This window comes from Burkholderia sp. HI2714 (assembly GCF_002223085.1).
GTDB lineage: Bacteria > Pseudomonadota > Gammaproteobacteria > Burkholderiales > Burkholderiaceae > Burkholderia > Burkholderia lata_D.
Window position 1 is genome coordinate 1 of sequence record NZ_NKFM01000028.1, and the last position, 43,771, is coordinate 43,771.

The 43,771-nt window shown below is 66.3% G+C and carries 43 protein-coding genes, 1 tRNA gene and 1 pseudogene; 25 read left to right on the forward strand and 20 right to left on the reverse strand.

Annotated elements, in window-relative coordinates; translation table 11 throughout:
- The 7 genes and pseudogenes from CFB82_RS15520 to CFB82_RS15550 all read right to left on the reverse strand — a co-directional run.
- Window positions 1-223, reverse strand: a pseudogene (locus CFB82_RS15520) (acetyl-CoA C-acetyltransferase); the annotation flags it as partial.
- 292 nt (window positions 224-515) lie between these two features.
- Window positions 516-1,100 (reverse strand): TIGR01841 family phasin, encoded by a 585-nt coding sequence (phaP, locus tag CFB82_RS15525; RefSeq protein WP_089484593.1) that lies wholly within the window; start codon window positions 1,098-1,100, stop codon window positions 516-518.
- A 497-nt stretch (window positions 1,101-1,597) separates the two neighbouring features.
- Window positions 1,598-2,362 carry a ParA family protein gene (locus tag CFB82_RS15530; RefSeq protein WP_039345972.1) on the reverse strand — a complete coding sequence of 255 codons (765 nt, stop codon included), beginning with the start codon at window positions 2,360-2,362 and terminating at the stop codon, window positions 1,598-1,600.
- A gap of 101 nt (window positions 2,363-2,463) precedes the next feature.
- Entirely contained in the window at window positions 2,464-3,087 is a 624-nt protein-coding gene (locus CFB82_RS15535) for a DNA-3-methyladenine glycosylase (protein ID WP_089484594.1), read from the reverse strand.
- On the reverse strand, window positions 3,074-3,622 hold the full coding sequence (mug, locus tag CFB82_RS15540; protein ID WP_089484595.1) for a G/U mismatch-specific DNA glycosylase: 549 nt from the start codon (window positions 3,620-3,622) through the stop codon (window positions 3,074-3,076). The genes CFB82_RS15535 and mug overlap by 14 nt, the downstream gene beginning before the upstream one ends.
- Window positions 3,623-3,742: 120 nt before the next feature.
- Window positions 3,743-4,300 carry a single-stranded DNA-binding protein gene (locus CFB82_RS15545; RefSeq protein WP_021162583.1) on the reverse strand — a complete coding sequence of 186 codons (558 nt, stop codon included), beginning with the start codon at window positions 4,298-4,300 and terminating at the stop codon, window positions 3,743-3,745.
- Window positions 4,301-4,401: 101 nt separating this feature from the next.
- On the reverse strand, window positions 4,402-5,589 hold the full coding sequence (locus CFB82_RS15550; RefSeq protein WP_069248878.1) for an MFS transporter: 1,188 nt from the start codon (window positions 5,587-5,589) through the stop codon (window positions 4,402-4,404).
- A gap of 274 nt (window positions 5,590-5,863) precedes the next feature.
- Here CFB82_RS15550 and uvrA point away from each other — a divergent pair, with 274 nt between their 5' ends.
- Both uvrA and CFB82_RS15565 read left to right on the forward strand, forming a co-directional pair.
- Entirely contained in the window at window positions 5,864-8,749 is a 2,886-nt protein-coding gene (gene uvrA / locus CFB82_RS15560; protein WP_089484596.1) for an excinuclease ABC subunit UvrA, read from the forward strand.
- Between the two features lie 260 nt (window positions 8,750-9,009).
- The gene (locus tag CFB82_RS15565; RefSeq protein ID WP_069248880.1) at window positions 9,010-10,095 is read left to right on the forward strand and encodes an AI-2E family transporter; all 1,086 of its coding nucleotides are present in this window, start codon (window positions 9,010-9,012) and stop codon (window positions 10,093-10,095) included.
- 97 nt (window positions 10,096-10,192) lie between these two features.
- Here the strand turns inward: CFB82_RS15565 and purU are convergent, their stop codons facing one another.
- The 5 genes from purU to CFB82_RS15590 form a co-directional block, all read right to left on the reverse strand.
- On the reverse strand, window positions 10,193-11,077 hold the full coding sequence (gene purU, locus CFB82_RS15570) for a formyltetrahydrofolate deformylase (RefSeq protein ID WP_069248881.1): 885 nt from the start codon (window positions 11,075-11,077) through the stop codon (window positions 10,193-10,195).
- Between the two features lie 73 nt (window positions 11,078-11,150).
- Window positions 11,151-12,017 (reverse strand): NUDIX hydrolase, encoded by an 867-nt coding sequence (locus CFB82_RS15575; protein WP_089484597.1) that lies wholly within the window; start codon window positions 12,015-12,017, stop codon window positions 11,151-11,153.
- 6 nt (window positions 12,018-12,023) lie between these two features.
- Entirely contained in the window at window positions 12,024-12,638 is a 615-nt protein-coding gene (locus CFB82_RS15580; protein ID WP_059233178.1) for a LysE family translocator, read from the reverse strand.
- A gap of 43 nt (window positions 12,639-12,681) precedes the next feature.
- Window positions 12,682-13,248, reverse strand: coding sequence for an adenine phosphoribosyltransferase (locus CFB82_RS15585; protein WP_069257596.1), 567 nt, complete (start codon window positions 13,246-13,248; stop codon window positions 12,682-12,684).
- Between the two features lie 82 nt (window positions 13,249-13,330).
- Window positions 13,331-15,337 carry a monovalent cation:proton antiporter family protein gene (locus CFB82_RS15590; protein ID WP_089484598.1) on the reverse strand — a complete coding sequence of 669 codons (2,007 nt, stop codon included), beginning with the start codon at window positions 15,335-15,337 and terminating at the stop codon, window positions 13,331-13,333.
- Between the two features lie 125 nt (window positions 15,338-15,462).
- Here CFB82_RS15590 and kdsD point away from each other — a divergent pair, with 125 nt between their 5' ends.
- The 11 genes from kdsD to CFB82_RS15645 all read left to right on the forward strand — a co-directional run bounded on the left by kdsD (window position 15,463) and on the right by CFB82_RS15645 (window position 24,694).
- Window positions 15,463-16,446, forward strand: a complete 984-nt coding sequence (gene kdsD / locus CFB82_RS15595) for an arabinose 5-phosphate isomerase KdsD (RefSeq protein ID WP_089484599.1) — start codon at window positions 15,463-15,465, stop codon at window positions 16,444-16,446.
- Window positions 16,446-16,982, forward strand: coding sequence for a KdsC family phosphatase (locus tag CFB82_RS15600; protein WP_069248885.1), 537 nt, complete (start codon window positions 16,446-16,448; stop codon window positions 16,980-16,982). Before kdsD ends, CFB82_RS15600 begins: the two co-directional genes overlap by 1 nt.
- A 3-nt stretch (window positions 16,983-16,985) precedes the next feature.
- Window positions 16,986-17,600, forward strand: a complete 615-nt coding sequence (lptC, locus tag CFB82_RS15605) for an LPS export ABC transporter periplasmic protein LptC (protein ID WP_089484600.1) — start codon at window positions 16,986-16,988, stop codon at window positions 17,598-17,600.
- A gap of 20 nt (window positions 17,601-17,620) precedes the next feature.
- Window positions 17,621-18,286: a lipopolysaccharide transport periplasmic protein LptA gene (gene lptA / locus CFB82_RS15610; protein WP_069248887.1), complete on the forward strand. Its 666-nt coding sequence runs from the start codon at window positions 17,621-17,623 to the stop codon at window positions 18,284-18,286.
- Window positions 18,283-19,059: an LPS export ABC transporter ATP-binding protein gene (lptB, locus tag CFB82_RS15615; RefSeq protein ID WP_011353224.1), complete on the forward strand. Its 777-nt coding sequence runs from the start codon at window positions 18,283-18,285 to the stop codon at window positions 19,057-19,059. Before lptA ends, lptB begins: the two co-directional genes overlap by 4 nt.
- A gap of 159 nt (window positions 19,060-19,218) precedes the next feature.
- On the forward strand, window positions 19,219-20,724 hold the full coding sequence (locus tag CFB82_RS15620) for an RNA polymerase factor sigma-54 (protein ID WP_089484601.1): 1,506 nt from the start codon (window positions 19,219-19,221) through the stop codon (window positions 20,722-20,724).
- 159 nt (window positions 20,725-20,883) lie between these two features.
- The gene (gene hpf / locus CFB82_RS15625) at window positions 20,884-21,243 is read left to right on the forward strand and encodes a ribosome hibernation-promoting factor, HPF/YfiA family (protein WP_006477786.1); all 360 of its coding nucleotides are present in this window, start codon (window positions 20,884-20,886) and stop codon (window positions 21,241-21,243) included.
- Window positions 21,244-21,409: 166 nt separating this feature from the next.
- On the forward strand, window positions 21,410-21,949 hold the full coding sequence (locus CFB82_RS15630; protein WP_011546240.1) for a PTS sugar transporter subunit IIA: 540 nt from the start codon (window positions 21,410-21,412) through the stop codon (window positions 21,947-21,949).
- A gap of 129 nt (window positions 21,950-22,078) precedes the next feature.
- Window positions 22,079-23,047, forward strand: a complete 969-nt coding sequence (hprK, locus tag CFB82_RS15635; RefSeq protein ID WP_011353227.1) for an HPr(Ser) kinase/phosphatase — start codon at window positions 22,079-22,081, stop codon at window positions 23,045-23,047.
- Window positions 23,048-23,122: 75 nt separating this feature from the next.
- The gene (gene rapZ / locus CFB82_RS15640) at window positions 23,123-24,031 is read left to right on the forward strand and encodes an RNase adapter RapZ (protein ID WP_089484602.1); all 909 of its coding nucleotides are present in this window, start codon (window positions 23,123-23,125) and stop codon (window positions 24,029-24,031) included.
- 27 nt (window positions 24,032-24,058) lie between these two features.
- Window positions 24,059-24,694, forward strand: a complete 636-nt coding sequence (locus tag CFB82_RS15645) for an LON peptidase substrate-binding domain-containing protein (RefSeq protein WP_089484603.1) — start codon at window positions 24,059-24,061, stop codon at window positions 24,692-24,694.
- A gap of 214 nt (window positions 24,695-24,908) precedes the next feature.
- On the opposite strand, the gene mutY is transcribed toward CFB82_RS15645, so the two are convergent.
- Both mutY and mutM read right to left on the reverse strand, forming a co-directional pair.
- Complete coding sequence (gene mutY, locus CFB82_RS15650; protein ID WP_089484604.1) at window positions 24,909-26,015, reverse strand: A/G-specific adenine glycosylase; 1,107 nt, start codon at window positions 26,013-26,015, stop codon at window positions 24,909-24,911.
- A 24-nt stretch (window positions 26,016-26,039) separates the two neighbouring features.
- Complete coding sequence (gene mutM / locus CFB82_RS15655) at window positions 26,040-26,867, reverse strand: bifunctional DNA-formamidopyrimidine glycosylase/DNA-(apurinic or apyrimidinic site) lyase (RefSeq protein WP_089484605.1); 828 nt, start codon at window positions 26,865-26,867, stop codon at window positions 26,040-26,042.
- 86 nt (window positions 26,868-26,953) lie between these two features.
- Here mutM and CFB82_RS15660 point away from each other — a divergent pair, with 86 nt between their 5' ends.
- From CFB82_RS15660 to hisC, 8 genes are all read left to right on the forward strand, one after another.
- Window positions 26,954-28,777 (forward strand): tetratricopeptide repeat protein, encoded by a 1,824-nt coding sequence (locus CFB82_RS15660; RefSeq protein WP_089446446.1) that lies wholly within the window; start codon window positions 26,954-26,956, stop codon window positions 28,775-28,777.
- Entirely contained in the window at window positions 28,777-29,397 is a 621-nt protein-coding gene (gene lolB / locus CFB82_RS15665) for a lipoprotein insertase outer membrane protein LolB (protein ID WP_089484606.1), read from the forward strand. Before CFB82_RS15660 ends, lolB begins: the two co-directional genes overlap by 1 nt.
- Window positions 29,398-29,422: 25 nt before the next feature.
- Window positions 29,423-30,304, forward strand: coding sequence for a 4-(cytidine 5'-diphospho)-2-C-methyl-D-erythritol kinase (gene ispE / locus CFB82_RS15670; protein ID WP_089484607.1), 882 nt, complete (start codon window positions 29,423-29,425; stop codon window positions 30,302-30,304).
- Window positions 30,305-30,359: 55 nt separating this feature from the next.
- Window positions 30,360-30,436: transfer RNA gene (locus tag CFB82_RS15675), tRNA-Gln, on the forward strand.
- Window positions 30,437-30,480: 44 nt separating this feature from the next.
- A complete protein-coding gene (locus CFB82_RS15680) occupies window positions 30,481-31,437 on the forward strand; it encodes a ribose-phosphate pyrophosphokinase (RefSeq protein WP_069248896.1) in 957 nt (318 codons plus the stop codon).
- A 161-nt stretch (window positions 31,438-31,598) separates the two neighbouring features.
- Window positions 31,599-32,204, forward strand: a complete 606-nt coding sequence (locus tag CFB82_RS15685; protein ID WP_085042200.1) for a 50S ribosomal protein L25/general stress protein Ctc — start codon at window positions 31,599-31,601, stop codon at window positions 32,202-32,204.
- Between the two features lie 121 nt (window positions 32,205-32,325).
- A complete protein-coding gene (gene pth / locus CFB82_RS15690; protein WP_006477776.1) occupies window positions 32,326-32,925 on the forward strand; it encodes an aminoacyl-tRNA hydrolase in 600 nt (199 codons plus the stop codon).
- Window positions 32,926-33,040: 115 nt separating this feature from the next.
- A complete protein-coding gene (gene hisC, locus CFB82_RS15695) occupies window positions 33,041-34,108 on the forward strand; it encodes a histidinol-phosphate transaminase (protein ID WP_089484608.1) in 1,068 nt (355 codons plus the stop codon).
- 83 nt (window positions 34,109-34,191) lie between these two features.
- Here the strand turns inward: hisC and CFB82_RS15700 are convergent, their stop codons facing one another.
- From CFB82_RS15700 to rsmD, 3 genes are all read right to left on the reverse strand, one after another.
- A complete protein-coding gene (locus tag CFB82_RS15700) occupies window positions 34,192-34,458 on the reverse strand; it encodes a YfhL family 4Fe-4S dicluster ferredoxin (protein ID WP_069248899.1) in 267 nt (88 codons plus the stop codon).
- Window positions 34,459-34,517: 59 nt separating this feature from the next.
- Window positions 34,518-35,015 carry a pantetheine-phosphate adenylyltransferase gene (gene coaD, locus CFB82_RS15705; RefSeq protein WP_039346084.1) on the reverse strand — a complete coding sequence of 166 codons (498 nt, stop codon included), beginning with the start codon at window positions 35,013-35,015 and terminating at the stop codon, window positions 34,518-34,520.
- A gap of 111 nt (window positions 35,016-35,126) precedes the next feature.
- Window positions 35,127-35,741, reverse strand: coding sequence for a 16S rRNA (guanine(966)-N(2))-methyltransferase RsmD (gene rsmD, locus CFB82_RS15710; protein WP_089484609.1), 615 nt, complete (start codon window positions 35,739-35,741; stop codon window positions 35,127-35,129).
- 215 nt (window positions 35,742-35,956) lie between these two features.
- On the opposite strand from rsmD, the gene ftsY reads away from it, so the two are divergent.
- On the forward strand, window positions 35,957-37,111 hold the full coding sequence (gene ftsY / locus CFB82_RS15715; RefSeq protein ID WP_089473584.1) for a signal recognition particle-docking protein FtsY: 1,155 nt from the start codon (window positions 35,957-35,959) through the stop codon (window positions 37,109-37,111).
- A gap of 83 nt (window positions 37,112-37,194) precedes the next feature.
- On the opposite strand, the gene maiA is transcribed toward ftsY, so the two are convergent.
- Complete coding sequence (maiA, locus tag CFB82_RS15720) at window positions 37,195-37,839, reverse strand: maleylacetoacetate isomerase (protein ID WP_089484610.1); 645 nt, start codon at window positions 37,837-37,839, stop codon at window positions 37,195-37,197.
- Between the two features lie 193 nt (window positions 37,840-38,032).
- On the opposite strand from maiA, the gene ybiB reads away from it, so the two are divergent.
- Window positions 38,033-39,007, forward strand: a complete 975-nt coding sequence (gene ybiB / locus CFB82_RS15725; protein ID WP_089484611.1) for a DNA-binding protein YbiB — start codon at window positions 38,033-38,035, stop codon at window positions 39,005-39,007.
- Between the two features lie 380 nt (window positions 39,008-39,387).
- Window positions 39,388-41,034 carry a 2-isopropylmalate synthase gene (gene leuA, locus CFB82_RS15730; protein ID WP_089484612.1) on the forward strand — a complete coding sequence of 549 codons (1,647 nt, stop codon included), beginning with the start codon at window positions 39,388-39,390 and terminating at the stop codon, window positions 41,032-41,034.
- Window positions 41,035-41,177: 143 nt separating this feature from the next.
- On the opposite strand, the gene CFB82_RS15735 is transcribed toward leuA, so the two are convergent.
- Together CFB82_RS15735 and pagL are read right to left on the reverse strand one after the other, a co-directional pair.
- A complete protein-coding gene (locus CFB82_RS15735) occupies window positions 41,178-41,561 on the reverse strand; it encodes a nuclear transport factor 2 family protein (protein WP_069248904.1) in 384 nt (127 codons plus the stop codon).
- Window positions 41,562-41,606: 45 nt separating this feature from the next.
- Window positions 41,607-42,176, reverse strand: a complete 570-nt coding sequence (pagL, locus tag CFB82_RS15740) for a lipid A 3-O-deacylase PagL (RefSeq protein WP_069248905.1) — start codon at window positions 42,174-42,176, stop codon at window positions 41,607-41,609.
- A 359-nt stretch (window positions 42,177-42,535) separates the two neighbouring features.
- On the opposite strand from pagL, the gene rpoH reads away from it, so the two are divergent.
- Complete coding sequence (rpoH, locus tag CFB82_RS15745) at window positions 42,536-43,471, forward strand: RNA polymerase sigma factor RpoH (RefSeq protein ID WP_069248906.1); 936 nt, start codon at window positions 42,536-42,538, stop codon at window positions 43,469-43,471.
- Window positions 43,472-43,771: the final 300 nt, after the last annotated feature.

Sequence of the window (43,771 nt, forward strand, 5' to 3'; positions counted from 1 at the left end):
GCCCGGCCTTGATCAGCGACTGCCGTGCCGGGTTCTGCCCGGAACCGGCCGTCAGCACCTGGCCCATGATCACTTCGCTGACCTGCTCGGGCTTCACGCCCGCACGCTCCAGCACCGCGCGGATCACTGTCGCGCCCAGCTCGGGCGCCGCAATCTTCGCAAGCGAGCCGCCGAATTTGCCGACCGCGGTCCGCGCGGCCGATACGATCACTACATCCGTCATGTCCAGTTCCTGCATCGAAATCAGTTGGTCGTTCTGACGCCGGCGCGTGCCGGCCTTGGCTGGCGATCGCGCATTTCGGGCCACTCGGCTCGATTGCGGTCGCACGCCGCCATACGGCGCGCGCCGTCCGTTCGAACGGGCGGCACACCGGTACGGCTCGCCGGTTCACCGGCGTCTTGCGGCAAACCGGAGGTTCGCCGGACGCCACGCGGCACACGCGGCGTCCGGCGCCATCCGGCGCCGATCGATCGTGTCGCACTCATGCGCGACACGTGCTTGCGTGGCTACGCGATCACGCAGCCGAATCGCGTGCGGCCGCGGCGTCCTTGCGTGCGGCGGCAGCCGTTTGCTTCGCGCCACGCGTGGCCGTTTCGCTGACCGCATCGAAACCGCTCTGTGCAGCTTCGATTGCCTGACCCGTCGCGGCGCGAACCGAATCGGCTGCGGCGGTCGCCGCCGACAGCGCCGAGTTCAGCGCGGCCACCACCGGCGCCGAGCCGGCCGGCGCATGCTTCGACAGTTCGCCGAGCACGTCCTTCAGGCGCTTGTCGTTCTGTTCGTATTGCGCTTGCGCGACCTTCGCCCATTCGGCCTGCGTCGACACGGCGATGTCGAACAGATGGCGGCCGTACGACACGGCCTTGCCGGCTGCTTCCTGCGGTACGGCGACCTGCTGCGCGAAGCCCACGGCCGGGTTGCTGCTGTTGAATGCGTTCTTCAGTTTGTCCTCGTACTCCTCGAGCGCCGTCCGGGCCGCTTGCACGTTGAGTTCGACGACAGCCTCGAAACCTTGGATCGCCGGACGGGCAATCGCAAACCACGCTGCAATACCGGCTTGATATTCGGCGTTGATTTTTTCGGGGGCAAATACGGACATCGGGCACGCTCCTGTTAGCAATGCGAGAGACGACGTAAGGAAAATTGGAAGCCGGATCGACAGCGGGCCTCCTTATTGACAACCCGTCACTCATTTGAGCGGGGGAAGTTGAAGGAGCCCATTCTAGATCGATTAATTGTCAATTAAATGGCATTAATGCTAGGTATAAACCCTTATTTTAGTCCGGGATGACCGCTGGAACCCGTGGTGCGCCGACATCGCAGACGACACCGCGCGTTACTCTGTCCCGCAATGCATTTTCACCTTTTTACAGGATAACTTCATGATGTCGCGCAACATTTACCAATTCATTATTCCGTTTATTAGAAAACCGGGGCGCATTGAAAATGGAGCGGTCACTTATGTAATCGTTTTTTCTGGATTTATTATGAAATCGTTTTCGGGATTATTAATGACGGAATAAATGATCGGATGAATTACGATCGCAAAAAAACGGCCGCATGATGCGGCCGCGGGTTCGTCAGGCAGGCGAGAGATCAGCCGGCCAGTTCGCGGTGCAGCGCGAGGAACTCCTGCGCGAGCTTGTGCCCGGGTTCCAGATGGATCACCGGCTTGGACTGCTGATGCGACTCGCGGATCTTCACCGACGCCGACAACCTCGACGCGAGCACCGGAAGCCCTTCCTCGACGAGTTCGTCGACCAGCCGCTGCGGCAGGCTCGCCCGCGGCTGGAACTGGTTGATGACGATCCCTTCCACCTCGAGCGCCGCGTTGTGGTCCTGCTGGATTTCCTTCACGTTCTCGAGCAGAGTGTACAGCGCACGGCGCGAAAAATCGTCGCAGTCGAACGGGATCAGGCAGCGCTCGACCGCGATCAGCGCCGAGCGTGTATAGAAATTCAGCGCGGGCGGCGTGTCGATGTACACCGCGTCGTAGGTGTCGAGCTCGTTCAGCGCGTCGCGCAGCTTGTAGATCTTGTAGCGCGACTCGAGCTTGCCGTGCAGCGTGTCGAGCTCCGGATGCGCGGGCATCACGTCGAGCCCTTCGAACGGGGTCGGATGAATGAACGACGCGACGTCCACCGGGCGGAAGTTGAAGGTCAGTGCGGTTTCGAAGAAATCAGCGACACCTGGCTGCGCGTCGGCTGCAGCGTCGCCGAGCAGGTAACGCGTCGAGTTCGCCTGCGCGTCGAGGTCGATGACGAGCGTGCGCAGCCCTTCGCTCGCGCTGATCGCCGCCAGGTTGCAGACGATTGTCGATTTGCCCACGCCGCCCTTCTGGTTGAATACGACCCGCCGCATTGTGTCTCCTCGATCGATCACGTCGAAAAGGCAAGCTTAGCCGGTCAATAATGGCGGGCGCGTGACGCAGGTCGAATTGTGCGCATCTGGCACGGAGGGTATCAGCGGCGCGTCACTGGCCCCGATACGTACAGGTTGCCCGGCACGCTCCAGCGCCACGGCAGATCCGTGCCGACACGAATGCCGATGCGCGGCCCGCCCGCCGGATCGGCGGGCGGCGCGATGCCATCGTCGACGATCGCGAACCCTTCGCGCGCACCGATCAGGTCGACACCATCCTGCGCGCCGCCGATCCCCATCGCCTGGGTCAGCCGCGCCGGTCCCCTGCACAGGTCGCGATCGCGCGTCCGCGGTGGCCGCGCCGCACGCATTTGCTCGAGCCCGTGCAGCGGCTCGAGCGCACGGATCAGCACGCCCGTTCCCGTGCCATCCGGGCCGCACACGCAGTTGCAGCACCAGTGCATGCCATACGTGAAATAGACGTACAGGTGCCCCGGCGGCCCGAACATCGTCGCATTGCGCGGCGTCTTGCCGCGATAGGTATGCGCAGCCGGGTCGATCGCGCCGGCATAGGCTTCCACTTCGACGATCCGCCCGGCCCGGCCGTCCGCGGCCGCAAGGATCTTGTTCAGCAGCTGCGGCGCGACGTCGGTGGCGACTCGGTCGAAGAATGCGCGGGGCAGCACGGTGCCCGGCCACCGACGCGCGGTTTCACCGCGCCGCATCCTGCCACTCCGGTTGAAGACCGGAAACGGCCTTCGCCTGCAGACGAAGCTGACGGTATGCGTCGACCAGGTCGTCGAGACTGAACGCGAGGTTTCTCCCGCTCGGATTGGGCAGCGTCCAGACGCTCGCCCCCTGCATGCGGGCCGGTTGCAGCCCCCATTCGATTTCTCGCTGCCCGGAAAGCGCCGAGTACGCCGCCTTGCCGAGAAAGGCGACGAAGCGCGGCCTGTAACGCGCCAGCTTCTGGTCGAACTCCGCGGCCGCGGCAATGAATTCCGCGCGCGAAAGCTGATCGGCGCTTGCGGTCGGCCGCTTCACCACCGCGGTCAGGCCGCAACCATATTGAAGAATCGCGTGATCGTCCTGCGGCGAGATTTCCGCCGGCGTGAAGCCCGCGAGATGGATCACGCGCCAGAAGCGGTTGCTTCTCCCCGCGAAGTGATGCCCGGTGGCGGCCGCGGTCAGGCCCGGGTTGATCCCGCAGAACAACACGTCGAGATGCGGAGCGATGAGGTCGGAAAGTTCGTCAGCCACGGTTTGCCTGGCGCGCAAGGAACATCGACGTAAACGAAACAAGGCCCGAAGGCCCGGGCCAAGCAACTGGCTTGACTCGGACGTTCGGGCCCATCGTGATGCGGGATGCCGACTTGCCGATCAGAACGGAATATCGTCGTCCATCTCGTCGAAGCCGCCACCTGCCGGTGCGCTCGGACGGCTTTGCGCGCCGCCGCCTGCACCGCCACGCGCTGCGCCGCCGGCACGACCACCGCCGCCACCGCCACGCTCCATCTGCTCGCCACGGCCGCCGCCGCCGCCACCACCGTAGCCGCCGCCGTAACCGCCTTCGTCACCGCCGCCACCGCCGCCGCCCGCACCACCGCGGCCGCCGAGCATCTGCATCTGGTCGGCGACGATTTCGGTCGAGTAACGATCCTGACCGTCCTGACCCTGCCACTTGCGCGTGCGGATGCGGCCTTCGATATAGACCGACGAACCCTTCTTCAGGTACTCGCTGACGATTTCCGCCAGGCGACCGAAGAACGCGACGCGATGCCACTCGGTCATTTCCTTGAAATCGCCGCTCGCCTTGTCCTTGTAGCGGTCGGTCGTCGCGAGACGGATGTTCGCAACCGCGTCGCCGCTCGGCAGGTAACGGACTTCAGGATCGGCGCCGAGATTGCCGACGAGGATGACCTTGTTGACGGATGCCATGTGTTTCTCCAGTAAATTCGATGCCGGGCCGCCCGCTCATGCTGTCGGTGCGGCCCGCCGGGCAAGCCGGCGAGCGCCGCCGGTGCCTGCCCGAAATGAGTTCAGGCCTTGCGCGGCGGCGCTTTCATGCTGGCCGCGATTATAAGCCACGCGGCAACGAGCCCCGAGCACGTGTAGAACACCATATTGGCGCCACCGTGCTTCAGCAGCCAGCCGCCCACGATGCCGCCGAGCGCGAGCCCGATCGACTGCGTGGTGTTGTAAACACCGGTGGCCGCGCCCTTGCGCGAACCGGGCGCGAGCTTCGACACGAGCGACGGCTGCGACGCTTCCAGGATGTTGAAGCCGAGGAAGTAGACGAAAAGAACCGCCGCCACAATCAGGATGGTATGCGGCGCGCTGCCCAACAACAATTGGCCGATCAGGATAGCCAGGATGCCGCCGAGCAGCACTGGCTTCATCTTGCCCCGTTTTTCCGCGACGATGATCGCCGGGACCATCATCACGAACGCGAGCCCCATCACCGGCAGGTAGACCTTCCAGTGCGAGGCGACCGGCAGGCCGCCGTCGACGAGCAGGCGCGGCACGACGAGGAACAGCGCCGTCTGCGTGGCATGCAGCACCAGCACGCCGAAGTTCAGGCGCAGCAGCTCGATGTTGTGCAGCACCTCGCCGAACGGCGCGGGCACGTGCACGGGCTTGGCCGCATCGGGCACGATCCACAGCACGACACCGATTGCGAGGATCGACAGCACGCCGACGATCGCGAACAGCCCGCTCATCCCGACCCAGTGGAACACGATCGGCGCACCGACGATCGCGACCGCGAACGACACGCCGATCGAGCCGCCGACCATCGCCATCGCCTTCGTGCGGTTCTGCTCGGAGGTCAGGTCGGCGATGAACGCGAGCACCGCGGACGACACCGCGCCCATCCCCTGGATCACGCGGCCGACGATGATCCACGTGATGTCGTGCGCGAACGCGGCGACGAAGCTGCCGATCGCGAAGATCACGAGGCCGGTCGCGATCACCGGCTTGCGGCCGAACTTGTCGGATGCCCAGCCGTAGAAGATGTAGAACAGCGACTGCGTGACGCCGTAGGCCCCGAGCGCGATGCCGACGAGCAGCACGTTGTCGCCGCCCGGGATGGTTTTCGCGTAGACCGAGAACACCGGCATGATCATGAACAGGCCGAGCATGCGCAGCGCGAAGATCGCCGCGAGCGACGTGGTCGCGCGCAATTCGGGCGCGGTCATGCGGGAAGACGTGGCAGACGGATTGGACATCGGGAATGAATTTCGAATGATCGGAATGTCCGCCCGACACCGGGCGGCGGAAGATCAGGACCAGCGGCCCGGGAGGCTTGGCCGGCAACACGTCGGGGCAGGATTCAGGCAGCCCGCAGGCCGCCCGGGACCGCGCGGCGCGGCCGCTGCGGCCACTTTTCCCGGCGCAGGCGCCATCTTGCTGCCACCTGCTGCTAAGGCTGGGGACCCCGAACGACGGCCTCGAAAAGCCGTTATAGTAGCAGGTTTGGTTCCCTCCATTTTCGCCAGGTTCATGGAACAGATCCGTATCCGTGGGGCGCGTACCCACAACCTGAAAAACGTCAATCTCGACCTGCCGCGCCACAAGCTGGTCGTGATTACCGGGCTGTCCGGGTCGGGGAAATCGTCGCTCGCGTTCGATACCCTTTATGCCGAGGGCCAGCGCCGCTACGTCGAAAGCCTGTCCGCGTATGCCCGCCAGTTCCTGCAGCTGATGGAGAAACCCGACGTCGACCTGATCGAAGGCCTGTCGCCGGCGATCTCGATCGAGCAGAAGGCGACGTCCCACAACCCGCGTTCGACCGTCGGCACGGTCACGGAAATCCACGACTACCTGCGACTTTTGTTCGCACGTGTCGGCACGCCGTACTGCCCCGACCACGACATCCCGCTGGAAGCGCAGAGCGTGTCGCAGATGGTCGACGCCGCACTCGCGCTGCCCGAGGAAACCAAGCTGATGATCCTCGCGCCCGTCGTCGCGGACCGCAAGGGCGAGCATGCCGAGCTGTTCGAGGACATGCAGGCGCAGGGTTTCGTGCGCTTTCGCGTGCGCTCGGGCGGCGGCGCCGCGAACGAAGGTGTCGCGAAGATCTACGAGGTCGAGTCGCTGCCGAAGCTGAAGAAGAACGACAAGCACACGATCGACGTCGTCGTCGACCGTCTCAAGGTGCGCCCGGACATGAAGCAGCGGCTCGCCGAATCGTTCGAGACGGCGCTGCGCCTCGCCGACGGCCGCGCGATCGCGCTCGAGATGGATACCGACAAGGAATACCTGTTCAGCTCGAAGTTCGCGTGCCCGATCTGCTCGTACTCGCTGCAGGAGCTCGAGCCGCGCCTGTTCTCGTTCAACAACCCGATGGGCGCGTGCCCGGAATGCGACGGCCTCGGCCAGATCACGTTCTTCGACCCGAAACGGGTCGTCGCGCACCCGTCGCTGTCGCTCGCCGCCGGCGCCGTGAAAGGCTGGGACCGCCGCAACCAGTTCTATTTCCAGATGCTGCAGAGTCTCGCGGCGTTCTACGAATTCGACATCGACGCCGCGTTCGAGGATCTGCCGGAAAAGATCCGGAAGGTGCTGCTGTTCGGCTCGGGCAAGCAGACGATCCCGTTCTCGTACATCAACGAGCGCGGCCGCACGACGATCCGCGAGCACGTGTTCGAGGGGATCATCCCGAACCTCGAGCGCCGCTACCGCGAGACCGATTCGGTCGCGGTGCGCGAAGAGCTGTCGAAGTACCAGAACAACCAGCCGTGCCCGTCGTGCGACGGCACGCGCCTGCGCCGCGAAGCGCGCCACGTGCGGATCGGCACGGGCGACTACGCGCGCGGCATCTTTGAAATCAGCGGCTGGCCGCTGCGCGACGCGCTCGGCTATTTCGACGGCCTGTCGCTCGACGGTGCGAAGCGCGAGATCGCCGACAAGGTCATCAAGGAAATCGTCGCGCGCCTCACCTTCCTGAACAACGTCGGCCTCGACTACCTGTCGCTCGAACGCAGCGCGGAAACCCTGTCGGGCGGCGAGGCGCAGCGCATCCGGCTCGCGTCGCAGATCGGCTCGGGCCTCACGGGCGTGATGTACGTGCTCGACGAGCCGTCGATCGGCCTGCACCAGCGCGACAACGACCGCCTGATCGCGACCCTCAAGCACCTGCGCGACCTCGGCAACTCGGTGATCGTCGTCGAGCACGACGAAGACATGATCCGCACGGCCGACTACGTCGTCGACATGGGCCCCGGCGCGGGCGAGCACGGCGGTGTCGTGGTCGCCGAAGGCACGCCGAAGCAGGTGCAGTCGAATCCGCAGTCGCTGACGGGCCAGTACCTGCTCGGCAAACGCGTGATCGAATACCCGGACGAGCGGCTCGCGCCCGATCCGGAGCGGATGCTGCGCATCGTCGACGCGCACGGCAACAACCTGAAGCATGTCGATCTGGAGCTGCCGGTCGGCCTGCTGACCTGCATCACCGGCGTGTCGGGCTCCGGCAAGTCGACGCTGATCAACGACACGCTGTATCACGCGGTCGCGCGCCACCTGTACGGTTCGTCGGCCGAGCCGGCGCCGCACGAGGCGATCGAGGGCCTCGAGCACTTCGACAAGGTGATCAACGTCGACCAGTCGCCGATCGGCCGCACGCCGCGCTCGAACCCGGCCACCTACACGGGCCTGTTCACGCCGATCCGCGAGCTGTTCTCGGGCGTGCCGACCTCGAAGGAGCGCGGCTACGATCCGGGCCGCTTCTCGTTCAACGTGAAGGGCGGGCGCTGCGAATCGTGCCAGGGCGACGGCGTGCTGAAGGTGGAAATGCACTTCCTGCCGGACGTCTACGTGCCGTGCGACGTGTGCCACGGCAAGCGCTACAACCGCGAAACGCTCGAAGTGCAGTACAAGGGCAAGAACATCAGCGAAGTGCTCGACATGACGGTCGAGCACGCGTACGAGTTCTTCAGCGCGGTACCGGTCATCGCGCGCAAGCTGAAGACGCTGCTCGACGTCGGCCTCGGCTACATCCGCCTCGGCCAGTCGGCCACGACGCTGTCGGGCGGCGAGGCGCAGCGCGTGAAGCTGTCGCTCGAGCTCTCCAAGCGCGACACCGGCCGCACGCTGTACATCCTCGACGAGCCGACCACCGGCCTGCACTTCCACGACATCGCACTGCTGCTGGAAGTGATCCACCGGCTGCGCGACCAGGGCAACACGGTCGTGATCATCGAGCACAACCTCGACGTGATCAAGACGGCCGACTGGGTGATCGACCTCGGCCCCGAAGGCGGTGCCGGCGGCGGCCAGATCATCGCGCAGGGCACGCCCGAGCAGGTCGCGAAGACGAAGGCGAGCTTTACCGGTAAATACCTCGCGCCGCTGCTCAAGCGCACGACCCGCAAGGTCGCGGCCGGCTGACGCGTCCCGCCTGCCCCCGCCTGCCTCCCCTCCCGCGCGCGGCCGCCCGGCCGCGCGCCCCTCCGCACCGCCGAACCGGCCCCTTCTCGTTTTCCCTCCTGCGTTTACACCATGCGCCAAACGGCCCCGTTGCGGACCATAATGGCGGCTATACTTTACGGTCGTAAGGTTCGCCGTACGCACCAATCCGGTGCGGCGCCGGGCGAACACGGCTCTGCCGCGCATTCCGCGGCATGACACACGAACGACAGGAATCCACGATGGAGAAGCAACCAGACTCGTCGCGCGATGCGCAGAATCGCGAACCGCACCTGCGCAGCGTGCGGCTGACGAGCGACTTCAGCCTGCCGAAGCTGTCGGCACTCGAGATCGGCAGCTATGGGATCGCGATCCTCGCGATGTGGCTCGTGATCGAGCTCAAGCTGCTCGGCGGGCTGCTGGCCGGCCTGCTGGTCTACCAGCTGATCCACACGATCGCCCCCGTCATCGAACGCCACACCACGAGCATGCGCGCGCGCTGGGTCGCCGTCGTGCTGCTGTCGATCGCGATCGTCGGCGCGTTGACCGGCCTGACGATCGGCATCATCGAACACTTCGAGCGCACGGTGCCGAACCTGCAAAGCCTGCTCGACCAGCTGATGCAGATCGTCGAGCAGACCCGCGCCCGCACGCCGGCCTGGATCGCGAACCTGCTGCCCGTCGACGTCGAGCAGATGAAGACGAAGGCGGCCGTGCTGATGCACTCGCACATGGACCAGCTCCAGCAAAGCGGCAAGAGCGTCGCGCGCGGCTTCGGCCACGTGCTGTTCGGGATGATCATCGGCGCGATGATCGCGATCGGCGTCGAGCACGGCAAGGTGCGCCGGCCGCTGTCCACGGCGCTCGTCACGCGCGTGTCGCGCTTCGCCGACGCATTCCGCCGGATCGTGTTCGCTCAGATCAAGATCTCGGCGATCAACGCGGTGTTCACGGGCATCTACCTGCTCGTCGCGCTGCCGATCTTCCATCAGCGGCTGCCGCTGTCGAAAACGCTCGTGCTCGTCACGTTCATCGTCGGCCTGCTGCCCGTGATCGGCAACCTGATCTCGAACACGCTGATCGTCGCCGTGTCGCTGTCGGTCAGCATGGGCACCGCGATCGCATCGCTCGCGTTCCTCGTGGTCATCCACAAGCTCGAATACTTCCTGAACGCGAAGATCATCGGCGGCCAGATCGAGTCGCGCGCATGGGAGCTGCTGCTCGCGATGCTGATCATGGAGGCCGCATTCGGGCTGCCGGGCGTGATCGCCGCGCCGATCTTCTATGCGTACCTGAAGCGCGAGCTGTACCTGCTGCGGCTGATCTGAAGCAGCCCGCGTCTGAAGCGATAAAAAAACGCCGCGCCCCGTGAAGGGCGCGGCGTTTTTGTTTGTAATTGCCAGCCGACGGCCGGCAATCGGCAAATCAGCGGAACACGACCGTCTTCGTCCCGTTCAGCACGATCCGGTGCTCGACGTGCCACTTCACCGCGCGCGCGAGCGTCACGCATTCGACGTCGCGGCCGATCGCGGTCAGCTGGTCGGGCGTCATGCTGTGGTCGACGCGCTCGACTTCCTGCTCGATGATCGGGCCTTCGTCGAGATCGGTCGTCACGTAGTGCGCGGTCGCGCCGATCAGCTTCACGCCGCGATCGAACGCCTGGTAGTAAGGCTTCGCGCCCTTGAAGCTCGGCAGGAACGAATGGTGGATGTTGATCGCACGGCCGGCGAGCTGCTGGCACATATTCGGCGACAGGATCTGCATGTAGCGCGCGAGCACGACGAGATCGGCCTGGTGCTCGTCGATCACTTCCAGCACGCGCGCTTCCTGCGCGGCCTTCGCGGCATCGGACGAGCCGCCGATCAGCGGGAAATGATGGAACGGGATGTTGTAGCTCGCGGCGAGCTGGTAGAACTCCTTGTGGTTCGACACGATCGCCGGGATCTCGATCGGCAGCTGGCCAGTGCGGTAGCGGAACAGCAGGTCGTTCAGGCAGTGGCCGATCTTCGACACCATGATCACGACGCGCGGCTTCACGGCCGCGTCATGCATTTCCCAGCGCATCGAGAACTGCTCGGCGAGCGGCGCGAACTCCCGGCGCAACGTGTCGAGCGCCGTCGCGGCATCCGCGCCGCCACCGTCCTGCTCGAAATGCACGCGCATGAAGAACTCACTGGTGCGGCTGTCGCCGAACTGCGCCGAATCGAGGATGTTGTTGCTGCGCTCGAACAGGAAGCCCGAGACCGCATGGACGATGCCGTGCCGGTCGGGGCACGACAGTTTCAAGATAAAGCTGTGATCGGTCGGCATGACCGCTACTCCCTTCGTTTCCGTATTCGTCAAATTGCCCGTTCGCGCCACCAGGATGCGTGCGCGGCACGCGTCACGCGGCCGGTGCGAACAGGGCGTCGATGCCCGCCGCGTCGGCCGCCGGGATCCAGCGGTGGCGCAGCAGCGTGTCGAGCGTCGCGAGGCTCGCATCCATCGTCGCGCGGCCGGCGCGCAGCCAGCCGATCACCTCGGGCACGCCGGCCAGCAGGTGCTCGGCCACTTCGCCGTCCTGGTTGCGCGGCGCGAAGTCGCGCGGCAGCCGCAGGTCGTACACGAAGATCAGTTCGGACTGCGTGCCTTCCGGCAGCGAGCACAGCACCTGCACCGCGCGGCCCGCGACCGCGCGCGCGGCCAGTTCGGCCGGAATGCCGGCTTCTTCCCAGCATTCCTTCGCGAGCGTCTCGTGAACGCCCAGGCCCCAACCGATTCCGCCCGCGACGACGTTGTCGAGCATGCCGGGGTCGGTTGCCTTCGTCTCGCTGCGGCGGCCGAGCCACATTTGCGGGGCGGCCGCGGCGGACGGCTCGCCCGGCGCAACCGCATATTCTACGATGCCGTTCAGATGCACCGCGTAAGTCCGCGTACCGAAGAAGCGCGACGCGGCGCGCTCGATGTACGCGAGCGGCGGATCGTCGAAGCGGTTGCGGATCGCGTAGATCTCGTCGCGCCAGCCGGGAATCGCGCCTTCGGCCGCAAGCGCGCCGATCGCGCTCGCCAGCGCCATGCTGCGTGCGTCGACCGAGTCGTAGCGCGACGACAGCACGACACGCTCGCCGGTCAGCTCGAACACGTCGGGCCAGCGGGCGAGCATGGCGACGTCCTGGCGGCGCACCCAGCCGACCGCCTGGCCGGCAATCTCGAAACGCAGGTGCGCAGCGGGATCGAAGTGGCGCGCGGCCGCAATGCACGGAAACGTCATCGTCTGTCAGTCCTTCAGCGCCACGCGGATGCCGATCGCGATGAACGTCGCGCCGGCGATCCGGTCGAGCCACACGCCGGCCTTCGGGCGGCGCTTCAGCCACGCGCCGATCATGCCCGCGCCGACGCCGAACAGCGAGAAGACCGCGGCCGTCTGCAGCATGAACAGCGCGCCGAGCTCGAACATCTGCAGCGTCACGCTCTGCGCGCCGTGCGGATCGACGAACTGCGGCAGGAACACGACGAAGAACAGCGTGACCTTCGGGTTCATCAGGTTGCCGATCACGCTCTGCCGGAAGATCGTGCCGAGCGGCTGCGGCGGGCGCGCATGCGCATTCGAGAGTCCCTGGCTGCGGAGCGCCTTGATGCCGATCCACACGAGGTATGCGGCGCCCGCGAGCTTCAGGATCTGGAACGCGACCGGCGACGAACGCAGCACGGCCGCGACGCCGAGCGCCGCGAGCGTCGTGTGGAACAGGATCCCGGCCGTGAAGCCGAGCGCGGCGACGAAGCCGGCCGCGCGGCCCTGCGAGATGCCGCGTGCGAGCACCTGCAGGTTGTCGGGCCCCGGCGCGAACGTGATCGCGATCGACGTGGCGAGAAACAGCATGAAGTTGGGCATCGTGACCTCGCTGCGTAACGTGGAAGTTCAGGCTGGCCGGCGTTCAGTGGCCGGCGAATTCGGTGACGGTATAAACCGGCAGCCCCGCGTTGCGCAGCAGCGCCGAGCCGCCGAGATCGGGCAGGTCGATGATCGCCGCGCCTTCGACGACTTCCGCGCCGAGCCGCTGCAGCAGGTTGCGCCCCGCCATCATCGTGCCGCCGGTCGCGATCAGGTCGTCCATGATGATCACGCGATCGCCGGGCTTGCACGCATCTTCGTGGATCTCGACCGTCGCGCTGCCGTATTCGAGGTCGTACGATTCCGAGCGCGTCTTGTACGGCAGCTTGCCGACCTTGCGGATCGGCACGAAGCCGACGCTCAGCTCGTACGCGACGATCGGCGCGATGATGAAGCCGCGTGCATCGAGGCCCGCGACGTAGTCGAGCTTCGCATCGACATAGCGCTCGACGAACAGGTCGACGAGGATGCGCAGCGCCTTCGGGCTCTGCAGCAGCGTCGTGATGTCGCGGAACATCACGCCCGGCTGCGGCCAGTCGGGCACCGTGCGGATCTGGCTGTGGATGAAGGCGACCGGATCGAGCGGTGCGCCCGACGACGAATGCGGCATGAAACTCTCCGAAAAAAACGGTGCGCGAAGATCGGGCACCGTTTCGAATAAATACGGGTCAGGTTATCAAACCAGGCGCGGCTCAGGCGGCCGCGGCTGGCGGTTCGCGCCGATGGCGCGACAGCCGCTCCTCCGCGAGCGCGAGCGCCTCGGGCAGCCCGCGCAGCACGACGATGTCGCTCGCGCGCAGCTTGGTTTGCGGATCGGGTTCGACGCCGCGGATGCCGTGCCGGCGGATCGCCGTGACTTCGAGCCCGAGTGCATACAGCCCCAGTTCTTCCAGCGAACGCCCGACCGCGTCCGCGCGCGCATCGACCGGCACCGATTGTAGCCGCACCTGCTCGTGATCGTCGTCGTCCGCGTCGTCCGCGCCGCGGAAATAGCCGCGCAGCAGGCTGTAGCGTTCGTCGCGCATTTCCTCGACGCGCCGCACGACCTTGCGCATCGGCACGCCGACCAGCACCAGCGTGTGCGACGCGAGCATCAGGCTGCCCTCGACGATCTCCGGAATCACCTCGGTCGCGCCGGCCGCGAGCAGCTTCTCGAGATCGGCATCGTCGACGGTGCGCACGATCGCCGGCAGCGTCGGCTCGAGTTCGTGCACGTGATGCAGCACGCGCAGCGCGGACGGCGTGTTCGCGTAGGTGATCGCCACCGCCGCCGCGCGGTGGATACCGGCCGCGAGCAGCGACTCGCGGCGCGCCGCGTCGCCGAACACGACCGATTCGCCTGCCGTCGCAGCCGCGCTCACGCGATCGGGGTCGAGGTCGAGCGCGACGTACGAAATGCCTTCCTGTTCGAGCATCCGCGCCAGGTTCTGACCCGCGCGGCCGTAGCCGCAGATAATCACGTGGCCGCGCTGCTTGAGGCTTTGCGTCGCGATCCGCGTCATCTGCAGCGACTGCTGCATCCATTCGGTCGACGACAGCCGCATCACGATCCGGTCGGCGTTCTGGATCAGGAACGGCGCCGCGAGCATCGACAGCAGCATCGACGCGAGGATCGCCTGCAGCAGCGTCGAATCGACGAGATGCCGGTCGAGGATCAGGTTCAGCAGCACGAAGCCGAATTCGCCGGCCTGCGCGAGCCCGATGCCGGTACGCATCGCGACGCCCGGTGTCGCGCCGAACAGCCGCGCGAGCCCGGCGATCATCGTCGCCTTGAACAGGATCTGCCCGACGAAGAAACCGAGCACGAGCAACGGGTGCTCCCAGATCACGCGCGGGTCGAGCAGCATCCCGGTCGTCACGAAGAACAGGCCGAGCAGCACGTCGCGGAACGGCTTGATGTCCTCCTCCACCTGATGGCGGAACGGCGTCTCGGAGATCAGCATCCCCGCGATGAACGCGCCGAGCGCGAGCGACAGGCCGAAGCGGTCGGTGATGAACGCGGCGCCGAGCGTGACGAGCAGCAGGTTCAGCACGAACAGTTCCTGCGAGCGGCGCCGCGCGACGACGTTGAGCCAGCGCGTCATGAAGCGCTGGCCGATGACCAGCAGCAGCGTGAGCGCGATCACGATCTTGACGGCCGCGAAGCCGAGCGTGATCGCGAGGTCCTTCGACGATTCGGCGCCGAACGCGGCGATCACGATCAGCAGCGGCACCACCGCGAGATCCTGGAACAGCAGCACGCCGAAGATGTTGCGGCCGTGCTCGGTCTCGATCTCGAGCCGCTCGGCGAGCATCTTCGACACGATCGCCGTCGACGACATCGCGAGCGCGCCGCCGAGCGCGATGCTGCCCTGCCACGTGATGTGCACCCAGCGCTCGAACAGCATGCCCAGCACGAGCGCAAGCACGAGCGTCGCGACGACCTGCAGCAGCCCGAGCCCGAACACGAGCCGCTGCATCGCCCTCAGCTTCGCCAGCGAGAACTCGAGGCCGATCGAAAACATCAGGAACACCACGCCGAATTCCGCGAGATGCTCGGCCCGTTCCAGATCCGCCGCGATGCCGAACGCATGCGGGCCGACCAGGATGCCGACGGTCAGGTAGCCGAGCATCGGCGGCAGGTTCAACGAACGGAATACGACGACGCCCACCACTGAGGCCAGCAGCAGCAGCAGGGTCATTTCGAGCGGGGAAATCACGGGCGAAGCGTCCTCGTTCGTCGGGGCCACGGCAATGCGGGCGCGGGTGGTGGCGGTGGTCAGGCGACCTCGGACGAGTCCGAAGGCCCGGCGCGGCGAACAAACGCCTTTGCTATACTCCGCGCATGATAGCGAAAATCAATGATGACCGGGCGCTCGCGCTCGCCCGCGACGTGCTCGACATCGAGGCGGACGCCGTGCGCGCGCTGCGCGACCAGCTCGACGGCGGCTTCGTCCAGGCCGTTGCGCTGCTGCTCGGCTGCCGCGGCCGCGTGGTGGTGTCCGGTATCGGCAAATCGGGGCATATCGCCCGCAAGATCGCGGCCACGCTGGCCAGCACCGGCACGCCGGCCTTCTTCGTCCACCCGGCCGAGGCCAGCCACGGCGACCTCGGGATGGTCACCTCCGACGACGTCTTCATCGGCATCTCCTATTCCGGCGAATCCGAAGAACTCGTGGCGATCCTGCCGCTCGTGAAGCGGATCGGCGCAAAGCTGATCGCGATCACGGGCCGCGCAGGGTCGAGCCTCGGCACGCTCGCCGACGTGAACCTGAACGCCGCGGTCTCGAAAGAGGCCTGCCCGATGAACCTCGCGCCCACCGCGAGCACGACCGCCGCGCTCGCGCTCGGCGACGCGCTCGCCGTGGCGGTGCTCGACGCGCGCGGCTTCGGCTCGGAAGATTTCGCGCGCTCGCACCCGGGTGGCGCACTCGGCCGGCGCCTGCTCACCTACGTGCGCGACGTGATGCGCTCGGGCGACGACGTCCCGTCCGTCGGGCTCGACGCGACGCTGTCGGACGCCCTGTTCCAGATCACCGCGAAGCGCCTCGGCATGACCGCCGTGGTCGATGCCGGCGGCAAGGTCGCGGGCATCTTCACCGATGGCGACCTGCGCCGCGTGCTCGCGCGCGACGGCGACTTCCGCACGCTGCCGATCACCGACGTGATGACGCGCGACCCGCGCACGGTTGCACCGGATCACCTGGCGGTCGAGGCCGTGGAACTGATGGAGCGCCACCGGATCAACCAGATGCTGGTGGTCGATGCCGACGGCGTGCTGATCGGCGCGCTGAACATGCACGACCTGTTTTCGAAGAAGGTGATCTGATGAGCGCAGCGCTGACTGCGGCCGAACGCGCGAGCCGCGTGAAGCTGATGATTTTCGACGTCGACGGTGTGCTGACCGACGGCGGCCTGCTGTTTACCGCGGCCGGCGACGCGATGAAGTCGTTCAATTCGCTCGACGGTCACGGCGTGAAACTGCTCGGCGAAGCCGGCATCGCGACCGCGATCATCACGGGCCGCCGCTCGGAGATCGTCGCGGCGCGCGCGAAGGAAATGAAGATCGCGCACCTGTTCCAGGGCGTCGAGAACAAGCTCACCGTGTTTGCCGACCTGATCGCCTCGCTCGGCCTCACCGCCGACCAGTGCGGCTACATGGGCGACGACTGGCCCGACCTGCCCGTGATGCTGCGCTGCGGCTTCGCGACTGCGCCCGCGAACGCGCACCCCGAGGTGATCGCCCGCGCGCACTGGGTGGCCGAGGCCCGCGGCGGCCACGGCGCCGTCCGCGAAGTCTGCGACGCGATCCTGCGCGCGCAGCGCCGCTACGACGCGCTGCTCGCGGCCGCCTGCGGAGCCTGACGGATGAACACGCATTTCCGCTGGACCCAGTTGCTGCCGCTCGCCGCGGTCGCCGCGCTCGCGGGCGTCACCTGGTGGCTGCTGCAGGCCACGCTGCCGCCGCCCGGCGAGGGCACCGTGCAGCCGAAGCGCCATACGCCCGACTATTTCGCGGACAACTTCTCGGTCACCGAGCTCGACCAGTCCGGCTCGACCCAGTACCGGCTGACGGCAGCGAAGCTGATTCATTACGAAGACACTGAAAACAGCGACCTGACCGCTCCGGCCATGCGCGCATTCCAGCCCGGCAAGCCGGTCGTGACGACCACCTCGAAGCGCGGCACCGTCAACGGCGACGTGTCGATCGTCGACCTGTACGACGACGCGCGCATCCTGCGCGCGGCCGGCGGCGGCGATCCGCAGATGCAGGCTGATTCCCAGCATTTCCGGATCTTCGTCAATGACGATGTGATCCAGACCGAAAAGCCGGTTAAACTTCAGCGCGGCCTGTCGCTCGTCAACGCGACCGACGGCATGAAGTACAACAACGTCACCCGGGTCATCGAGCTTTACGGCAACGTGCGCGGCACGATCGCCGCGCAGGACACGTCCGGCGGCTCGAAAAGTCAACCCAAGTGACGCATCCCTCACGTGACTGCATGAACGAATCGTTCCCTCGACAGATTTCCGGCGGCGCTGCGCGCGCCGTCCGCGCCGCGCTTGCCGCGACGCTCGTGGCGCTCCCGCTCATCGGGCTGGCGCCGCTCGCCCATGCCGAGAAGGCCGACCAAAGCAAGCCGATCAACGTCGAGGCCGACAACCTGACCTATGACGACCTGAAGCAGGTCACGGTCGCAACCGGCAACGTCGTGATTACGAAGGGCACGATCATCATCAAGGGCGATCGCGTCGAAGTGCGCCAGGACCCGGAAGGCTATCAGTACGCCACTTCGTTCGGCAGCGGCAAGAAGCACGCGACGTTCCGCCAGAAGCGCGAAGGCCTCGACGAGTACATCGACGGCGACGCCGAGCGCATCGACTACGACGGCAAGCAGGACCTGACCACGCTGACCACCGCCGCGACCGTGCGCCGACTGCAGGGTACGTCGACCATCGCCGATACCGTGCACGGCAGCGTGATCACGTACGACGGCCAGCGCGACTTCTACACCGCGAAGGGCGGCAAGGACGTCGCCGCGCCGGGCAACCCGAACGGCCGCGTGCGCGCGATGCTGTCGCCGAAGAACGGCGGCCCCGCGCCGCTGAACGGCGCGCCGGCAAAGCTGTCGCCGTCGACCACGATCCAGGGGGCGCCGGGCCAATGAACGCGCTACCGAACCGCCAGCCGGCCGGCACGACGAGCTCGCTCGTCGTCCGCAACCTGAAGAAGCGCTACGGCTCGCGCACGGTCGTCAAGGACGTGTCGCTCGACGTGAAGAGCGGCGAAGTCGTCGGCCTGCTCGGTCCGAACGGTGCCGGCAAGACCACGTCGTTCTACATGATCGTCGGCCTGGTGCCGCTCGATGCGGGCGAGATCTCGCTGAACGGCAGCTCGATCAGCCTGCTGCCGATCCACAAGCGTGCGTCGCTCGGCCTGTCGTACCTGCCGCAGGAAGCGTCCGTGTTCCGCAAGCTGACCGTCGAGGAGAACATCCGCGCGGTGCTCGAACTGCAGCACGGCGAAGACGGCAAGCGGCTGTCGAAGGACGCGATCTCGTCGCGCGCCGAAGCACTGCTCGACGAGCTGCAGATCGGCCACCTGCGCGAGAACCCCGCGCTGTCGCTGTCGGGCGGCGAGCGGCGCCGGGTCGAAATCGCGCGCGCGCTGGCCACCAACCCGAACTTCATCCTGCTCGACGAACCGTTCGCCGGCGTCGACCCGATCGCGGTGCTTGAGATCCAGAAGATCGTCAAGTTCCTGAAACAGCGCAACATCGGCGTGCTGATTACCGATCACAACGTCCGTGAAACGCTCGGCATCTGCGACCACGCCTACATCATCAGCGACGGCTCGGTGCTCGCCGCCGGTGCGCCGAGCGAAATCATCGAAAACGAAAGCGTACGCCGCGTGTACCTCGGCGAACACTTCCGGATGTAACTCCTCCTCGTGGCTGGCTGCACCCCGCCCGGCGTCGCCGCGCGGGGCCGCGCCCCGCTTCGCGGCCATGCCCGCGGCCGGGCGGCGCGCCGCGCGTAATCGCGGATGGCTCAACGCGCCTGGGTCGTGGCAAACTGCCGGTATGACTCCCTCCTTGCCATGAAAGCCAGCCTTCAACTCCGCCTGTCGCAACATCTGGCGCTGACGCCCCAGCTACAGCAGTCGATCCGGCTCCTGCAGTTGTCGACGCTCGAATTGCAGCAGGAAGTCGCGATGGCCGTCGCACAGAACCCGCTGCTCGAGAACGACGACGAATGGATCGCGAGCCCGCTGCGTGTCGCTGCGGACGGATCGTTGATCGCGCAGACGCCTCCCGCACAGAACACCGAGCCCGCTGCGACCAACGGCAGCAGTTCGTCGAGCGATCGTGCCGAGCGCGACGAGCCGGCCGGCGCGGACGAATACGACGGTTATGCATCCGGCGACGGCAACGACGGCCCGCAGTGGAACCTCGACGAATACGGCCGCTCGAGCGGCGCATCCGACGACGACGACCTCCCGCCGCTGCAGGTGCAGGAAGCGGCGACGTCGCTGCGCGACCATCTATCCGCGCAGTTGCGCGTCACGCAGGCCGGCCCGCGCGATCGCGCGCTCGTCATGTTCCTGATCGAATCGCTCGACGACGACGGCTACCTGACCGCCACGCTCGATGAAGTGCTCGCCGACCTGCCGCCCGAGCTGGAGATCGACTGCGACGAACTGAACGCGGCGCTCGCACTGCTGCACAGCTTCGATCCAGCCGGGGTCGGTGCCCGTTCGGCATCCGAATGCCTGAAGCTGCAGTTGCTGCGCCTCGATCCGTCCCCGACACGCACGCTCGCACTCGAGATCGTGTCGCAGCATCTCGAACTGCTCGCCGCCCGCGACTTCACGCGGCTGCGCAAGCACCTGAAGGCGAGCGACGACGCGCTGCGCGACGCGCACACGCTGATCCGCTCGCTGGAGCCGTTCCCCGGCGCCGCGTACGGCAAGGCCGAAGCCGACTACGTCGTGCCCGACATCATCGTGAAGAAGGCCGGCCAGGGATGGCTCGCGGAGCTCAATCCGGAAGTCATGCCGCGCCTGCGGATCAACAGCCTCTACGCGAACATCCTGCGCAACAGCCGCGGCGATCCGTCGGCCGGTTCGCTCAAGCAGCAGCTTCAGGAAGCACGCTGGCTGATCAAGAACATCCAGCAGCGTTTCGACACGATCCTGCGTGTCGCGCAGGCCATTGTCGAGCGTCAAAAGAACTTCTTTGCGCACGGTGAAATTGCCATGCGCCCCTTGGTTTTGCGGGAAATAGCTGATACGCTGGGCCTACACGAGTCGACTGTCAGCCGTGTGACAACCGGGAAGTACATGCTGACCCCGTTCGGGACGCTTGAATTTAAGTACTTCTTCGGATCTCACGTCTCGACCGACACCGGAGGCGCCGCTTCGTCGACAGCCATCCGAGCCCTCATCAAGCAACTGATAGGAGCTGAAGACCCAAAATCGCCACTTTCGGACAGCCGCATTGCCGAGCTGCTGGCAGAACAGGGTTTCGTGGTCGCGCGCCGCACGGTCGCGAAATATCGCGAAGCCCTCAAGATCCCGGCAGTGAATCTGCGCAAGTCTCTTTAAGCCTGCTGCCTGCCCGGCGGCAGGCGTGTCCCGACCACCGCGCACACGGGGAACAGGCCGGGCGACCTGTCCACGATACGCCGCCTTCGAGCGGCACGGGCAAGTCGACCGGAGCGCCGCCTCGATGCGGCCGGGTGGTCACTCGCTTGGAGAAGCACTATGAACCTGAAGATCAGTGGACATCATCTCGAAGTCACGCCTGCAATTCGCGAATACGTGATCACCAAGCTGGACCGGGTGCTACGGCATAGCGATCAGGTGATCGATGGCACTGTGATCCTCTCGGTCGACAACCACAAGGAAAAGGACAAGCAGCAGCGCGCGGAAATCAACCTGCACCTGAAGGGCAAGGACATCTTCGTCGAAAGCGCGAACGGTAACCTGTATGCAGCGATCGATCTGCTGATCGACAAGCTGGATCGCCAGGTCGTCAAGCACATGGAGCGCCTGCAAACGCACGCGCACGACCCGATCAAGCTGCAACCGTCGATCGACCAGATCGAACTGCCGCCGCAGTAAACGTCACCGCAACACGCACGCCGCCCGGTTCGCCGGGCGTTTTTTTTGCCACTCGGCGCGCAGGTGCAACCGGTCCGTCCGTGCTGCGCCATGCACGCGGCTGTGCTCTATAATGTTCCGGTTATCGCCGGGGGTGTTGGATGCGGTAGCTGCGTTGCACGTTGCCATGCCACATGCCTTGATATCGCCGAACATGGAAAATCAGTCCGCCGCCGCAAGGAGACCCCAGGCCGCCCAATCGCCTGCCAACATGAATCGCCTAGCCAAAATCCTGCCCATAGAGAACGTCGTCATCGACCTCTCGGTCACCAGCAAGAAACGCGTCTTCGAACAAGCCGGGCTGATGTTCGAGAATCAGAACGGCATCGGCCGCAGCACCGTCACGGACAACCTGTTCGCGCGCGAGCGCCTCGGTTCGACCGGGCTCGGCGAAGGTGTCGCGATTCCGCACGGCCGCATCAAGGGCCTCAAGCACCCGCTCGCCGCGTTCGTCCGGCTCGCCGATGCGATCCCGTTCGAAGCCCCCGACGGCCAGCCGGTCGGCCTCCTGATCTTCCTGCTCGTGCCCGAGCAAGCCACCCAGCAGCACCTCGAGATCCTGTCGGAAATCGCGCAACTGCTGTCCGATCGCGACGCGCGCGAGCGTCTGCACAACGAAACGGATATCGCCGAGTTGCATCGCCTGCTCACTCAGTGGCAACCTTGAGTTGATCCGGGCGGAATATTTTCCCGTACGCGGCGGCACACGCCGCCGTTCAGGGCCGCCCGGCGCCGGCCCGGCATGGCGACGTCCGTCGCCGCGCGCACGCACCGGCCCATTGGAGTGACGAGAGTCATGGATACGTCCAGCATCAACGCCCAGAGCATCTTCGACGACAACGCGGCCACGCTGAAACTGAGCTGGCTGACGGGGCATGAAGGCTGGGAGCGCGGCTTTTCGGCCGACACCGTCGGCAATGCAACCTCGAGCGCCGACCTCGTCGGCCACCTGAACCTGATCCACCCGAACCGGATCCAGGTGCTCGGCGAAGCCGAAATCGACTACTACCAGCGGCAAACCGACGAAGACCGCTCGCGCCACATGGCCGAGCTGATCGCGCTCGAACCGCCGTTCCTCGTCGTCGCCGGCGGTGCCGCGGCGCCGCCCGAACTCGTGCTGCGCTGTACGCGCTCGTCGACCCCGTTGTTCACCACGCCGATGTCGGCCGCCGCGGTGATCGACAGCCTGCGGCTCTACATGTCGCGCATCCTCGCACCGCGCGCGACGCTGCACGGCGTGTTCATCGACATCCTCGGGATGGGTGTGCTGCTGACCGGCGATTCGGGCCTCGGCAAGAGCGAACTCGGCCTCGAGCTGATCAGCCGCGGCCACGGCCTCGTCGCCGACGACGCGGTCGACTTCGTCCGACTTGGCCCCGATTTCGTCGAAGGGCGCTGCCCGCCGCTGCTGCAGAACCTGCTCGAAGTGCGCGGCCTCGGCCTGCTCGACATCAAGACGATCTTCGGCGAAACCGCCGTGCGGCGGAAAATGAAGCTGAAGCTGATCGTCCAGCTCGTGCGGCGCCCCGACGGCGAATTCCAGCGCCTGCCGCTCGAAAGCCAGACCGTCGACGTGCTCGGCCTGCCGATCAGCAAGGTCACGATCCAGGTGGCGGCCGGCCGCAACCTCGCGGTGCTCGTCGAGGCGGCCGTCCGGAACACGATCCTGCAGTTGCGCGGAATCGACACATTGCGAGATTTCATGGATCGGCAACGACTCGCGATGCAAGATCCCGACAGTCAGTTCCCCGGCAAACTGGTGTAACCCGCACGCGCCGGCCACGCAACGCCGACGCGTCGAGCCGGTGCTATGATGAAACGTCAGGATTCTCTGCTTCCCATGCGCATCGTCCTCATCACCGGCATCTCCGGCTCAGGCAAGTCCGTCGCGCTGAACGCGCTCGAAGACGCAGGCTATTACTGCGTCGACAACCTGCCGCCGCACGTGCTCCCCGAACTCGCCCGCTACCTCGCCGAGGATGGCAAGCGCCGGCTCGCTGTCGCGATCGACGCGCGCTCGAGCGCGTCGCTCGACGAAATGCCCGGCCTGATCCGCGACCTGTCGCGCGAGCACGACGTGCGCGTGCTGTTCCTCAATGCGAGCACCCAGGCGCTGATCCAGCGCTTCTCCGAGACGCGCCGCCGCCATCCGCTGTCCGGCTCGCTGTCGCACGATGCGGACGTCGGCCTGCTGTCGTCGCTCGAGGAGGCGATCGAGCGCGAACGCCTCCTCGTCGCGCCGCTCGCCGAATTCGGCCACCAGATCGACACCAGCACGCTGCGCGCGAACGCGCTGCGAACGTGGGTCAAGCGCTTCATCGAGCAGAAGAACAACGACCTGATGGTGATGTTCGAATCGTTCGGCTTCAAGCGCGGCGTGCCGCTCGACGCCGACCTGATGTTCGACGTGCGCGCGCTGCCGAATCCGTACTACGACCACCAGTTGCGCCCGCTCACCGGGCTCGACCAGCCGGTCATCGCCTTTCTCGACGCACTGCCGATCGTCCACCAGATGATCGACGACATCCATGCGTTCCTGATGAAATGGCTGCCGCACTTCCGCGATGACAACCGCAGCTACCTGACCGTCGCCATCGGCTGCACGGGCGGGCAGCATCGGTCGGTGTTCATCGCGGAAACGCTCGCCGCGCGCCTTGCGCACGACGCGAACGTGATCGTGCGGCATCGTGACGCGCCAGTGGATGTCGACGCGTCGTCGCGGCTCGTCTCCGAGGTCGACCGACCCTAGCGACGCCCGCCCCAACGCCCGCGCGCCATGTCCTCCCTATCGACCACCCTGATCGACCTGCCGCTGTTTCCGCTGCATACGGTGCTGTTTCCGGGGGGCCTGCTCCCGCTCAAGGTGTTCGAGGCGCGCTATCTCGACATGGCCCGCGCGTGCCTGCGCGACGACGCACCGTTCGGCGTGTGCCTGCTGAAGAGCGGGCCGGAAGTCGCGCAGGACGGCGCCGTGTCGGTACCCGAGACCATCGGCTGCATGGCGCGCATCACCGAGTGCGATACCGGTGAATTCGGCATGCTGTACCTGCAGGCGGTGGGCACGCAGCGTTTCGAGCTGCTGTCGTATCGCGTCGAAGGCAACGGGCTGCTGGTCGGCATCGCGGAGCCGCTGCCCGACGACATCCCGCTCGAAGGCGAGCAGTCGCTCGCGCAGTTCGGCTCGTGCGCCGAGGTGCTCGAGCGCATCATCGACGCGCTGAAGAAGTCCGATCCGGAGAAAATGCCGTTCGTCGAACCGTTCCGCCTCGACGATCCGAGCTGGGTGTCGAACCGGCTCGCGGAATTGCTGCCGCTCGACCTGCGCGCGCGGCAGAAGCTGATGGAGTTTCCGGACGTCGGCGCGCGCATCGACGCCGTGCACCACGTGCTGGACCGGCACGGCTGGCTATAGCACGCGCGGGACCTGTCGCTTTGCCCGAGCTGTCCGGGAGACGGCATCCCACGAGGGACTTTCTTCCTGGCGAAAAGGCGGGCCGGCGTTTTCCGCGGCGCCCCGAACAGCCACTTCGCGCCAGGCCGCCTCGGGGGACTTCCGTCGGGACGAAAAGCCACGAGCGTCCGACGTTTCCCGGAAAACGCGGCATGCGCCGCGCCCCTCCCCTCCTTTACAGCAGCGGCCCGCTCAGCGCATCGAGCAGCTTGCGCACGGGCGCCGGCACGCCATACGCGTCGAGCCGGCTCAGCGGCACCCAGGCGGTGTCCGCGTCCCGCGCGCCCGAAGGCAGGCCGCCACCGTCGGCCATGTCGCTCAGCCGCGGCTCGATCTCGAGCCGGAAATGCGTGAACGTGTGTGTGAGCGGCGCGAGCGGCACCGTGCCACCGCCGCCGAAGCCGCGTGCGAGTTCCGCGAGCGCGGCGTCGCCGTCCGCTTGCGGCAGGCTCCACAGCCCGCCCCAGATGCCGGTCGGCGGCCGCCGCTCGAGCAGCACGGCGTCACCGTCGCGCAGCACGAGCATCCAGGTCTTGCGGGTCGGCACGGCCTTCTTCGGCCGCGCGGCCGGCAGTTCGCGCTGGCGGCCCGTCGATTGCGCGACGCAGTCGCCCGCGAACGGGCAGCGTGCGCAATCGGGCTTGCCGCGTACGCACAGCGTCGCGCCGAGATCCATCAGGCCCTGCGTATACGCACTCACGTCGGCCGCGTTCGCGGCGTCGGGCAACAGCGATTCGGCGAGCGCCCACATGTCATTCTCGACGCGCTTCTCGCCCGGGAAGCCTTCGACGCCGAACACCCGCGCAAGCACGCGCTTCACGTTGCCGTCGAGGATCGTCGCGCGCGCGCCGTACGCGAACGATGCGATCGCCGCGGCCGTCGACCGGCCGATGCCCGGCAGTTCGGCCAGCGCGTCAGGCGTCGCCGGAAATGCCCCGCCATGCTCGGCGACGATGACCTGCGCGCAGCGATGCAGGTTGCGCGCGCGCGAGTAGTAGCCGAGCCCCGCCCAGAGCGCCATCACGTCGTCGGTCGGCGCGGCCGCGAGCGCGGCGACGTCGGGGTAGCGTTCGAGAAAGCGCGTGTAATACGGGATGACGGTCGATACCTGCGTCTGCTGCAGCATGATTTCCGACAGCCAGATCCGGTACGGATCACGGGTGTTTTGCCACGGCAGGTCGTGGCGGCCATGCTCGCGCTGCCACGCGACCAGGCGCGTGGCGAACGAGCGATGCAGCGGCGTGACGGGGAACGGAGCGGGGGCGATGCGGGGCGGCTTCAAGTTATCTAATCGTGGAAAAAGGTTTCAACGCTGGCAGGTCGGGCAGAAATAGGTCGACCGCTGACCCTGCACGATCTGGCGGATCGGCGTGTTGCATACGCGGCATGGCTGGCCCGCGCGGTCGTAGACGAAGCAGTCGAGCTGGAAATAGCCGCTTTCGCCGTTGCTGCCGACAAAATCGCGCAATGTGCTGCCGCCGCGCTCGATCGCGTCGGCTAGCGTCGCGCGCACGGCGTCGGCCAGCCGCTCGTAGCGCGGCAGCGACACCTTGCCGGCGGCCGTCGTCGGCCGGATGCCGGCGCGAAACAGGCTCTCCGACGCATAGATGTTGCCGACGCCGACGACCATGTCGCCCGCGAGCAGCGCCTGCTTGACCGACACGGTGCGCCCGCGCGTACGCGCGTACAGCAGCGCGCCGGTGAACGCCGGCGAGAACGGCTCGACGCCGAGGCTCGCGAGGAGCGGATGCACATGCACGTCGCCCGCTTCGCGCGGGTGCCACAGCACCGCGCCGAAGCGGCGCGGATCGCGGAACCGCAGCACGAATTCGTCGAAGATCCAGTCGATGTGGTCATGCTTCGCGGCGACCGGCACGCCGGCCGCGGGCAGCACGCGCAGCGTGCCCGTCATGCCGAGGTGGACGATGAACCAGCCCGCGTCGACCTCGAACAGCAGATACTTGCCGCGACGCTCGACGGCGAGCACCTCGCGCGCGCGCAACTGCTCGGCAAGCCCGGCCGGCACGGGCCAGCGCAGCATCTCGGTACGGACGTCGACACGCTCGACGCGGCGGCCCGCGACAAAGGGCTCGATGCCCCGGCGCGTGACTTCGACTTCTGGCAACTCTGGCATTGTTTGCGGGTCTGAGACTGGATTCACGATCGTGCGTGTATTGTAGCGAGCGCGTTACAATCGGTTGAAACATCGAACGGATTTCCATGACTCTGCCCTCGAAGCTGCTTCAGAAGCGCCCCGCCGCCGTGCGCGGCGCGCGCGCCTTCCCGGTCCGCCGTGCACTCGGTGCCGCGCTGTTTGCCGCCTGGACCCTCACCGCCTTCCCGGCCCACGCGCAGGATCCGGCATCGGACGACGCGGAGTCGCAGGGCGCGTTCGAGCATGTGATGCCGGACGAGAAAAAAGATCTCCCCGGTGTTCCGCTGACGAGCCAGATCGTCTACCAGGTGCTCGCCGCCGAGGTCGCGCTGCAGCGTAACCAGCCCGCGCCGGCCTACCAGACCTACCTCGCGCTCGCCCGCGACACGCGCGATCCGCGCATGGCGCAGCGCGCGACCGAGATCGCACTCGGCGCGCAGAGCCCGGCCGACGCGCTGTCCGCCGCGAACCTGTGGCGCCAGTACGCACCCGATTCGAATCGCGCATCGCAGGTCGATGCCGCGCTGCTGGTGCTCGCCGGCAAGCCGGCCGACGCGCAGCCGATGCTCGCGCGCGAGCTGGCCCGGGCGACCGGCGAGACGCGCGGCCCGGCGATCCTCGCGCTGCAGGCGCTGCTCGTGCGCGGCTCCGACCGCGTCGGCGGCCTCGCGGTGCTGAAGGACATGCTGAAGAACGACCTGAACCGGCCCGAAGCCCAGCTCGCGATCGCGCGCCAGCAGCTCGCGGTCGACGACAAGGACGGCGCCGCGCAATCGCTGAAGCAGGCGCTGCAACTCCGCCCCGACTACCTGCCGGCAGCCTTGATGCTGTCGCAGATGGGGCCGGCGGAACGCGCGGCGGGCATCGTATCGTTCGAGAAGTATGTTCAGCAGAATCCGAAGTCGCGCGATGCGCGGCTCGCGCTGTCGCAGCTCTATCTCGCCGACGATCGCCTCGACGACGCGCAGAAGCAGTTCGAGACGATGCGCAAGCTCGACGCGAAGGATCCGACGCCGCTGATGGCGCTCGCGCTGATCAAGATCCAGCAGAAGAAGCTCGACGAAGCGACGGTCTTCCTGAAGCAGTACGTCCAGCTCGGCGACAAGCAGCCGAACCTCGACGTCGGGCAGGGCTACATCTACCTCGCGCAGATCGCGATCGACCAGAACAACGACGCGCAGGCGTCGCAATGGCTCGACAAGGTCGACCAGACGAGCCAGCACTACCTCCCCGCGCAGATCACGCGCGCGCAGCTGCTGCAGAAACAGGGCAAGACCGACGAGGCGCGCAAGGTGCTCGACGACCTGCCGATCACGGATCCGCGCGATGCGGCCGTGGTCGCCCGCACCGACGCGTCGATCCTGTTCACCGCGAAGCGCTATCCGGAGGCCGAGGCACGGCTCGGGCAGGCGGTCCAGGACTTCCCCGACGATCCCGACCTGCGCTACGACTACGCGATGGCGGCCGAAAAGACCGGCCACTACACGACGATGGAAAAGCAGCTGCGCGAGCTGATCCGCACGCAGCCCGACAATCCGCAGGCGTACAACGCACTCGGCTACTCGCTCGCCGACCGCAACCAGCGGCTCCCCGAAGCCAGCAAGCTGATCGACAAGGCGATGACGCTCGCGCCGAACGACGCGTACATCATGGACAGCCTCGGCTGGGTGAAGTACCGGATGGGCGATACGGCCGGCGCGGCGAAGGTGCTGCGGCGCGCGTACGAACTGCAGCCGAACGCCGAGATCGGCGCGCATCTCGGCGAAGTGCTGTGGAAGAGCGGCGCGCAGGACGATGCGCGTTCCGCATGGCGTGACGCGCAGAAGCTCGAGCCGGACAACGACACGCTCGTGCAGACGCTGAAACGCCTCCAGATCAACGGTCTCTGATGCAGATGTTCCCGACGTTTTCCCTGTCCTTCCGCGCGCAGCGCACGCTGGCCGCAGCCGGCGCGGCACTCGTGCTCGCCGGCTGCGCGAGCACGCCGCCGTCGGCCAGCGCGCCGACCGGCGCGGCGCTGCAGACCGCCGCGACGCACGCTTACCATGGCCGCTTCGCGGTGCGGTACGACGACCGTCTCGGCAATCCGCAGAACGTGTACGGCAACTTCGACTGGCAGGAGCACGGCGACGACGTGTCGCTCGAACTGCGCAGCCCGCTCGGCCAGACGCTCGCGGTCGTGAAGTCGACGCCGCGCGCAGCGTCGCTCGAATTGCCGAACCGCCCGACCCAATATGCGCCCGACGTCGGCGACCTGATGCAGAAGACGCTCGGCTTCGAACTGCCGCTCGCGGGCCTGCGCTACTGGCTGCTGCCGACCGCCGCGCCCGCCACGCCTGCGCAGACGGAGCGCGATCCGGCCGACGGTACGCGCGTCAAGCAGATCCGCCAGGACGGCTGGACGATCGACTACCTTGCCTACGCGGATGCCCCGGCCACGGGCGTCAAACGCGTCAACCTCGTGCGCGCGACACCGCCGCTCGACATCAAGCTCGTGCTCGATCAGTGAGCACCCGCCCAGCCCAGACATACGCATGACCGATTCGACCCGCTCGCTGCGCAACTGCCTTGCGCCCGCGAAACTCAACCTGTTCCTGCACATCACCGGCCGCCGTCCGAACGGCTATCACGATCTGCAGAGCGTGTTCCAGTTGCTGAACTGGGGCGACACGCTACACTTCACGCTGCGCGATGACGGCCGCGTCGCGCGCGTGACCGACGTACCCGGCGTGCCCGAGGAAAGCGATCTCGTCGTGCGCGCAGCCAACCTGCTGAAAGCGCATACGGGCACCGTGCACGGTGTCGACATCGAGATCGACAAGTGCCTGCCGATGGGGGCCGGCCTCGGCGGCGGCAGCTCCGACGCGGCGACGACGCTGCTCGCGCTGAACCGCCTGTGGCAACTCGACCTGCCGCGCGCCGAGCTCCAGTCGCTCGCGGTAAAACTCGGCGCAGACGTCCCGTTTTTTATTTTTGGAAAAAATGCGTTCGCAGAGGGTATCGGAGAAGAATTAGCTGAGGTACAATTGCCGACTCGCTGGTTCTTGGTTGTAACGCCCCGCGTTCACGTCCCAACCGCTGAAATATTTTCAGATGAGTTGTTGACAAGAGATTCGAAGCGCGTCACAATTACGGACTTTCTTGCACAGCAAAGCAGCGACGCGGGATGGCCGGATAGTTTCGGTCGGAACGATATGCAGCAAGTTGTGACAAGTAAGTACGCGGAAGTTGCGCAGGTGGTCAAATGGTTGTATGATGTGACCCCCGCGAGGATGACCGGCTCCGGAGCAAGCGTGTTTGCAGCGTTTCGCAGCAAGCATGAGGCAGAAGCGGCGCAAGCCAAGCTGCCCACCGGTTGGAACGGTGCAGTTGCCGAGAGCCTGAACGAGCATCCGCTCTTCGCTTTCGCGTCATGAAGTTTTACTTTGCCGAACGGCCTACACAAGTTCGGTGAAGTTATCAGTTAAGTGTAGGGGAGTCGCCAAGTTGGTCAAGGCACCGGATTTTGATTCCGGCATGCGAGGGTTCGAGTCCTTCCTCCCCTGCCAAAAATTTTCCCGCATTTCCCGCCTAAGCCCGAAGCAGGTGCACGATGAGCAGCCATGACGGCCTGATGGTTTTTACTGGCAACGCGAATCCCGCGCTCGCCCAGGAAGTCGTCAATATCCTTGGAATTCCCCTCGGCAAAGCAATGGTCAGCCGTTTCTCCGACGGCGAGATCCAGGTCGAGATCCAGGAAAACGTGCGTGGCAAGGACGTCTTCGTCCTGCAATCCACGTGCGCACCGGCGAACGACAACCTGATGGAACTGATGATCATGGTCGATGCGCTCAAGCGCGCATCCGCCGGCCGGATCACTGCAGCCATCCCCTACTTCGGTTACGCCCGTCAGGATCGCCGCCCGCGTTCGGCGCGCGTCGCGATCTCGGCGAAGGTCGTCGCGAACATGCTGGAAATCGCCGGCGTCGAGCGGATCATCACGATGGATCTGCACGCCGACCAGATCCAAGGCTTCTTCGACATCCCGGTCGACAACATCTACGCAACGCCGATCCTGCTGGGTGACCTGCGCAAGCAGAACTACCCGGATCTGCTCGTCGTGTCGCCGGACGTCGGCGGCGTGGTGCGTGCTCGGGCACTCGCGAAGCAGCTCAACTGCGATCTCGCGATCATCGACAAGCGTCGCCCGAAGGCGAACGTCTCCGAAGTGATGAACATCATCGGTGAAGTCGAAGGTCGCACCTGCGTGATCATGGACGACATGGTCGATACGGCAGGCACGCTCTGCAAGGCCGCACAAGTGCTGAAAGAGCGCGGCGCGAAGCAGGTCTTCGCCTACGCGACGCACCCGGTGCTGTCGGGCGGCGCAGCTGATCGCATCGCCGCATCGGCGCTCGACGAGCTGGTTGTCACCGACACGATCCCGCTGTCCGCCGAATCGCTCGGCTGCTCGAAGATCCGTTCGCTGACCAGCGCGAGCCTGCTGGCCGAAACGTTCTCGCGGATCCGTCGCGGCGACTCGGTGATGTCGCTGTTCGCGGAATCCTGATCGCGAATCGACTGAACAAAGCATGCGCAGAAAGCGAAGCGGCAACGCTTCGCTTTTTGCACAATCGGACGGGATAGACGAAACCCTGTCCGTTTCATCGGGGGCCGCAGTCTGACGGCCCCGTTTTACTGCCTGGTCGCGGGCAGCTATTGGAGAATCACATGAAAGTCGTCGCTTTCGAGCGCCAAGAGCAAGGTACGGGTGCGAGCCGCCGCCTGCGCAACGCTGGTAAGACCACGGGTATCGTTTACGGTGGCGAAGCAGCCCCGCAAAAGATCGAACTCGATCACAACGCCCTGTGGCACGCCCTGAAGAAGGAAGCTTTCCACTCGTCGATCCTCGACCTCGAAGTGGCTGGCCAGTCGCAACAGGTTCTGCTGCGCGACGTGCAATACCACCCGTTCAAGCAACTGGTGCTGCACGTGGACTTCCAACGCGTTGACGCGAAGAAGAAGCTGCACACGAAGGCTCCGCTGCACTTCCTGAACGCTGAAATCAGCCCGGCCGTGAAGCTGTCGAGCGCGATCGTTTCGCACGTCGCGACGGAAATCGAAATCGAGTGCCTGCCGGCTGACCTGCCGGAGTTCCTCGAAGTCGACCTGTCGAAGATCGAAGCCGGTCAATCGCTGCACGCGAAGGACATCACGCTGCCGAAGGGCGTCGCGCTGGTCGCACACATCGACGCGGAAAACCCGGTTGTCGCATCGGCGACGGTCCCGGCTGGTGCCGTGTCGGACGCAGCAGAAGGCGAAACGCCGGCTGCCTAAGCGGGCTGCCAACGCGCCCCATCGATCCGTTTCACGAAACGGTCGACGCAACCCGCCGCGGCTTGCCCGGCGGGTTTTTCTTTTTCTGCGCCCAGGCGGCCGTTGCCGCCTTCGAAACGTCATGATCAAACTGATCGTCGGCCTCGGCAATCCCGGGGCGGAATACACCGCGACGCGCCACAACGCCGGCTTCTGGCTGATCGACCAGCTCGCCCGCGAAGCCGGCACGACGCTGCGCGACGAGCGCCGCTTCCACGGCTTCTACGCGAAAGCGCGCCTGCACGGCGAGGAAGTCCATCTGCTCGAGCCGCAAACCTACATGAACCGTTCCGGCCAGTCGGTCGTCGCGCTCGCGCAATTCTTCAAGATCCTGCCCGACCAGATCCTCGTCGCGCACGACGAGCTCGACCTGCCGCCCGGCACCGTGAAGCTGAAGCTCGGCGGCGGCAGCGGCGGCCACAACGGCCTGAAGGACATCACCGCACACCTGTCGTCGCAGCAGTACTGGCGGCTGCGGATCGGCATCGGCCATCCGCGCGACCTGATTCCGGAAAGTGCGCGCGCCGGCGCGAAGCCCGATGTCGCGAACTTCGTGCTGAAACCGCCGCGCCGCGAGGAACAGGACGTGATCGACGCGTCGATCGAACGCGCGCTCGCCGTGATGCCGATGGTCGTCAAGGGCGAACTCGACCGCGCGACGATGCAGCTGCATCGCAACTGACCGCATCGCACCGCTCCGGTGCATCGAGCCGTCCGGCGCCACCGGGCGGCCCCGCCCGCCCCACCCTGCGCGCACATGCGGTAATCTGGTCGCTTTGCCCGACAGGAGCCAAGCGGTGAGCCGTTACTGGAGCGACATCGTTCAGCAACTCGTGCCTTACGTGCCGGGCGAGCAGCCCGCGCTCGCACACCCCGTCAAGCTGAACACCAACGAGAATCCCTATCCGCCGTCGCCGCGCGTCGTCGCGGCAATCGCGCGCGAACTCGGCGAGACCGGCGACACGCTGCGCCGCTATCCCGACCCGGTTGCGCGCGCGCTGCGCGAAGCGGTCGCGGCGCATCACCGCATCAAGCCCGAGCAGGTGTTCGTCGGCAACGGCTCCGACGAGGTGCTCGCGCACACGTTCCAGGCGCTGCTCAAGCACGACCGGCCGCTGCGCTTCCCCGACATCACGTACAGCTTCTATCCGACCTATGCGCGCCTGTACGGCGTCCAGACGTCGATCGTGCCGCTCGCGGACGACTTCTCGATCCGCGTCGACGACTATCTCGACGATGCCGGCGGCGTACTGTTTCCGAACCCGAACGCACCGACCGGGCGCGCGCTGCCGCTTGCTGACGTCGAGCGGATCGCAGCCGCGAATCCGTCGTCGGTCGTCGTGATCGACGAGGCGTATGTCGACTTCGGCGCGCAGTCCGCGATTACGCTCATCGACCGCTACCCGAACCTGCTCGTCGTCCACACGACGTCGAAGGCGCGCTCGCTCGCGGGCATGCGCGTCGGCTTCGCGTTCGGCGATGCCGCGCTGATCGACGCGCTGAACCGTGTGAAGGACAGCTTCAACTCGTACCCGCTCGACCGGCTCGCGCAAGTTGCCGCGCAGGCCGCATATGAAGACATCGACTATTTCAACGCAACCTGCCGGCGCGTGATCGACAGCCGGACGCGTCTGACGCATGCGCTGGACGCGCTCGGCTTCGACATCGTGCCGTCGGCCGCGAATTTCGTGTTCGCGCGCCATCCCTCGCACGACGCGGGTGCGATTGCGGCGAAACTGAAGGAACGGGAGATTTTCGTGCGGCACTTCCGGCTGCCGCGGATCGACCAGCACCTGCGCATCACCGTCGGCACCGACGCCGAATGCGATGCGCTCGTCGCGGCGTTGCGCGAGCTGCTGGCCTGAACGGAAGAACCGGCGCCGGGCGGCACCGATCCGGATGCGTGACGGGCGTGCCGAAGGACTCGAGCGCGCGCGTCACCGCTGGGTCACGACGCGTCGTCGCCCTTTTCGGCGGTCAACGCGTGATACTTCTCCATCAATTGCGCGTGCGATTCGTCATGCTGCGGATCGCGCGGAATGCATTCGACCGGACACACCTGCTGGCACTGCGGTTCGTCGAAATGGCCGACGCACTCGGTGCACTTGTTCGGGTCGATCACGTAGATGTCCGGGCCCATCGAAATCGCGCCGTTCGGGCACTCGGGCTCGCACACGTCGCAATTGATGCACTCGTCGGTAATCATCAAAGCCATACTGATCTCACTTCTTCAGGCCGGTGGCCGGCTTCGCAACGAAACCGGCCGCCGCCGCATCACGCGGCAGGGCCTCCTATCGCAGCGACTTTCTCGGTCAGCCACTTCTCGACGGACGGGAACACGAACTTGCTGACATCGCCGCCCAACTGCGCGATTTCGCGCACGATCGTCCCCGAGATGAACTGGTACTGATCGGACGGCGTCATGAACATCGTCTCGACGTCGGGCAGCAGGTAGCGGTTCATCCCCGCCATCTGGAACTCATATTCGAAATCGGACACGGCGCGCAGGCCGCGCACGATCACGCGCGCATTGTTGGTGCGGACGAAATCCTTCAGGAGGCCGGTGAAACTCATCACCTTCACGTTCGGATAATGGCCGAGCACCTCGTTCGCAATCGTCAGACGTTCCTCGAGCGAGAAGAACGGCTTTTTCGCGCGGCTGTCGGCCACACCGACCACCAGCGTATCAAAAATGCTCGACGCACGCCGCACGAGGTCTTCGTGCCCGCGCGTCAGCGGATCGAACGTACCGGGATACACGGCGACTACCATGTCGCTCCTCCTGTCATCACGCAAACGGGATGGCAGCCGTGCGATGCGCACGCCGCTGCCGAGATGGGCATGCGTCGCCTTTGCGGCGCGCCGCCTCGTATGGAACGCGCATTATTCATCATTTTCGCGCCGCAGCAAATGATAGTGAACCGCACCGGCCTTGCCGTGCTTCACGACCTCCCAGCCGGCGAGCGCTTCGTGCGCGGCCGGATCGAGCTCCGCCCCCGTCTCGACGTACAGCGCGCCGCCCGCCGCGACGAGCGGCACCGCCAGCGCAATCGCGCGCTCGAGCGCGGCCTGATCGTCGAACGGCGGATCGAGAAACACGACGTCGAACGCGCCCGGCGTGAGCCCGGCCGCGAGCCGCAGCGCGTCCGCCTCCGCGACCTCGACCGCACGCGCGCCGAGCTTGTCCTTGATCGCACGCAGCTGCTGCGCCGCGCGCGGATGGCGCTCGACCATCACGACGCTCGTCGCGCCGCGCGACGCGGCCTCGAAACCGAGTGCGCCGGTACCTGCGAACAGGTCGAGGCAACGCCGGCCTTCGAGATCCTGGCCGAGCCAGTTGAACAGCGTCTCGCGCACGCGATCGGGCGTCGGCCGCAGGCCGTCGAGATCGAGCACCGCGAGCGGCGTGCGTTTCCAGTCACCGCCGATGATGCGGATCGTGTGCGGCTTGCCGCGGCCGGAAGGGGCCGCCGGGCGGCCGGGAGAGGAACGGGACATACGGAATATCGACGACGGAGGGACCGGGCGCGCGCGGGGGCGCACCGCTAAACAGGCGCACGTTACCACAGCGGCGACGCGCACTGGCGCGAGCGCCACGCCGCACTGATAAAATGCACGGTTTCGGCCGCCGTGCGCCGCGCCCGCGCGAACGCAGAACGGCCCGTCCGGTGCCCGCCCCTGGCGGCGGCCCGCCCTCTTCCCGACGTCAGACCATGTTCAGCTTCTTCAAACGATTCAAGAAAACGCAGGAGCCCGATCCGGCGGAATCGCAATCGGCCGACGCGCAGCAAACGGACGAACCGTCCGAAGCGCCCGCGGTCGAGGCCCCGCCCGCGGCCGACGTGCCGCAAGCGCCCGCGCAACCGGCCGCGCCGGCCGTCGTGATGACGGTCACGCCGACCAACGACGGCCGCGACGAAGTCGTCGAGACGGTCGAAATCGTCCCGCCGCCGCTGCAGGACGCCACCGCGAAGAAATCGTGGCTCGCGCGCCTGAAAACGGGGCTCGCCAAGACGGGCTCGAGCATCACCGGCGTGTTCGTCAACACGAAGATCGACGAGGATCTGTACGAGGAGCTCGAAACCGCGCTGCTGATGTCCGACGCGGGCGTCGATGCGACCGAGTACCTGCTCGGCGCGCTGCGCGAAAAGGTGCGCACGGGCCGCCTGACCGACCCGCAGCAGGTGAAATCCGCGCTGCACGACCTGCTCGTCGAGCTGCTGACGCCGCTCGAGAAATCGCTGATGCTCGGCCGCGCGCAGCCGCTCGTGATGATGATCACCGGCGTGAACGGTGCGGGCAAGACGACCAGCATCGGCAAGCTCGCGAAGCACCTGCAGAGCTTCGACCAGTCGGTGCTGCTGGCCGCGGGCGACACGTTCCGCGCGGCCGCGCGCGAACAGCTGGCGGTCTGGGGCGAGCGCAACAACGTGACGGTCGTGCAGCAGGAAAGCGGCGATCCGGCCGCGGTGATCTTCGACGCGGTCAGCGCCGCGCGCGCGCGCAAGATCGACGTGATGATGGCCGACACGGCCGGCCGCCTGCCGACGCAGCTCCACCTGATGGAAGAGCTGAAGAAGGTGAAGCGCGTGATCTCGAAGGCACACGACGGCGCGCCGCACGAAGTGCTGCTGGTGATCGACGCGAACACCGGCCAGAACGCGCTCACGCAGGTGAAGGCATTCGACGACGCGCTCGGCCTCACCGGCCTCATCGTCACGAAGCTCGACGGCACCGCGAAGGGCGGGATTCTCGCCGCGATCGCGCGGCAGCGCCCGGTGCCGGTCTACTTCATCGGCGTCGGCGAGAAGGTCGAGGATCTGCAGCCGTTCAGCGCGGTCGAATTCGCGGACGCGCTGCTCGGCTGAACATCGCCGGCACGCATCGCACAGGGCGCCTTCGGGCGCCCTTTTTCATGCGCGCCCGGTCATGCAGGCCGGGCGCGCCGCGCTCATTCGGCGTCGGGCTGCGCGCCGGGCTCGGCAGCCTTGAACGCATCGAGCGTCGACGCATGGTCGACGATGCGCTGGATCGTCGGATAGCGCGTCGTGTCGATCGAGAAGCGGTTCGCGTTGAACACCTGCGGCACGAGGCACACGTCGGCAAGCGTCGGCGTATCGCCGAAGCACAGCTTGCCGGTGCGCGGATCGCTCGCGAGACGCGTCTCGAGCGTCTCGAAACCGCCCTCGATCCAGTGCCGGTACCACGCGTTCTTCGCCTCTTCAGGCACCTTCAGCGTGTGCTTCAGGTACTTCAGCACGCGCAGGTTGTTGAGCGGATGGATTTCGCACGCGATCTGCAGCGCGACCGCGCGCACATACGCGCGATCGACCGGCTGCTTCGGCAGCAGCGCCGGTTCCGGATGGGTTTCCTCGAGATATTCGATGATCGCGAGCGACTGCTGCAGCGTCGCATCGCCGTCGGTCAGCGTCGGCACGACCGCATCCGGATTCAGCGCGCGGTACGCGTCCTTCAGTTGCTCGCCGCCGTCGCGCAGCATGTGCACGGGGACATAGTCGAACGGCAGCTGCTTCAGGTTCAGGGCGATCCGCACGCGGTACGACGCGGAACTGCGGAAATAGCTGTAGAGCTTCATGGGATGTCTCTCGTAGTCGTATTCGGCCGGCGACGGCACGGGCGCGGCGCAGCCGGCGCGCACCGCCGGGAATCAGAGTGTAGCGCGCCGCGCTGCGCGGCCTCGCTTGGCGGCGGCCGCACCCATGCGATACTCGGGGCATTCCTCACCGCTCACTGCGCGGCCCGATGCCGGCCGCCCGCCCCACGCCCCGATGACCGCTTCCCACGCTTCCGCCGCCGTTCCGTTCCCGTGCGCCCGCTTCATCAAGGAAATCGGCCGCGGCCCGCACGGCGCACGCGCGCTGTCCGCCGAGGACACGTTCGAGCTCTATCGCGCCATGCTCGACGCGCGCGTGTCGGACGTCGAACTCGGCGCGATCCTGATCGCCTATCGGCTGAAGGGCGAATCCGCCGACGAGCTGGCCGCGATGCTCGCCGCCGCGCAGGCGTCGTTCGAGCCGGTGCACGTGCAGGATGCCGCGTTCCGCCCCGTGTCGATCCCGAGCTACAACGGCGCGCGCAAGCAGCCGAACCTCGTGCCGCTGCTCGCGCTGCTGCTCGCACGCGAAGGCGTGCCGGTGCTCGTGCATGGCGTCGAGCAGGATCCGGGCCGCGTGACGAGCGCCGAGATCTTCTCGGCGTTGTCGCTCGCGCCGTCGGCGTCGCACGATGCAATCGAGGACATGCTCGCCGAGCGCCGCGTCGCGTTCGCGTCGATCGAGGTGCTGGCGCCGCGCATCGCACACCTGCTGTCGATGCGCCGCGTGCTTGGCGTGCGCAACTCGACGCACACGCTCGTGAAGATCCTGCAGCCGTTCGCGCCGGCCGGCCTGCGACTCGTCAACTACACGCACCCGCCATACCGCGACAGCCTGGCGCAATTGTTCCGCGATCATCCGGACGCCGCGTTCGGCGGCGCGCTGCTGGCACGCGGCACCGAGGGCGAGGCCGTTGCCGACACGCGGCGCCAGGTGCAGGTCGACTGGCTGCACGACGGCGTGTGCGACACGCTGATCGACGCAGAACGCTCGTCGACCGATGCGCCCGCTGTCGCCCTGCCCGAATCGCGCGACGCGGCCACGACGGCCGCGTGGACCGACGCCGTGTTGCGCGGCGAAGTGCCGGTGCCCGACACGGTCGCCCGGCAGGTCGCGACGATCGTGCAGATCGCCCGCATCGCACGCTGAAGGCACGCTCGCGAACCGGCCCCGCTTGCGGGGCATTTGACACGCGAGCGCATCCTGGCATAGAGTTGCCCTCATGCGTTCCTTTCCGAACACCCTCCGAATTACCTCCGGCCGCCTAGCGCGGCCGCTATCGCTACGACTAGCCTAAGGCTTTCGTAGCGCCGTGTGCTGTCCGCACGGTCCCTCCCAGCAGTTCCTCGCAGTACCCCTCTCGTAGTTTTTACAACCCGAAGTCGTCAGCATTCGTCCGTCTATCCGTCGGCCGACTCGCGAAGATCATCCGCATCCGCAGCGCGTTCACGTGCCGCGGAGCGAGGCAGCGCCAACCGTCGCCCATGCCGCCCGTCTTCGCTCGCGACTTGAGACCCGAGGTCCAGAAGATGCAGCGCAATCCGCAAGACAAGTACCGTCCGTTCGAGCCCGTCCGCCTCAATGGCCGCAAATGGCCGTCGCGCACCATCGAGCGCGCGCCCGTCTGGATGAGCACCGACCTGCGCGACGGCAACCAGTCGCTGATCGAGCCGATGAGCATCGAGCAGAAGCTCGAGTTCTTCGAGATGCTGGTCGCGATCGGGTTCAAGGAGATCGAAGTCGGTTTTCCGTCGGCGTCGCAAACCGACTTCGATTTCGTCCGCAAGCTGATCGACGACAAGCGGATTCCCGACGACGTGACGATCGAAGTGCTCGTGCAGGCGCGCGAGGACCTGATCGCCCGCACGTTCGATGCGCTCGAAGGCGTGCCGCGCGCGATCGTACACCTGTACAACGCGGTGTGCCCGTCGTTCCGCCGCATCGTGTTCGGGATGTCGAAGGCCGACGTGAAGGTGCTCGCGATCGACGGCACGCGCATCATCAAGGAGCACGCCGCCGCGCGCCCCGACACGCAGTGGACCTTCCAGTACTCGCCGGAAACCTTCAGCATGACCGAGCTGACGTTCGCACGCGAAATCTGCGACGCGGTCGCGCAGACGTGGCGTCCGACCCGCGATCACAAGATGATCGTCAACCTGCCGGCCACCGTCGAAGCCGCGAGCCCGAACGTGTTCGCCGACCAGATCGAGTGGATGGACCGCAACCTCGCGTATCGCGACAGCATCGTGCTGTCCGTGCATCCGCACAACGATCGCGGCACCGCGGTCGCGGCGGCCGAACTCGCGCTGCTCGCGGGCGCCGACCGCATCGAGGGCTGCCTGTTCGGCAATGGCGAACGCACCGGCAACGTCGACCTCGTCACGCTCGCGTTGAACCTCTACACGCAGGGCATCGATCCGGGCCTCGATTTCTCCGACATCGACGCCGTGCGCCGCGTCGTCGAACGCTGCAACCAGATTCCCGTGCATCCGCGCCATCCGTATGCGGGCGACCTCGTGTTCACCGCGTTCTCGGGCTCGCACCAGGACGCGATCCGCAAGGGCTTCGCGCAGCAGCGCCCCGATGCGGCCTGGGAAGTGCCGTACCTGCCGATCGACCCGGCCGACCTCGGCCGCAGCTATGACGCGGTGATCCGCGTGAACAGCCAGTCCGGCAAGGGCGGCGCGACGTTCCTGCTCGAACGCGGGATGGGCTTCACGCCGACGCGCCGCGTGCAGATCGAATTCAGCCATGCGGTGCAGACGCTCGCCGACGCGTCCGGCGAGGAAGTGACGGGCGACGCGATCTGCGCGCTGTTCGCGCGCGAATTCTTCGACACCGACGGGCCTGCCGCGCGACACGGCAACGGCGCACGCTGGCAGAACCGCGAGATCGCGGCAGCGCCCGCCGCAGATACGACGCCCGACGAGGCCGTGCGACGTTTTGCCGCGGCATTCGCGGCGGCCGCCGGCGCGGCGATCGACGTCGCATCGTGCGAATACGCACGCACGGCGGATGGACGGATCGCGGTATCGGTCGGCTGCCGGGTCGGCGATGCGCCGCTGCGGCACGGCGTCGGCCTGCACGCCGACGCGGCGAGCGCCGCGCGCGATGCGGTCGTCAGCGCGATCAACCGCTCGGCCTGGCACTGCGCGGATCGCCGCGCGGCGGCCTGAGCGGCAGGTTCCGTTTCAGGGTTCAAACGTCAGCGAGCGGGGCGTGACCGCCCGTGCGCCGCGCGATCCGCGCCGCACGAGGCAGCAAAAAACGGCCCAGAAGGCCGTTTCGGTCGGGACATGAAAAGGAGCGCCACGCGCGCTCATGTCTCGGTCGCGCACCGCGTCGCCTGCCACGCGAACAGGCTCCAGCGGCCCTGTTGGTGGGTGTGGACGGAGGTATAGGCAATCGGGAAGACCAGGCCGCCGTTGTTCGTTTCCATCTCGATCAACGCGCGCCCGGTGACGACGCAGGTTTCATCGCCGACGGGCAGCACGTCCTGCGACTGGATTTCGATCTGGCGATAGCGGCGGCGGCCGGCGACGATGGCGTCGATGAACTGCTGCTTGGTTTCGCGTTTGCCGTTGGTGTGTACGAAGAACACCTTGTCCGACAAAAGCGTGTCGAGCGCCTCGCCGTCCCCGTCCACCATCGCCCGGAACCGATCGCGCTCAAGCGCGCGGATCGCATCGACCACCTTCGCCATCGCCTGACTCCTCGGCAACGCGCACGCCGTGCGCGGGCGTGCGGATCAGAAGTTGTACTGCAAGTAGAACTGGTGGAAATTTATACCAGGATTCGGCTCTTTGATACCCGCGTTAGACACATGTTCAAAACGGTAGCCGACCTGATACTGTTGCCGTTGGCCGAACTGCACGCCCACGCCCCCCGTCGGCGCGAACTGGAACGCGGTCCCCAACGAGAAGTGATCCGAGATCGTCGGGTGCGTCAGCAGCCTGACGCCGCCGCCGGCCTCGATGAACGGGCGGATCTCCCCGGCGCTCTTGATGAAGCGGAACATCGGCGTCACGCCGAATTCGCCGATGTTGCCGTGGACGTTGCCGCCCGTGTGCCAGTAGCCGGCGTGCCCTTCCACGACGAACGCGAAGTGCCAGCCGCCGATTTCCCACCAGTTCCAGCCCGGATCCCACACCACGCCGAGATCGGCCTTGTCGACGCCGCGGCGATCCGAAAAACCGCCGCCCGCCTGAATCCCCCATCGATCCGCGCACGCCGCACCCGATCCGCCCAGGAGGGACGCCGCCAGCATCGCGTGCAGCGCAAGCCGGCTGCGGGGCCGGCGATTCTTCTTATTGTTCATCTGACACTCCAACTTTGTGGGTTGAATGGAGCCCGCCGCTTCGGCCGGCTCGAGCGAACTGAATGGTATGGTAAAGGACTTTTCGGATAGGCATCACAAAGCGAAATGGCTTCCTTCCGAAACGACAAAAATTGAAATCGTCTACTGATTGCCATCAGAAACAACGGCTTACGGAACTTCGCTTCGTCCGCTCTGTCGCAGAATAGACTATCGACTCGACTTGCTCGATAGAAAAAGCGGGAACTCCGATGCCCACGCTTGCTCTAAGGAATTAGCACTCGGTTTCCGGGAGTGCTAAGATGGCTCCCGGAATCTCATCCGAGACCGGGGGTTTGTCCCTGATTCCAAAGGAGTTTTTAGTGAGCAACGCCCTGACCCTCCCGAACACCCTGAGCCCCACGCCGGCCAAGGCCGCATCGGCAGGCTCGCTGGCGCTCGCAGCCCAATCGATGTTGCCCGGCCAGCTTGGCAACATCGACGCGTATATCCAGGCTGTCAATCGCATTCCGCTGCTGACGCCGGAAGAGGAACGCCAGTACGCGACCGAATTCCGCGAAAGCAACAACCTCGACTCGGCACGCCGCCTCGTGCTGTCGCACCTGCGGCTCGTCGTGTCGATCTCGCGCAACTATCTCGGCTACGGCCTGCCGCACGGCGACCTGATCCAGGAGGGCAACATCGGCCTGATGAAGGCCGTGAAGCGCTTCGATCCGGCCCAGAACGTGCGTCTCGTGTCGTACGCGATCCACTGGATCAAGGCCGAGATTCACGAGTACATCCTGCGCAACTGGCGCACGGTGAAGGTCGCGACGACGAAGGCACAGCGCAAGCTGTTCTTCAACCTGCGCAGCCACAAGAAGGGCCTGCAGGCGATGACGCCCGAGGAAATCGACGGCCTCGCGAAGGAACTCAACGTCAAGCGCGAAGACGTGACCGAAATGGAAACGCGCCTGTCGGGCGGCGACATCGCGCTCGAAGGGCAGGTCGAGGACGGCGAGGAATCGTACGCGCCGATCGCCTATCTGGCCGACTCGCACAATGAACCGACCGCCGTGCTGGCCGCGCGTCAGCGCGACACGCTGCAGACGGACGGCATCGCGCAGGCACTCGGCGCACTCGACGCGCGCAGCCGACGCATCATCGAGGCGCGCTGGCTGCACGTCGACGACGACGGCTCGGGCGGCTCGACGCTGCACGATCTGGCTGCCGAGTTCGGTGTGTCGGCGGAACGCATCCGCCAGATCGAAGCGAGCGCGATGAAAAAGATGCGCACTGCCCTCGCCGAATACGCATAAATCGCTGCGATTTAGAGCACTTCATCAAAAACCGCTGCCCGACCGGCAGCGGTTTTTTTTCGCCCGTCTTTTCCGCTGCTTTTCATTCGCTTCTTCGTTCGTTTTTCGGCTCGTTTCAGTGCGGATTATTTGACCTGATTCGTCAGGTAATAGGCCGTTTGGGGGCCCCTTCCCAGGGCTTCCGCATGAAGGCCCTTGTCAGGCAAGGCCCAGAACGGACTCGCGCATAGCGGTGTCCCATGCGGCGAGGTTGCGAATGTTTTTCAGGCTGACCTTTTTGGGCTGCTGCTGTTGTGCCAT

What these genes read in the sequence shown, in the direction of transcription:
- phaP (WP_089484593.1), bottom strand. Translation starts at nt 1,100, where the DNA reads ATGTCCGTATTTGCCCCCGAAAAAATCAACGCCGAATATCAAGCCGGT.
- CFB82_RS15530 (WP_039345972.1), bottom strand. Translation starts at nt 2,362, where the DNA reads ATGCGGCGGGTCGTATTCAACCAGAAGGGCGGCGTGGGCAAATCGACA.
- CFB82_RS15535 (WP_089484594.1), bottom strand. Translation starts at nt 3,087, where the DNA reads ATGCGGCGCGGTGAAACCGCGCGTCGGTGGCCGGGCACCGTGCTGCCC.
- CFB82_RS15545 (WP_021162583.1), bottom strand. Translation starts at nt 4,300, where the DNA reads ATGGCATCCGTCAACAAGGTCATCCTCGTCGGCAATCTCGGCGCCGAT.
- CFB82_RS15550 (WP_069248878.1), bottom strand. Translation starts at nt 5,589, where the DNA reads ATGTCCAATCCGTCTGCCACGTCTTCCCGCATGACCGCGCCCGAATTG.
- uvrA (WP_089484596.1), top strand. Translation starts at nt 5,864, where the DNA reads ATGGAACAGATCCGTATCCGTGGGGCGCGTACCCACAACCTGAAAAAC.
- CFB82_RS15565 (WP_069248880.1), top strand. Translation starts at nt 9,010, where the DNA reads ATGGAGAAGCAACCAGACTCGTCGCGCGATGCGCAGAATCGCGAACCG.
- purU (WP_069248881.1), bottom strand. Translation starts at nt 11,077, where the DNA reads ATGCCGACCGATCACAGCTTTATCTTGAAACTGTCGTGCCCCGACCGG.
- CFB82_RS15575 (WP_089484597.1), bottom strand. Translation starts at nt 12,017, where the DNA reads ATGACGTTTCCGTGCATTGCGGCCGCGCGCCACTTCGATCCCGCTGCG.
- CFB82_RS15580 (WP_059233178.1), bottom strand. Translation starts at nt 12,638, where the DNA reads ATGCCCAACTTCATGCTGTTTCTCGCCACGTCGATCGCGATCACGTTC.
- CFB82_RS15585 (WP_069257596.1), bottom strand. Translation starts at nt 13,248, where the DNA reads ATGCCGCATTCGTCGTCGGGCGCACCGCTCGATCCGGTCGCCTTCATC.
- kdsD (WP_089484599.1), top strand. Translation starts at nt 15,463, where the DNA reads ATGATAGCGAAAATCAATGATGACCGGGCGCTCGCGCTCGCCCGCGAC.
- CFB82_RS15600 (WP_069248885.1), top strand. Translation starts at nt 16,446, where the DNA reads ATGAGCGCAGCGCTGACTGCGGCCGAACGCGCGAGCCGCGTGAAGCTG.
- lptC (WP_089484600.1), top strand. Translation starts at nt 16,986, where the DNA reads ATGAACACGCATTTCCGCTGGACCCAGTTGCTGCCGCTCGCCGCGGTC.
- lptA (WP_069248887.1), top strand. Translation starts at nt 17,621, where the DNA reads ATGAACGAATCGTTCCCTCGACAGATTTCCGGCGGCGCTGCGCGCGCC.
- lptB (WP_011353224.1), top strand. Translation starts at nt 18,283, where the DNA reads ATGAACGCGCTACCGAACCGCCAGCCGGCCGGCACGACGAGCTCGCTC.
- CFB82_RS15620 (WP_089484601.1), top strand. Translation starts at nt 19,219, where the DNA reads ATGAAAGCCAGCCTTCAACTCCGCCTGTCGCAACATCTGGCGCTGACG.
- hpf (WP_006477786.1), top strand. Translation starts at nt 20,884, where the DNA reads ATGAACCTGAAGATCAGTGGACATCATCTCGAAGTCACGCCTGCAATT.
- CFB82_RS15630 (WP_011546240.1), top strand. Translation starts at nt 21,410, where the DNA reads ATGCCACATGCCTTGATATCGCCGAACATGGAAAATCAGTCCGCCGCC.
- hprK (WP_011353227.1), top strand. Translation starts at nt 22,079, where the DNA reads ATGGATACGTCCAGCATCAACGCCCAGAGCATCTTCGACGACAACGCG.
- rapZ (WP_089484602.1), top strand. Translation starts at nt 23,123, where the DNA reads ATGCGCATCGTCCTCATCACCGGCATCTCCGGCTCAGGCAAGTCCGTC.
- CFB82_RS15645 (WP_089484603.1), top strand. Translation starts at nt 24,059, where the DNA reads ATGTCCTCCCTATCGACCACCCTGATCGACCTGCCGCTGTTTCCGCTG.
- mutM (WP_089484605.1), bottom strand. Translation starts at nt 26,867, where the DNA reads ATGCCAGAGTTGCCAGAAGTCGAAGTCACGCGCCGGGGCATCGAGCCC.
- CFB82_RS15660 (WP_089446446.1), top strand. Translation starts at nt 26,954, where the DNA reads ATGACTCTGCCCTCGAAGCTGCTTCAGAAGCGCCCCGCCGCCGTGCGC.
- lolB (WP_089484606.1), top strand. Translation starts at nt 28,777, where the DNA reads ATGCAGATGTTCCCGACGTTTTCCCTGTCCTTCCGCGCGCAGCGCACG.
- ispE (WP_089484607.1), top strand. Translation starts at nt 29,423, where the DNA reads ATGACCGATTCGACCCGCTCGCTGCGCAACTGCCTTGCGCCCGCGAAA.
- CFB82_RS15680 (WP_069248896.1), top strand. Translation starts at nt 30,481, where the DNA reads ATGAGCAGCCATGACGGCCTGATGGTTTTTACTGGCAACGCGAATCCC.
- CFB82_RS15685 (WP_085042200.1), top strand. Translation starts at nt 31,599, where the DNA reads ATGAAAGTCGTCGCTTTCGAGCGCCAAGAGCAAGGTACGGGTGCGAGC.
- pth (WP_006477776.1), top strand. Translation starts at nt 32,326, where the DNA reads ATGATCAAACTGATCGTCGGCCTCGGCAATCCCGGGGCGGAATACACC.
- CFB82_RS15700 (WP_069248899.1), bottom strand. Translation starts at nt 34,458, where the DNA reads ATGGCTTTGATGATTACCGACGAGTGCATCAATTGCGACGTGTGCGAG.
- coaD (WP_039346084.1), bottom strand. Translation starts at nt 35,015, where the DNA reads ATGGTAGTCGCCGTGTATCCCGGTACGTTCGATCCGCTGACGCGCGGG.
- rsmD (WP_089484609.1), bottom strand. Translation starts at nt 35,741, where the DNA reads ATGTCCCGTTCCTCTCCCGGCCGCCCGGCGGCCCCTTCCGGCCGCGGC.
- ftsY (WP_089473584.1), top strand. Translation starts at nt 35,957, where the DNA reads ATGTTCAGCTTCTTCAAACGATTCAAGAAAACGCAGGAGCCCGATCCG.
- maiA (WP_089484610.1), bottom strand. Translation starts at nt 37,839, where the DNA reads ATGAAGCTCTACAGCTATTTCCGCAGTTCCGCGTCGTACCGCGTGCGG.
- ybiB (WP_089484611.1), top strand. Translation starts at nt 38,033, where the DNA reads ATGACCGCTTCCCACGCTTCCGCCGCCGTTCCGTTCCCGTGCGCCCGC.
- leuA (WP_089484612.1), top strand. Translation starts at nt 39,388, where the DNA reads ATGCAGCGCAATCCGCAAGACAAGTACCGTCCGTTCGAGCCCGTCCGC.
- CFB82_RS15735 (WP_069248904.1), bottom strand. Translation starts at nt 41,561, where the DNA reads ATGGCGAAGGTGGTCGATGCGATCCGCGCGCTTGAGCGCGATCGGTTC.
- pagL (WP_069248905.1), bottom strand. Translation starts at nt 42,176, where the DNA reads ATGAACAATAAGAAGAATCGCCGGCCCCGCAGCCGGCTTGCGCTGCAC.